The sequence below is a fragment of the Xenorhabdus yunnanensis genome, from assembly GCF_028598805.1.
GTDB lineage: Bacteria > Pseudomonadota > Gammaproteobacteria > Enterobacterales > Enterobacteriaceae > Xenorhabdus > Xenorhabdus yunnanensis.
In genome coordinates, this window is the sequence record NZ_JAQRFI010000001.1 from 1 (window position 1) to 57,671 (window position 57,671).

At 41.0% G+C, this 57,671-nt stretch carries 45 protein-coding genes, 3 pseudogenes and 1 other annotated feature (1 of these 49 running past the window's edge); of the genes and pseudogenes, 21 read left to right on the forward strand and 27 right to left on the reverse strand.

The window, feature by feature from the left end:
* From PSI23_RS00005 to PSI23_RS00015, 3 pseudogenes are all read left to right on the forward strand, one after another.
* Positions 1–135 (forward strand): annotated as a pseudogene (locus PSI23_RS00005) (IS701 family transposase); the annotation flags it as partial.
* Positions 136–340: 205 nt separating this feature from the next.
* A pseudogene (locus PSI23_RS00010) lies at positions 341–1,350 on the forward strand (PTS transporter subunit EIIC); the annotation flags it as partial.
* Positions 1,351–1,427: 77 nt separating this feature from the next.
* A pseudogene (locus tag PSI23_RS00015) lies at positions 1,428–2,704 on the forward strand (glycoside hydrolase family 1 protein).
* 146 nt (positions 2,705–2,850) lie between these two features.
* On the opposite strand, the gene mog reads toward PSI23_RS00015, so the two are convergent.
* Both mog and tal read right to left on the reverse strand, forming a co-directional pair.
* Positions 2,851–3,426: a molybdopterin adenylyltransferase gene (gene mog / locus PSI23_RS00020; protein ID WP_273553130.1), complete on the reverse strand. Its 576-nt coding sequence runs from the start codon at positions 3,424–3,426 to the stop codon at positions 2,851–2,853.
* 114 nt (positions 3,427–3,540) lie between these two features.
* Positions 3,541–4,494 (reverse strand): transaldolase, encoded by a 954-nt coding sequence (gene tal / locus PSI23_RS00025; protein WP_273553131.1) that lies wholly within the window; start codon positions 4,492–4,494, stop codon positions 3,541–3,543.
* A gap of 170 nt (positions 4,495–4,664) precedes the next feature.
* On the opposite strand from tal, the gene yaaA reads away from it, so the two are divergent.
* Positions 4,665–5,441 carry a peroxide stress protein YaaA gene (yaaA, locus tag PSI23_RS00030; RefSeq protein ID WP_273553132.1) on the forward strand — a complete coding sequence of 259 codons (777 nt, stop codon included), beginning with the start codon at positions 4,665–4,667 and terminating at the stop codon, positions 5,439–5,441.
* Between the two features lie 103 nt (positions 5,442–5,544).
* Here yaaA and thrC read toward each other — a convergent pair whose 3' ends face one another.
* The 4 genes from thrC to PSI23_RS00050 form a co-directional block, all read right to left on the reverse strand.
* Entirely contained in the window at positions 5,545–6,837 is a 1,293-nt protein-coding gene (gene thrC / locus PSI23_RS00035; RefSeq protein WP_273553133.1) for a threonine synthase, read from the reverse strand.
* Positions 6,838–6,839: 2 nt separating this feature from the next.
* Entirely contained in the window at positions 6,840–7,772 is a 933-nt protein-coding gene (gene thrB / locus PSI23_RS00040; RefSeq protein WP_507232771.1) for a homoserine kinase, read from the reverse strand.
* A complete protein-coding gene (thrA, locus tag PSI23_RS00045) occupies positions 7,772–10,261 on the reverse strand; it encodes a bifunctional aspartate kinase/homoserine dehydrogenase I (RefSeq protein ID WP_273553135.1) in 2,490 nt (829 codons plus the stop codon). Before thrA ends, thrB begins: the two co-directional genes overlap by 1 nt.
* A 25-nt stretch (positions 10,262–10,286) precedes the next feature.
* Positions 10,287–10,406: a sequence feature (Thr leader region), on the reverse strand.
* A gap of 477 nt (positions 10,407–10,883) precedes the next feature.
* Complete coding sequence (locus PSI23_RS00050) at positions 10,884–11,063, reverse strand: hypothetical protein (RefSeq protein WP_092517163.1); 180 nt, start codon at positions 11,061–11,063, stop codon at positions 10,884–10,886.
* A 36-nt stretch (positions 11,064–11,099) separates the two neighbouring features.
* On the opposite strand from PSI23_RS00050, the gene arcA reads away from it, so the two are divergent.
* On the forward strand, positions 11,100–11,816 hold the full coding sequence (gene arcA, locus PSI23_RS00055) for a two-component system response regulator ArcA (RefSeq protein ID WP_273553136.1): 717 nt from the start codon (positions 11,100–11,102) through the stop codon (positions 11,814–11,816).
* Positions 11,817–11,997: 181 nt separating this feature from the next.
* On the opposite strand, the gene creA is transcribed toward arcA, so the two are convergent.
* Positions 11,998–12,474: a protein CreA gene (gene creA, locus PSI23_RS00060; protein WP_273553137.1), complete on the reverse strand. Its 477-nt coding sequence runs from the start codon at positions 12,472–12,474 to the stop codon at positions 11,998–12,000.
* Between the two features lie 840 nt (positions 12,475–13,314).
* On the opposite strand from creA, the gene robA reads away from it, so the two are divergent.
* Positions 13,315–14,196 carry an MDR efflux pump AcrAB transcriptional activator RobA gene (gene robA, locus PSI23_RS00065; protein WP_273553138.1) on the forward strand — a complete coding sequence of 294 codons (882 nt, stop codon included), beginning with the start codon at positions 13,315–13,317 and terminating at the stop codon, positions 14,194–14,196.
* Here the strand turns inward: robA and gpmB are convergent.
* Positions 14,193–14,840, reverse strand: coding sequence for a 2,3-diphosphoglycerate-dependent phosphoglycerate mutase GpmB (gene gpmB, locus PSI23_RS00070; RefSeq protein WP_273553139.1), 648 nt, complete (start codon positions 14,838–14,840; stop codon positions 14,193–14,195). The genes robA and gpmB overlap by 4 nt on opposite strands.
* Positions 14,841–14,894: 54 nt before the next feature.
* Here gpmB and yjjX point away from each other — a divergent pair, with 54 nt between their 5' ends.
* Positions 14,895–15,422, forward strand: coding sequence for an inosine/xanthosine triphosphatase (gene yjjX, locus PSI23_RS00075; RefSeq protein ID WP_273553140.1), 528 nt, complete (start codon positions 14,895–14,897; stop codon positions 15,420–15,422).
* 127 nt (positions 15,423–15,549) lie between these two features.
* Here the strand turns inward: yjjX and trpR are convergent, their stop codons facing one another.
* Positions 15,550–15,873, reverse strand: a complete 324-nt coding sequence (gene trpR / locus PSI23_RS00080; RefSeq protein ID WP_273553141.1) for a trp operon repressor — start codon at positions 15,871–15,873, stop codon at positions 15,550–15,552.
* Positions 15,874–15,930: 57 nt separating this feature from the next.
* Positions 15,931–17,850, reverse strand: a complete 1,920-nt coding sequence (sltY, locus tag PSI23_RS00085; RefSeq protein WP_273553142.1) for a murein transglycosylase — start codon at positions 17,848–17,850, stop codon at positions 15,931–15,933.
* 465 nt (positions 17,851–18,315) lie between these two features.
* On the opposite strand from sltY, the gene ettA reads away from it, so the two are divergent.
* Entirely contained in the window at positions 18,316–19,983 is a 1,668-nt protein-coding gene (gene ettA / locus PSI23_RS00090) for an energy-dependent translational throttle protein EttA (protein ID WP_273553143.1), read from the forward strand.
* Between the two features lie 140 nt (positions 19,984–20,123).
* On the opposite strand, the gene PSI23_RS00095 is transcribed toward ettA, so the two are convergent.
* From PSI23_RS00095 to serB, 4 genes are all read right to left on the reverse strand, one after another.
* Positions 20,124–20,852 (reverse strand): ATP-binding cassette domain-containing protein, encoded by a 729-nt coding sequence (locus tag PSI23_RS00095; RefSeq protein ID WP_273553144.1) that lies wholly within the window; start codon positions 20,850–20,852, stop codon positions 20,124–20,126.
* A gap of 677 nt (positions 20,853–21,529) precedes the next feature.
* Positions 21,530–22,756, reverse strand: coding sequence for a multifunctional transcriptional regulator/nicotinamide-nucleotide adenylyltransferase/ribosylnicotinamide kinase NadR (gene nadR / locus PSI23_RS00100; protein ID WP_273553145.1), 1,227 nt, complete (start codon positions 22,754–22,756; stop codon positions 21,530–21,532).
* Between the two features lie 659 nt (positions 22,757–23,415).
* Positions 23,416–24,798, reverse strand: a complete 1,383-nt coding sequence (gene radA / locus PSI23_RS00105; protein ID WP_273553146.1) for a DNA repair protein RadA — start codon at positions 24,796–24,798, stop codon at positions 23,416–23,418.
* A gap of 39 nt (positions 24,799–24,837) precedes the next feature.
* The gene (serB, locus tag PSI23_RS00110; RefSeq protein WP_273553147.1) at positions 24,838–25,815 is read right to left on the reverse strand and encodes a phosphoserine phosphatase; all 978 of its coding nucleotides are present in this window, start codon (positions 25,813–25,815) and stop codon (positions 24,838–24,840) included.
* 132 nt (positions 25,816–25,947) lie between these two features.
* Between serB and PSI23_RS00115 the strand changes: the two genes are divergently transcribed.
* A complete protein-coding gene (locus PSI23_RS00115; RefSeq protein WP_273553148.1) occupies positions 25,948–26,637 on the forward strand; it encodes a YtjB family periplasmic protein in 690 nt (229 codons plus the stop codon).
* 9 nt (positions 26,638–26,646) lie between these two features.
* Here PSI23_RS00115 and PSI23_RS00120 read toward each other — a convergent pair whose 3' ends face one another.
* From PSI23_RS00120 to metC, 4 genes are all read right to left on the reverse strand, one after another.
* Positions 26,647–26,940 carry a hypothetical protein gene (locus PSI23_RS00120; protein ID WP_273553149.1) on the reverse strand — a complete coding sequence of 98 codons (294 nt, stop codon included), beginning with the start codon at positions 26,938–26,940 and terminating at the stop codon, positions 26,647–26,649.
* A 344-nt stretch (positions 26,941–27,284) separates the two neighbouring features.
* Entirely contained in the window at positions 27,285–28,121 is an 837-nt protein-coding gene (gene dkgA, locus PSI23_RS00125; protein ID WP_273553150.1) for a 2,5-didehydrogluconate reductase DkgA, read from the reverse strand.
* A gap of 117 nt (positions 28,122–28,238) precedes the next feature.
* Positions 28,239–28,910 (reverse strand): DedA family protein, encoded by a 672-nt coding sequence (locus PSI23_RS00130; protein ID WP_273553151.1) that lies wholly within the window; start codon positions 28,908–28,910, stop codon positions 28,239–28,241.
* 184 nt (positions 28,911–29,094) lie between these two features.
* Entirely contained in the window at positions 29,095–30,288 is a 1,194-nt protein-coding gene (metC, locus tag PSI23_RS00135; RefSeq protein ID WP_273553152.1) for a cystathionine beta-lyase, read from the reverse strand.
* Between the two features lie 473 nt (positions 30,289–30,761).
* On the opposite strand from metC, the gene exbB reads away from it, so the two are divergent.
* Both exbB and exbD read left to right on the forward strand, forming a co-directional pair.
* Entirely contained in the window at positions 30,762–31,787 is a 1,026-nt protein-coding gene (gene exbB, locus PSI23_RS00140) for a tonB-system energizer ExbB (RefSeq protein ID WP_273553153.1), read from the forward strand.
* Positions 31,788–31,793: 6 nt separating this feature from the next.
* Positions 31,794–32,219: a TonB system transport protein ExbD gene (gene exbD / locus PSI23_RS00145; protein WP_273553154.1), complete on the forward strand. Its 426-nt coding sequence runs from the start codon at positions 31,794–31,796 to the stop codon at positions 32,217–32,219.
* A gap of 196 nt (positions 32,220–32,415) precedes the next feature.
* Here exbD and PSI23_RS00150 read toward each other — a convergent pair whose 3' ends face one another.
* The 6 genes from PSI23_RS00150 to PSI23_RS00175 form a co-directional block, all read right to left on the reverse strand.
* The gene (locus PSI23_RS00150) at positions 32,416–32,805 is read right to left on the reverse strand and encodes a cytidine deaminase family protein (protein WP_273553155.1); all 390 of its coding nucleotides are present in this window, start codon (positions 32,803–32,805) and stop codon (positions 32,416–32,418) included.
* A gap of 46 nt (positions 32,806–32,851) precedes the next feature.
* Positions 32,852–33,112, reverse strand: coding sequence for an HPr family phosphocarrier protein (locus PSI23_RS00155; protein WP_273553156.1), 261 nt, complete (start codon positions 33,110–33,112; stop codon positions 32,852–32,854).
* A gap of 28 nt (positions 33,113–33,140) precedes the next feature.
* The gene (locus tag PSI23_RS00160; RefSeq protein ID WP_273553157.1) at positions 33,141–34,580 is read right to left on the reverse strand and encodes a glycoside hydrolase family 1 protein; all 1,440 of its coding nucleotides are present in this window, start codon (positions 34,578–34,580) and stop codon (positions 33,141–33,143) included.
* Positions 34,581–34,591: 11 nt separating this feature from the next.
* Positions 34,592–34,933 carry a PTS sugar transporter subunit IIA gene (locus tag PSI23_RS00165; RefSeq protein ID WP_273553158.1) on the reverse strand — a complete coding sequence of 114 codons (342 nt, stop codon included), beginning with the start codon at positions 34,931–34,933 and terminating at the stop codon, positions 34,592–34,594.
* Positions 34,934–34,968: 35 nt separating this feature from the next.
* Positions 34,969–36,213 (reverse strand): PTS transporter subunit EIIC, encoded by a 1,245-nt coding sequence (locus PSI23_RS00170; protein WP_273553159.1) that lies wholly within the window; start codon positions 36,211–36,213, stop codon positions 34,969–34,971.
* Between the two features lie 64 nt (positions 36,214–36,277).
* Positions 36,278–36,607, reverse strand: coding sequence for a PTS sugar transporter subunit IIB (locus tag PSI23_RS00175; RefSeq protein ID WP_273553160.1), 330 nt, complete (start codon positions 36,605–36,607; stop codon positions 36,278–36,280).
* Between the two features lie 220 nt (positions 36,608–36,827).
* On the opposite strand from PSI23_RS00175, the gene PSI23_RS00180 reads away from it, so the two are divergent.
* From PSI23_RS00180 to PSI23_RS00190, 3 genes are all read left to right on the forward strand, one after another.
* Positions 36,828–38,741 (forward strand): BglG family transcription antiterminator, encoded by a 1,914-nt coding sequence (locus PSI23_RS00180; protein WP_273553161.1) that lies wholly within the window; start codon positions 36,828–36,830, stop codon positions 38,739–38,741.
* A 539-nt stretch (positions 38,742–39,280) separates the two neighbouring features.
* Complete coding sequence (locus PSI23_RS00185; RefSeq protein ID WP_273553162.1) at positions 39,281–40,495, forward strand: alpha-xenorhabdolysin family binary toxin subunit A; 1,215 nt, start codon at positions 39,281–39,283, stop codon at positions 40,493–40,495.
* A gap of 42 nt (positions 40,496–40,537) precedes the next feature.
* Positions 40,538–41,590 carry an alpha-xenorhabdolysin family binary toxin subunit B gene (locus tag PSI23_RS00190; protein WP_273553163.1) on the forward strand — a complete coding sequence of 351 codons (1,053 nt, stop codon included), beginning with the start codon at positions 40,538–40,540 and terminating at the stop codon, positions 41,588–41,590.
* Between the two features lie 81 nt (positions 41,591–41,671).
* On the opposite strand, the gene PSI23_RS00195 is transcribed toward PSI23_RS00190, so the two are convergent.
* Together PSI23_RS00195 and PSI23_RS00200 are read right to left on the reverse strand one after the other, a co-directional pair.
* Positions 41,672–44,077: a beta-N-acetylhexosaminidase gene (locus PSI23_RS00195; protein WP_273553164.1), complete on the reverse strand. Its 2,406-nt coding sequence runs from the start codon at positions 44,075–44,077 to the stop codon at positions 41,672–41,674.
* Between the two features lie 158 nt (positions 44,078–44,235).
* Complete coding sequence (locus tag PSI23_RS00200) at positions 44,236–44,874, reverse strand: TetR/AcrR family transcriptional regulator (RefSeq protein WP_273553165.1); 639 nt, start codon at positions 44,872–44,874, stop codon at positions 44,236–44,238.
* Positions 44,875–45,423: 549 nt separating this feature from the next.
* On the opposite strand from PSI23_RS00200, the gene PSI23_RS00205 reads away from it, so the two are divergent.
* The gene (locus PSI23_RS00205; protein WP_273553166.1) at positions 45,424–46,572 is read left to right on the forward strand and encodes a porin; all 1,149 of its coding nucleotides are present in this window, start codon (positions 45,424–45,426) and stop codon (positions 46,570–46,572) included.
* Positions 46,573–46,688: 116 nt separating this feature from the next.
* Here the strand turns inward: PSI23_RS00205 and rdgC are convergent, their stop codons facing one another.
* Positions 46,689–47,600, reverse strand: a complete 912-nt coding sequence (gene rdgC / locus PSI23_RS00210; protein ID WP_273553167.1) for a recombination-associated protein RdgC — start codon at positions 47,598–47,600, stop codon at positions 46,689–46,691.
* Positions 47,601–47,768: 168 nt separating this feature from the next.
* Here rdgC and mak point away from each other — a divergent pair, with 168 nt between their 5' ends.
* The 6 genes from mak to PSI23_RS00240 all read left to right on the forward strand — a co-directional run.
* Positions 47,769–48,680, forward strand: a complete 912-nt coding sequence (gene mak, locus PSI23_RS00215) for a fructokinase (protein ID WP_273553168.1) — start codon at positions 47,769–47,771, stop codon at positions 48,678–48,680.
* 759 nt (positions 48,681–49,439) lie between these two features.
* Entirely contained in the window at positions 49,440–50,705 is a 1,266-nt protein-coding gene (locus tag PSI23_RS00220) for a porin (RefSeq protein WP_273553169.1), read from the forward strand.
* Between the two features lie 1,021 nt (positions 50,706–51,726).
* Positions 51,727–52,938: a porin gene (locus tag PSI23_RS00225; protein WP_373567241.1), complete on the forward strand. Its 1,212-nt coding sequence runs from the start codon at positions 51,727–51,729 to the stop codon at positions 52,936–52,938.
* 63 nt (positions 52,939–53,001) lie between these two features.
* Positions 53,002–54,957 (forward strand): bifunctional 2',3'-cyclic-nucleotide 2'-phosphodiesterase/3'-nucleotidase, encoded by a 1,956-nt coding sequence (locus PSI23_RS00230; RefSeq protein ID WP_273553171.1) that lies wholly within the window; start codon positions 53,002–53,004, stop codon positions 54,955–54,957.
* A gap of 131 nt (positions 54,958–55,088) precedes the next feature.
* Positions 55,089–56,726 carry a bifunctional metallophosphatase/5'-nucleotidase gene (locus PSI23_RS00235; RefSeq protein ID WP_273553172.1) on the forward strand — a complete coding sequence of 546 codons (1,638 nt, stop codon included), beginning with the start codon at positions 55,089–55,091 and terminating at the stop codon, positions 56,724–56,726.
* Between the two features lie 324 nt (positions 56,727–57,050).
* On the forward strand, positions 57,051–57,671 hold the beginning of the coding sequence (locus tag PSI23_RS00240) for an ABC transporter substrate-binding protein (RefSeq protein WP_273553173.1). Its footprint extends 1,014 nt past the window's final position; 621 of the gene's 1,635 nt are visible here — the first part of the coding sequence; its start codon is at positions 57,051–57,053; its stop codon lies off the right edge, out of view.

The window sequence follows — 57,671 nt, forward strand, 5'->3', positions numbered from 1 at the left end:
GTGCGGCGATGGCAGAGCTGGCACCGACATATTACCTTGTCGTTGCTGGCCCATGCAGTCCTGGCGGTTCTGCGGGTACAGGAGAAAAAAAACACCGGTAGGCCGGGTTCCACTCAGTGTAGCGGAACTCCGTAAGCTGCTGTCAAAGCTGATGGAAAAAGCGGGAAAGACAATAGAACAGATTTTACATTGGTCAGACTGGCGACGACGGCATCAATACCGGGCGCAACAATGTCACTACCGCCGCCGGGGAGATCATCGGCTTACAGAGCAATTACGGCTGTAGTATTAGACAGGAAAAACCTGACATTGGCTCTCTCCACCATATGGAGGACTGGCGTTGTCAGGTTTTTTCTATCTATACATTGCATTTGATTGGACAACGCCTGACAGTGGTACTTATCGTATTTTGTATGCAGCCAGCGACTCGCTGTTTTATTTTTTCCTTTTATTACTTGGGTATACCGCAGGTAAAAAATCGGGGGTAATCCATTTATTACAATGGGTATTGGCGGGGCATTGGTACATCCTCTGATTATCTCGGCTTTCGATGCTTCACTTGTTGCTGGCAGTACAACTGAATATTTTATGGGAATTCCACTCTCATTTTTGAATTATAGCTCTTCTGTGATCCCAATTATTTTTGCTTCTTGGATAAGCTGTAAAATAGAAAAAAAATTGGATGCACTCCTGCCTGCTACTATCAAAACCTTCGTAACTCCTCTTATCTGCCTGATGTTGGTTGTTCCGCTTGTATTTATTGTTGTTGGACCAGAGGCTACATGGCTAAGCCAATTATTAGCTAATGGCTATCAAACTATATATGGATTTGCTCCAGTTTTGGCAGGCGCGATTATGGGAGCAATCTGGCAAGTCTGTGTCATTTTCGGTTTGCATTGGGGATTAGTGCCAATCATATTCAACAACTTAACAGTTTTGGGGCACGATACGTTAGCTCCTTTGTTATTGCCTGCTGTCATAGGGCAAACAGGGGCAGTATTTGGCGTTTTCCTGCGAACCCGCGATGCTAAATTAAAAATGCTGTCTGGTTCTGCTATTACTGCGGGTATGTTTGGTATCACTGAACCTGCGGTTTATGGTGTCACCCTACCTTACCGCCGACCATTTTTCTTTGGCTGTATTGCCGGCTCAATTGGTGGTGCTGTCATCGGTTATTACCAAAGTGCCATCTATTCAATAGGTCTGTCCAATATTTTTACCTTTACTCAAATGATCCCCCCAACAGGGATCGATAATACAGTATGGGGAGCAATTATTGGTACGTTGCTGGCGTTTAGCATTGCTACCATTTTGACATGGATGTTTGGGCTGCCTGCTATTACTGATCAGCCCCCCGGAAGGCAAAATCAATAAGCATCAATCTGAGTTCCCGCATAAGCCTTAAGTGTCCATGAAAGGAGATTTAAATGAAACAGTTTCCAACGCATTTTCTATGGGGAGGCGCGATTGCCGCCAATCAAGTTGAAGGTGCTTATTTGACGGATGGAAAAGGTCTTTCTACATCAGATGTTTTGTCACAGGGGATTACTGGCCCCGTGGTTGAGCGTGATCCTTCGGATGAAACTCTCTATATCAAAGATATTGCTATCGATTTTTATCACCGTTATCCCGAAGATATCGCCTTGTTTGCAGAAATGGGCTTTAAATGCTTACGTACCTCGATTGCCTGGAGCCGGATTTTTCCTCATGGGGATGAAAAGCAACCCAATGAAGCGGGATTGGCATTCTATGACAGGCTGTTCGACGAAATGGCTAAATATGGTATTCAACCCTTGATTACATTATCTCATTATGAAATGCCGTGGATGTTAGTCGAAAAATATGGTGGGTGGAGGAATCGTAAGCTGATCGCATTTTTTGAACACTATGCACGCACGGTATTTACCCGCTACCAGAATAAGGAGTGGTGAAATTGTGCCGGTAAATCATTCCTGATGCCCGGATTGGCAATATGTTGCTTGGGGATTTGATGTATCCATTAACCTGTAAAGCAGAAGATGTACTGGCAACGCTTCAACAAAATCAAAAGTGGCTGTTTTTTGGTGATGTTCAATGCCGTGGAAATTATCCCAGCTATATGCTGCGTTATTTTCGCGAGAATGGTATTGAATTTACCATTACAGAACAGGATAGACATGATCTGAAGAATACCGTCGATTTTATTTCATTCAGTTATTACATGAGCGGCTGCACGACAACAGATGACGCGGAATACCAGAAACAACAGGGCAATATCCTGCATATGGTGACCAACCCTCATTTGCCAAGTTCAGAATGGGGCTGGCAGATAGATTCTCTTGGTTTACGTACTATATTGAATTTGCTCTGGGATCGTTATCAGAAGCCATTGTTTATTGTTGAAAATGGCTTGGGCGCGAAAGATACACCAGAAGCGGATGGCAGTATTCGGGATGATTACCGCATTCAATACCTTAAAGATCACCTTATCCAAGTCAGAGAAGCAATTGAAGATGGTGTGGATGTTATGGGATATACCAGTTGGGGGCCGATTGATTTGGTCAGCGCTTCAAAAGGTGAAATAACCAAACGCTACGGTTATATCTATGTTGATCAAAATGAGCAAGGGACAGGAACGTTAGAACGACGCCGTAAGGAGAGTTTTTATTGGTATAAGCAGGTGATTGAAACCAATGGCTGTAATTTGAGCGAATTGAGTGAATAGTTTTATCTTTTATCTTTTATCTTTTATCTATAAGCTCTCTTATCCATAAGGTTCTGAGCTTGTTCAGAACCTTTATGATATTCATTTATGTCATTCAATTATTGATAACAAAAAATTATTGATGACAAAGAGAAAAATGCGGGTTGTTAACGACGTGCGCTTTTTGGTCTGAATGCTGCCACAATGTTTTCATCCGTTTCAACATAAGGGCCGTCCAGCAGTTGGATGCAGTAGGGAACACTGGAAAAAATTCCTGCTACCAGTACCTTGCCATTTTCGTCTTTCAGTCCTTCCAGTGTTTCTGCGATGGCTTTAGGTTGTCCGGGAAGATTCAGAATCAGCGCTTGATTGCGGATCACTCCTACCTGTCGGGACAGGATTGCCGTTGGCACAAATTGAAGGCTGATTTGGCGCATCTGTTCGCCAAATCCGGGCATTTCTCTATCAGCAATCGCCAGCGTTGCATCCGGTGTGACATCGCGGCGTGCTGGCCCTGTTCCTCCTGTGGTCAGAACCAGATGGCATCCGAGTTCATCGACCAATTCACACAATGTTTGCTCAATCAGGATTTGCTCATCAGGAATCAGGCGAGTTTCTACACTAAAAGGCGTAGTAATTGCTTTTGCGATCCATGTATTCAGTGCAGGCAGCCCCTTGTCCTGATAAATTCCGTTGGAAGCCCGATCAGAAACAGACACGAGGCCAATGCGCAATACGTTCATACAAACCTCAATTAACGATAAAAATAGAGAAAATGTTATTGATGGTGAAATGAAAAACAAAAGGCGACTTATTATGTCGCCTTTATATAAGAAAAAATAGCGGGTCGCCTAAGATTACAGCAGATCAGCGATCATGCTCTCAAGTTTACCTTGGTCTACTGCAAACTTACGGATGCCTTCCGCCAGTTTTTCAGTTGCCATTGCATCTTGATGATGGTTCCAGTAGAACTCAGCTTCAGTCATTGGGGTTGGACGCGCTTTGATTTCGCCTTCATAGCCCAGCTTGCACTCAACTTCGCCTTCTGCTTCAGACAGCTCTTTCAGCAGTGCTGGAGAGATAGTCAGGCGGTCACAGCCAGCCAGTTCCAGAATTTCACCAGAGTTACGGAAACTTGCACCCATAACAACTGTGTTGTAGCCGTGTTCTTTGTAGTATTGATAAATTTCAGAAACGGAAGTCACACCTGGATCTTCATGTGGTGCAAATTCTTTCTTGTCGCCATTTGCTTTGTACCAATCAAGGATACGGCCAACAAATGGGGAGATCAGATAGACACCAGCTTCTGCACAAGCACGGGCTTGGGCGAAGGAGAACAGCAGGGTCAGGTTACAGTTGATGCCTTCTTTTTCCAGCTGTTCCGCAGCACGGATGCCCTGCCATGTGGAAGCCAGTTTGATCAGAATGCGATCATTGCTTATGCCCGCTTCGTTGTACAGTTTGATCAGACGTTTTGCTTTCGCTACGCTAGCTTCGGTGTCATAAGACAGGCGAGCATCAACTTCAGTGGAAATACGGCCGGGGATCAGTTTCAGAATTTCCAGGCCAATGTTGACAGCCAATTTATCGCCGGCATCAATAAGTTGCTGTTCACGGGAATCGCTTTGACCACGTGCCCATTCAACGGCTTCATCAATCAGTTGGCGATATTCTGGAATTTGTGCTGCATTCAAAATCAGGGAAGGATTGGTGGTTGCGTCTTGCGGCTGATACAGTTTCATCGCCGCGATATCCCCGGTATCTGCTACTACTGTTGTCAGTTTACGCAGGGAAGTCAGTTTATCGGTCATGTTTAATATCTCATCGTTATACGTAAAATCTTTGGCAACGTTGCCTCGCCATCCCGTGATAATAACATGGTCAAGCGCGGCTGTAAGGAAGGAAAATCCTATCGCTGATATTCTCCCCTTTCTGTTTTTTTTGCTAAAGTAGGGAAAGTTTGGATTATTAGGAAAAAATAATGCTTATTACCATTTCACCTGCAAAAACACTCGATTATGAAAGTCCACTTGCGACAGAAAAATTTAGCCAACCATTATTATTGGCGGAATCCCAACAACTGATTGATGTTTGCCGGGTTTTAACACCTGCGAAAATCGGCAGTTTGATGAGTATTAGTGATAAATTGGCGGGATTGAATGCTGCTCGTTTTGGTGAATGGCAGCCAAATTTCACACTAGAAAATGCTCGTCAGGCGATTTTGGCATTTAAGGGCGATGTTTATACTGGTATGCAGGCAGAAACTTTCTCAGCTGAAGATTTTGATTTTGCTCAAACGCATTTGAGGATTTTATCTGGCTTGTATGGGGTTTTGCGCCCTCTCGATTTGATGCAGCCTTATCGTTTGGAAATGGGAATTAAACTGGAAAATCCGCGTGGTAAAGATCTGTATAAGTTTTGGGGCGATCGTATTACTGAAAACTTGAATACAGCACTGGAACAGCAAGACGATGATATTTTGGTTAATCTGGCATCAGATGAGTATTTCAAATCGGTAAATACCAAAAAATTGACCGCCCGGATTATCAAACCTGTTTTCCTTGATGAAAAAAATGGCAAATACAAAGTCATTAGTTTCTATGCTAAAAAAGCCCGTGGATTGATGAGCCGTTTTATTATTCAGAATCAACTGACCGATCCAGCTCGGCTGGTGGAATTCAATCTGGAAGGGTATGTCTTTGATGAGTCTCTTTCCAAAGGAAATGAGCTGGTATTTAAGCGCACTGAGCAGCATTAATCTTTCAACATAACTTATTTACAATATAAATTTATTTACAATATAAATAGAGTCCAGTATGGAATCACTCCACCCATTCATAGGGGGAGTGATAAATACTATGTTATTTCGGCGCTCTTTCCATCAGGAATTCACGCAACGTTGAAAAATCAGCAGGTAAAAAGTGTGATAGCAAAGCTAAATCGGCTCGATCTGCCAATTCTACAGGTAATGGCAATGTCTGGCCCAGGGTTGCTTCGACACTTTCCTTGAATTTGGCTGGATGAGCGGTGCCCAAGAATAAGCCATATTCTCCTTCTTGCAATTGATCACGCAAGACACGATAAGCGATGGCAGCATGCGGTTCGGAAATATAGCCTTTTGCCGCTAGTTCACGCATGGTGCTTTGAGTAGTCGCGTCATCCACAACTCCGTTAGCCAGTTCACTCAGTGCCCAGCCTTTGCGTTTGAACAGTTCTTCAATGCGCGGCCAGTTATTGGGCTGACTGACATCCATTGCATTGGACAGAGTCGGGATAGTCTGATGCGGCATCCAACTACCTTCTGCTAAATAACGGGGAACTGTATCATTGACATTAGTTGCCGCAACAAAACGTTTTATCGGTAGTCCCAGCGATTTTGCCAGTAGCCCGGCGGTCAAATTACCGAAATTGCCACTTGGGACGGAAATGACCAATTGCTCACGTTTTTCTACAGAGATCTGCGCAACCGCTTCAAAGTAATAACAGATTTGTGCCAGTAGGCGGCTGATATTAATTGAGTTGGCTGAATTGAGATGCAAGGCTTGCTTCAATTCTTCGTCATCAAAAGCCTGTTTGACCAAGGCCTGACAAACATCGAAATCTCCTTTGATAGCGACTGTATGGATATTGCCACCCAGAGTACAAAAGAGTTTTTCTTGCAATGGGCTGATTTTGCCTTCGGGATAGAGGATCACAACCTGTACGTTATTCAAACCATAGAAAGCATGGGCAACTGCGGCACCGGTATCACCGGATGTTGCTGTTAAAATAGTAACGGGCTTTTCTCCCGCGATCTGCGCAAGAATTTGAGCCATGAAACGACCGCCAAAGTCTTTGAAAGCCAGTGTTGGGCCGTGATAAAGCTCCAGTGAAGCGATATCATCTTCGACAGCGGTTACGGGAGCAGGGAAAGCAAAAGCGTTCTGCACTCGGTCTGCTAATTGCTCTGTGGAAATTTCATCGCCAATAAAGGCGGAGAGAATGCGTTGGCTGCGGCTGACAAAATCCAATTTCAATAAGTCGTCAATCTCATCACGGCTGAATTCTGGTAAATCCTGCGGAAAAAAGAGGCCTTGTCGCTTACCCAACCCTTGTTTTACCGCTTGTGAAAAACTGACCTGCTCACTGCTGTCTTTTAAGTTATATAATTTCATGGTTACTTTACCTGTCGTGCGCCTGCGAGATCCAGACGGCAAATATGTACAAAGCCTTCATCATTCTGTACGTAATTTTGTTGCAGCCATTGTGAGACTTCTTCTGCTACAGCCATTTCATTACAAATGGCAAAGAGGGTTGGGCCTGAACCTGAAATACTGCACGCCAGCGCCCCTAACTTTTTGACCGTATCACGTGCGTTGGCAAATCCTGGTAAGAGTTTTGTGCGATAAGGCTCCGCGACAACATCTTTCATTAATTTGGCAGCCAATTCTGGTTGTTGGGTATGACAAGCGTGAATAAAACCAGCAAAATGACGTCCATGCTCAATGATGTCATTGCGGACATAGTGTTTTGGCAGAATCGCACGGGCTTCTGATGTTGATACTCTGATGCCGGGATAAGCCATTACCCACAACCAATCATCAAACGCGGGAACCGACAGGCAGGTAGTATCTTCCTGGGATAAAATTAATTGTAGCCCTCCTAAATAGCAGGGAGCGACATTATCATAATGAACACTACCGGAAATGCGTCCTTCTAATTCTCCCATCATGTCCAGCAACTGGTTTTGGTTAAATGGGCGGCCTGCATACTCATTCAATGCCACCAGACCCGCAACGACAGAACAGGCACTAGAGCCTAATCCTGAACCAATCGGCATATTTTTCTCTAATGTCAAGGCAACGGGCAATTTTTCCCCCAGCCGTTGACAAAAAAGCTGCCAGCATTGGTAGACAATATTTTCTTTGGGATCAGTAGGTAACTTGCCGACAAATCGTCCTTTATTATTCAGACTGAAACTTTCAGCTTCACTTACGGAGACACAATCTCCAAGCAACGAGCCATCAACGGGAGAAACCGCTGCGCCGAGCACATCAAATCCGACGCCAACGTTCCCGATAGAAGCAGGCGCATAAACCCTGACAACCATTAAACCCCCAATTTCCATGATAGAGTGCGTAATATATCAGCAAAAACCCCTGCTGCCGTTACATCATTCCCTGCGCCATAACCACGCAATACCAGCGGGATGGGTTGATAATAACGGGTATAGAAAGCCAACGCATTTTCGCCGTTCTTGACTTTATAAAGTGGATCGTTGCCATCAACAGAGACCATTTTCACTGTACAACGGCCATGTTCAATCAGGCCAACATAACGCAAAACTTTCCCTTGTTCAGCGGCATCCTCAGCACGTTGGCTGAATTCCTGATCCAATTGCGGCAAATGTTGCAGGAAACTGCCAACATCGCCACTGGCATCGAAAGATGCTGGTAAAACTGGTTCAACATGGATATCTCCCAGTTCCAGTTCATAGCCCGCCTCTCGCGCCAAGATCAGCAGTTTTCGGGCAACATCCATGCCTGAGAGATCATCCCGTGGATCAGGTTCAGTAAAGCCCTTCTCTTTTGCCAGCATGGTTGCTTGTGAAAGCGTCATACCTTCATCCAACATGCCGAAAATGTAGGACAGAGAACCAGATAGGATGCCACTGAATTGGACTAATTCATCACCGGCATTAAGCAGATTCTGTAAGTTTTCGATAACAGGCAATCCAGCCCCTACGTTGGTGTCATACAGAAATTTGCGTTTTGATTTTTCTGCCGCCTGACGGATTTGGCGGTAATAAGCCATCGACAAAGTATTGGCTTTTTTGTTCGGTGTAACAATGTTAAAGCCGTCGCTGAGGAAGCTGGCATATTGTTCTGCAATCGACTGATTAGAAGTGCAGTCCACAATGACCGGATTCAGGAGATGGTACTCCTTTTCAAGACGGATCAGACGACTCAGGCTAAAAGGCTCAGTTGCTTCTGAGAGCGCTTGTTGCCAGTTATCCAAACAGATGCCTTGCATATCAGTCAACAAAGCGCGGGAATTGGCTATACCACAGACGCGTAGTTCGATGTGTTTCTGCTTGAGCCAGGTTTGTTGACGGCGTATTTGCTCGATTAAAGCACTGCCCACACCACCTACACCGACAACAAAGACCTCAACAACTTGAGCAGTGTTAAACAGCATTTGGTGACAGAGTCGGACAGCCGTAGTTGCTGCATCATTTTCAATTACAGCGGAAATGGAACGTTCGGAAGAGCCTTGTGCAATAGCAATGATGTTGATGTTGGCGCGTGTCAAGGCGGAGAAAAAGCGGGCTGAAATTCCTCTCTGGGTACGCATGCCATCTCCAACGACTGAGATGATGGCAAGATTATTCATGACGTCGATGGGATCAAGTACGCCATCTTTTAATTCCAGATAAAACTCTTCTGTTAATGCCTTTTGCGCTTTCAGCAGCTCTTTTTGTGGCACACAGAAACTGATGCTGTATTCCGATGAAGACTGTGTAATCAACACAACAGAAATACCTTTGCGTGACATGACGGAAAATATCCGTGCTGCCATCCCGACCATGCCTTTCATTCCGGGTCCGGAAACGTTGATCATCGCCATATGATTCAGGTTAGTAATACCCTTAATCGGCATGTCCTGATCTTTTTGTTCATCACGAACGGGAGTATTGCCAATAGGAGTATTGCCAATAAAAGTACCAGGTACATCGGGATTGGCAGTGTTTTTTATCAGGCAAGGAATTTGAAATTGGGCAATGGGGGCGATGGTACGGGGATGAAGAACTGTCGCACCGAAATACGATAATTCCATCGCTTCTTGGTATGACAGGCTTCTCAGCAAGCGTGCATCTTTAACCGCCCTTGGATCACACGTGTAAACACCGTCTACATCAGTCCAGATTTCGCAACAATCTGCTTGCAGACAGGCCGCCAGTACTGCGGCTGAATAGTCAGAGCCATTGCGTCCCAGCACGACCAATTCGCCATTTTCATTACCCGCAGTGAAGCCAGCCATCAGGATGATGTGGTCAGCAGGAATGTTAAGTTCAGCAATTCGTTTGGAAGATTCATGGATATCAACGGTGGATTCGAGACAATACCCATGCGCCAAAAGGTTTTTGACGGGATCAATGACAGTCACTTTATGGCCACGAGCCTGTAATACTGCTTCCATGATAGCAATCGACAGTTTTTCACCACGACAGATCAGGGAGGCATTAATGCTATCTGGACATTGTTTTAACAAGGAAATGCCGTGCAGAATCTGCTTAAGGCTGGCTAGTTCACGCTCTACTATCCCTTTCAGCCGCTCATAATCAAACCCTGCTTGTTGCTCTTTTAACCCTGACAGCAAATCAGTAAAGATTTGGGTGGCATCGCTCATATTGGAAACAATGTCTTGCCCTGCGATCGTTTTTTCAATCATTGCCACCAGATGGTTGGTGATCTTTGCCGGTGCAGAGAGTACTAAGGCAATTTGCCCAAGGGATAACTCATTCTCGGCGATATCTGCGACACTCAGTACACGGCGGTGATTTGCAACTGAGGTTCCCCCAAATTTCAATACTCTCATTAACATTCTTCTCCTGATTTTCTGCCAAAAAAAAGCCCGTATCTTGTGGGATACGGGCTTATTGTTATTTTATGTGTATGCGTCAGCCCGCACCGCAACTCATGGTTCCGGTGGTAATCGTGGTGGTAGTTATAGTGGCATTTATAAGAGCCATTTTTTTTGGGCTGATATGGTGCATAGTTTCCTGTCTGTCTTTTGATTTGTTTGACCCTATATTGGGTAAATTAAATTGTGGTCAATGTCAAATATTTTTTAGGATGAAAGAAGAAAAAATCATCATTTTTTGTATCGTAATTATTCAAAATATAACAAAATGGACGAATTATTATCTGGCTAATTGGATTTTTTACTAGCATTTAATTTTGTAAAAAACATATTTTGTAATTATTTTATCTTTATGATAAAAACGTGCTGTTTGGATATTTTAATGCCGAGCCAATCTCTTCAAGCATTCACGAGATCTCGATGTTAATTAACATATTTCATTCAAGTTAATAACAAATAACCTAAACTAAAATTAACAATTACAATTAATGTTAACGTGCTACAATTGGTTTTGATATGCATCAACAAAAGTTAGTTTTTTTAGAAGGCAAATGCATTACTAGCTGTTATATTGCTGTTAATAGATTAATATAGTGCCTTGTTTAAATCGGGTTTTTTCAGGTATGTACCCTCCGGCAAAGCGACGCTGGCTTTTAGCGTAAAACATATCAAAATATTTATTTTGGGCATAAGCTGGTTTTTTGTGACTCAGAACAAAATCAGCATATTTTCTTTTCATAATAACAGCTTGTGTCACACAGATTCTGTTTTTTAGCGATTTTAGGTAGCAACCATGCAAACCCCGCACATTTTGATTGTTGAAGACGAAATTGTCACACGCAATACCCTTAAAAGCATTTTTGAAGCTGAAGGGTATGTCGTTTATGAAGCTACTGACGGTTCAGAAATGCACAACATTCTGTCAGATAACGCTATCAATTTAGTGATTATGGATATCAATCTGCCAGGTAAAAACGGGTTACTACTTGCCCGTGAATTACGCGAGCAGGCAAATGTCGCTTTGATGTTCTTAACAGGCCGTGACAATGAAGTGGACAAAATCCTTGGTCTCGAAATCGGTGCTGATGACTATATAACCAAGCCATTTAACCCGCGTGAGTTAACCATCCGTGCGCGGAATTTGCTTTCGCGGACAATGAATCTGAATCATTCAGGTGAAGAACGCCGTCAAGTTGAAAGCTATAAGTTCAGTGGTTGGGAGCTGGATATCAATAGCCGCTCTTTGGTTAGCCCAATGGGAGATCAGTACAAACTGCCGCGTAGCGAATTCCGTGCGATGCTTCATTTCTGTGAGAATCCAGGAAAAATCCAGACCCGTGCAGAGTTGTTGAAAAAAATGACTGGCCGTGAACTGAAGCCTCACGATCGTACTGTTGATGTTACTATTCGTCGTATTCGTAAACACTTTGAGTCGACACCAGATATCCCAGAAATCATTGTGACCATCCACGGTGAAGGTTACCGTTTCTGTGGTGTGTTAGAAGACTAATTGATACCTTTTCGATACTTCTTTAGAGGTATTATTTTTTATAGGTAGATAGCCTTATAGGTAGATAGCTTTATAGGCACATAATCGTTTGATTGTGATGTAGCTTATTTGTCAAAAAGCCCTGATGTCATAAAACATACAGGGCTTTTTTTGGGGGGAGGTGTTTGCTTTAATGAGCTATTCACTTTTTCCATGGCATAATTGGTACGGCACTGATCGCATTTTTAGGAGAGCCATTGATTATTTTGTCAGAATAGGTTAAATAAATCAGCGAATTGCGCTTTTTATCATAGAAACGTACAACCTGTAATTTTTTAAATACCAAAGAAGTCCGTTTCTGGAAGACGACTTGTCCTTGCTGGGGGGATTCCTTTATCTTATCGGCTAACTCAATCGGACCAACTTGTTGGCAGGATATAGCCGCATCAGATGTATCTTCTGCCAATCCTAATCCTCCCTTGATTCCTCCGGTTTTGGCTCTGCTCAAATAGCAGGTGACATTTTTAACGTCAGGGTCATCAAAGGCTTCTATTACTATTTTATTATCAGGACCCAAAATTTTGAACGCTGTGTTGACCGAACCGATCTCCTCAGCATGTAGAATCACAGGAGAAAAGAGTAAGGCTGCCGCTACTGCTACTTTCTTTATTGTTCCCATATTTAGTCCATTTGAATTAAATAAATACAGTGAAAATATCTATCATTCACATATAATGTAAATTAATAGTTTCAATCAAGCCATTTTCACCGTGAATGCATCTATGGTAAATACATCTGTGGTGAAAAGCCGTGGCATTATAGCTGAATATGCACCCAAGACGAACGATCAATGGCTTTTAAATCTATTTCGTTGACGATTTGTTCCGTTTAAGGCGCTAAAAAATAGGCGGCACTTCAAGTAAAAAGCTGCGGCATTGGTGCCAGATCGACATTCAACACGTCAATAGTGATTTTCTCTTATATTTCATACTATTGATTTATTTGCCAAGACAATGCTTGACATATTAACAGGTCTACTATTAATTTATTCCAAGCTTAAGCTTGGTTAATTTTATTGTGATTTGTTTATAATATATGTAACAGTCATCGTATCGAATGAAATAATTTTGGCATTCATGGTACTCATGAAATAAATATCAGTTAGTGATAGTAAGATTTATCAATCAATTGATTAAAGTAAGTATGCTGCATAATACTCAGGAAAAAGAATGATGCTAAAGGATAAAAGTTGCGCTAAGAGAATGGGTATTATGGCTAGAAATTAAGGATAGTGTTTTGAGTAAGGATCGTGTTTTGAATGCAAAGCCCGCAGTATGCCTGAATGGCAGGCTATCAGTGGCCTTAAATCTATGTTTATTTTTTTGGGAAAATTATAGATGCTGATTATCGATCAAACTACATAAAAATATGTTTTTAGGAAAAACTTTTTATTTTCAAACTAATAAGTTGTTTTATATTTATATGATTTTCTTTTTGTCTTAATGACTTAGGGAGATGTATGGATCAAACCAACATCATTCGAGACTTGCTGCATTGGGTAGATAATAATCTGGATCGTCCATTGTCCCTTGATAATGTTGCAGCAAAAGCGGGTTACTCCAAATGGCACTTACAACGCATGTTCAAGGATGTAACAGGTCAGGCAATCGGTTCTTATATCCGTGCGCGAAGATTATCCAGAGCCGCCGTTGCATTACGTTTAACCAGCCGTCCTATTTTGGACATTGCCTTGCAATATCGCTTTGATTCTCAGCAAACTTTCACTAGAGCTTTCAAGAAACAATTTGACCGAACGCCAGCATCCTATCGTCGGAGCGAAGAGTGGTGCGCAAAGGGAATATGTCCTCCTATCTTGCTGGATAACAAACCCCTGCCAGAGCACAAATATGTCACATTGGAAGAGAAGCCGCTTATCGGTACTGAGCACACTTGTAGCTATATGCTCGAGCAATGGTCAGAAGCTTGCAAGAATATGCGTCATGATTTCTGGATTAACTACCTACAGGAGGCTGAGGTATTACCACCGAGACTTTATGGGTTACACCATACTACTCTCAGTATGGAGCATGAAGATGAACAGACTGTATTCTATACCACGGCCATCGAGCCAGAATATGCGACCTTTGATACTAAAGAAAGTCATCCCGTTGTCTTGCCGGGTGGGGATTATATTTCATTCAGTTATTTTGGTGATAAAGAACAGTTACAAGAATTCCTCTTTACCATTTATGGTGTCTGTCTGCCAACACTAAACATCACTCGCAGAAAGGGGTACGATGTCGAGCGGTATTACCTCACTAACCTTGAATGGAAAAATCTTGGGGATGAGTCCCAAAATCATGTTGTTGAATTTGAGTATCTCATCCCAATTGAGCGTTAACCTTGTAATTCATCCAAGGCGGGCATATCCAGATGTGTGATATCGCCCGTTGTCTCAACTATCCAACCTGAAGCCAGCCATGGGCTATCCTGATAATCCACGCGTGAGATGGAGCAGTTTCTTAACCGCAGGCGGCGTTCTGAATTGGCAGGAAGACCCAGAATAGAACAGATCAAACTGACGAGCGCTATTCCATGACTTATCAACAGTGGACGGCTGCCAGCAGGCAGATTGAGGCAGTTTTCCAGTGCGGCGCGCATACGGGCAGATACTTCATCCATCGATTCACCTTCTGGGATCCGTCCATTTGGTGTACCATCGACAAGACTTTTACGCCAAGATTCTTCTTCTGGTGTGAGGGAATTTAGTTCGCGATTTTCCAGAACGCCCATATGTAACTCTCGCAGGCGTGGTTCCAGTATGACGTCGCAGCCACAGGCTTTAGCGATGATTTCTGCTGTTTGGCGTGTCCGACCAAGGTCACTGGTGATAACATGGGTAATGTTTTCTGATTTAACTCTTTGCGCGACCAAGTGAGCTTGGCGCCGACCAATTTCAGTCAAAGGACTGTCAGATTGCCCCTGAATACGACGAGCCACGTTCCATTCGGTTTCGCCATGACGAACAAGATAGACCTGTAACATAGTTATTTTCCGTTATACTGCATCATGAAATAATTCAAAGGATAATTTATTTATATGTACCACGTTATTGCAGCAACAACTAACCCTGCGAAGATAAAAGCGATTAGCCTTGCATTCGATGATGTTTTTGGTCCGGGCACTTACCACATAGAAGATGTCAATGTAGATAGCAGTGTACCTCAGCAACCGATTGGTAATACTGAAACCCGCACAGGTGCTCGTCATCGAGTTATGGCTGCTCGTCAAGTCCGGCCAGAAGCTGATTTCTGGGTTGGGGTTGAAGCAGGAATTGAAGGTGACATGACATTTGCCTGGATGGTCGTTGAGCATAAACAAATTCGGGGAGAATCGCGTTCCGCTAGCCTGATGTTGCCTGAAAAAGTCTTGGAAGGCATTCGTGAAGGACGCGAACTTGGCCATGAAATGGCAGGCGTGGCTGGCGTCGATAATATCAAGCAGAAAGGCGGTGCGATCGGCTTCTTTACCAATGGTATTCTGACGCGTACCAGCGTTTATCATCAAGCTCTGATACTGGCTCTTGTGCCTATCCATCATGAAGTTTACAAAGAGTTGAATAACTAATCTTAATGTTAGTCTACCTAACGCTGACTGTATATAAATACGCGATATGTAATACAGTAGCTGTTTGGGGGCACAATTGGATGGCCCCCACCGAGTGACTTCAGCCGTTATTTTATAGTGGTTATTTTCAGTCAGTTAATAACTGCGTTTCCAGCCATTTCTTAACATGATCTGGTGCGTTTTTTAAACTGTTGGAACCACGCGTAATTGTTGCAATGCCTACACCCAACTCATTTTTCAGTTCACGTTGGCTCATTTGCCCACGTATCAATTCCTGAATGATTCTCACCCGAGTTGATAAAGCAGTACGTTCATCGGGGGATAATAATAGCTGCAAAATAGAATGTTGCAAATTTTGTTCAAATGCGGTTTGTAACAGCCCGACAAAAGTGAGCCAATCATTACCATCTTCTGGGGAAAGTGCAGGATCAATCAAGTGATTTGGTGTCATAATTAACTGCCATACTATTTAACTAGTACGGCAGCATATCACATTATATCTCTTAAATTAATAACGTCTTTGCCATTCGCCATCAGTCAGCACGTTAGTCATTTTCCCCATAAGATAATTGTAGAACATATCGTAGGCAAGAACGTTTTTGACATAATTGCGTGTTTCAGGAAAAGGAATGCTCTCAATAAAAGCGATTGGATCGATGTTCCCTGAGGTATTAGCCAACCAACGCTCAACATTTGCAGGGCCAGCATTATAAGCAGCACTGGCAAGAATCCGGTTATTACCAAAACGCTGGTAGACCGAGTCAAGGTAAGCCGTACCAATTTTAATGTTCGTAATAGGGTTCATTAATTGACTGCTGCCGACATAACCCGGAATTTTCTTACTCTTTACCGTATATTCGGCGGTTTTTGGCATGATCTGCATTAACCCGCTGGCTCCTTTGGAAGAACGGGCTTGTGGGTTCCATGCACTTTCCTGACGGGCAATTGCCATTGCATAACTCTGTGAAATACTTTTATCTGACGTGAAGTTTGCAAATTCGTTTTTCCACGCCAGCGGGAAACGTTCTTCGAGATGATTCCACATTTTTCCCGTAATGGTCGCCTGTACACTGAATGCTGGCCAGTGTTGTTCAAACGCATAACGAGCTAATTGCTCCTGTTTCACGCGATTTTGCGAAGAAACCAAGTTAATCCATTCTGAGCGTGCCCGGTCATCCATATTCCAATACAGTAACTCGCGGATACGCTTAATTTCCGGCATATTGGCAAGGGAGCTATCGGGCTTTTCTATTTTATTGATGATCAGAGAATAGGGCATATATAATTTCAGGGCTGCCACCATGGGATAAAAACCACGATACCCGGTCAGTTTACGTAATATGGCCTTGCCTTCAGCGGTTTTTCCTTGATTGAGCAGAATCATGGCACTCCAATATTGCCATTCATCTTGCTGCAACGTTTTTTGGGGCATCAACGCAATCCATTTTTCAAGCCCTGGATGACCAGTATTCTGTAATGTCAAGCGAGCACGTCGTTCAAGCAACCCGATTGAATGTGAATGGAGAATAGTATCGTCCCGCCATTTTGCTAGTTCTGGTGTGATGTTTTTCATCAATTGCCATGCGACGCTATCTTTTAATTGCTGTCGCTCGGTATCATTCATCTTTTGTGAGCGGACAAGTTTTGGGATGCTTTCTATGGCATTCTCAGCATTTATACGGGCAAATCGGGGAAAGATTATCATGATAACCGAGCGGGTAAAGTTGGTTGGTTTTGTGGTCGTGGCGAATTGTTCAATAAATGCGGGGTTATGTTGCAACTTTATCAAACTTGCTCCCAGACTCTGATAACTCAATGGCAAACGCTTGGCAAGATAGGTAACCTGTTTGGTGTTATTGGTTTTCATTACCAATTGGATACGCTGCAAAATTAAATTTGTAGAGAGGTATCCAGCCTGCTCCCAGACATTGAATAGTTTATTGCAATCATCAGGCAGTGAGTTGCCGTCCAGCCAAATTTCTTGTGCTCCTTTCCAGGCGACTTGCTGGTGTCCTGTTGCCCATTGCGCAAAGTAATAATTACAGCGTGCTTTAATTGTATTTGGAGGGCTGGAACTGAATGCCAGAATGCCGTTCCAGTCACCATTATTGGCCAGTGTATTGATAAATTGCGGAGTCAGTGAACGCGCTAATGGCAGAGTAGGGTAAGTATTAATAAAGTAGTGTACTTGCTGAGGAGTTACAATTGCCAAATCCTGAGATAATTGACGGTGTTCGAGATAGGGGTACAGCGGGTAATTTTTCAGCGTTGGCATCAACCGCGCCACTTCCGCCATATTTTTTGCGTTCCATGCCTGCTGTATTTCTTTATATCGCTGACGTTGAGCATCCAGAGAATCAGCATGTGCCGCTCCAGCAACAACAGAAACCATACTTACAGCCATAACGAAATGCTGCCACTTATTCATTGCCACATACTCCTCCAGAAGACGACTATCAATATCTCAATACCCAAGTGCATTGTCTAAATGCTATGTAATTATAATCATATTATTGATACAAGTTATTACAATTGGTGAAGACAGAACGGAACGCATTGGAATAGTGTTATTTGATTGGAATAGTGTTATTTGATTGGAATAGTGTTATTTGAAAAGAGCAGCGGCAATCCTGTTTGTTTTCCATTCCGTAGCGAATACAATCAACACGCTGGAATGGCGATACTGTCCATAATGATACTGTCCATAAACAGACGTTCCATTCAGATGATCTTTACCGTTTGCGGCCACGGAATGCCTAAATTTAACTCTAATTAGGTGGAGACATCATACGTAAAAACACGCTACGTAAAATTTAGGGTAAAATACGCCATTCAAGTCCTATAAACGCAAACAATTTTGAAAATTTCCTGATTAATTAAAAGGTAAAATACATTGGCTCAATATGTTTATAGTATGCATCGGGTGGGTAAAATTGTGCCCCCGAAAAGGCATATTCTGAAAAATATTTCTCTGAGTTTTTTCCCTGGAGCAAAAATCGGTGTTCTCGGCCTGAATGGTGCAGGTAAATCTACCTTACTGCGCATCATGGCGGGTATTGATAAAGATATTGAGGGAGAAGCTCGCCCACAACCGGGCATTAAAATCGGCTATCTACCGCAGGAACCTAAACTTAATCCTGAACATACCGTTCGTGAAGCAGTGGAAGAAGCTGTTAGCGAAGTCAAAAATGCCCTGACTCGCCTTGATGAAGTCTATGCTGCTTATGCTGAGCCGGAAGCGGATTTTGATAAGCTGGCAAAAGAGCAGGGTGAGCTGGAAGCGATTATCCAATCTCATGACGGACACAATCTGGAAAACCAGCTTGAGCGAGCGGCTGATGCCCTGCGTCTACCTGCATGGGATGCTAAGATTGAACTCCTGTCCGGTGGTGAGCGTCGTCGTGTAGCGATTTGTCGCCTGTTACTGGAAAAACCAGACATGCTGTTACTCGACGAACCGACTAACCACCTTGATGCTGAATCTGTCGCATGGTTAGAACGCTTCCTGCATGATTATGAAGGCACTGTGGTTGCGATTACCCACGATCGTTACTTCCTTGATAACGTTGCTGGCTGGATCTTGGAGCTTGATCGTGGTGAAGGCATTCCATGGGAAGGCAACTACTCCTCATGGCTGGAACAAAAAGATGCTCGTCTGGCACAGGAAGCAGCGTCAGAAGCGGCTCGCCGTAAATCCATTGAGAAAGAACTTGAGTGGGTTCGCCAAAATCCGAAAGGACGTCAGGCAAAAGGCAAGGCACGTCTGGCTCGCTTTGAAGAACTTAATAACGTCGACTACCAGAAGCGCAATGAAACCAGTGAATTGTTCATTCCACCTGGCCCACGTTTGGGGGACAAGGTACTGGAAGTCACCAATCTGACCAAATCTTATAGTGATCGCGTTCTGATCGACAACTTGAGTTTCTCTCTGCCTAAAGGAGCGATTGTTGGGATCATCGGTCCGAACGGGGCGGGTAAATCAACTCTGTTCCGTATGTTGTCCGGTCAAGAGCAGCCAGATTCTGGTTCGATTACACTGGGTGAAACGGTTAAATTGGCGTCTGTTGATCAGTTCCGCGATAACATGGATGACAGCAAAACCGTTTGGGAAGAAGTTTCAGGCGGTCAAGACATCATGCGCATTGGCAACTTTGAAATTCCAAGCCGTGCCTATGTTGGCCGCTTTAACTTCAAAGGCGTAGATCAAGGCAAGCGTGTTGGCGAATTGTCTGGTGGTGAACGTGGTCGTTTGCATTTATCCAAACTGCTGCAAGTTGGCGGCAACATGCTGCTGCTTGACGAACCAACCAACGATTTGGACATTGAAACTCTGCGTGCTTTGGAAAACGCCCTGCTGGAATTTCCGGGCTGTGCAATGGTTATTTCCCATGACCGTTGGTTCCTTGACCGTATCGCAACACACATCATTGATTATCAGGATGAAGGTAAAGTTTCCTTCTTTGAAGGGAACTTTAGTGAATACGAAGATTATAAGAAGCGAACTCTGGGGGCTGAAGCACTGGAGCCTCACCGCATCAAATATAAAAAGATCAGCAAGTAAGTCTGATAGCAAGTAAATTTGATGGGTAGTAAATTTGATAGATAGAAAATTAAATAGATAGAAAATTAAATAGATAGAAAAAACGGCCTGATGTCAGGCCGTTTTTTATTGATAATCACTAAATTATTGCACTAACTACATTACTGCACTAAAACTCGTTGTTCCATAACGGGTTCATAAGTTTTAACAGCCTTTCCCCTAGCTAAAGTGATAACGCTACTTGCATGCTGCACCAAGCGTTTATCTTGGGAGGCAATGACAACTGTGCCTTTTTGTTCATGTGCAATAAATTTACAGATATTAATGAATGTCTGAAATGCCTGATGATCTAAATTGCGTGTCGGGTCATCTGCAAATAAATATTCAGGTCTTCTGACTATGGCTTTCGCCATTGCAGCCAGCTGTTTCTCGTTTTCAGACAGTTCCCCTGGATAATAACGGCTCTTATCGCCTAATTTCACAACATCCAACGATTTCAGCGCGATTTTTTCTGCTTGTTCGCGAGAAAGTGATAATCCATAAGACGTTGATAATAACAAGTTATCTAATAGCGTGAGTTCACTAAATAAGTTGAAATCTTGGAAAATAAACCCACTGTTTTCACTATGAAACTTTCCTAATTCTACATCATTCATTAGTTTCAACTTGTTATTATTAATTAATACATCTCCTTGATCTGGTTGTAACATACCCGACGCAATCGACAATATTGTACGGTTAGTCGATGCCTTCGGCCCTGTTATCAAAGTAATTTCACCTGGTATAATAGAAAATGTGATATCTGAAATCATTTCATGATTAACTGTAGCACCAGTTAAACCATATGAAATATTGATAACCTCAATCGATTTAAATTGATTTAAGTTCATATTCTCAACACAATTAGGTTAAAAGATTAAAGCTTTTTCCTTAACATATGCTGTCTAAATCCATTCGTAATAACATTAATGTCCTTATGGCATTATACGAATAAAAATAGTCTATATGTGAAACATCTTCACCAAAGATATGCTCATCTTATGTCAATTATTATTTACAATGACTATCTAATAAATGAGATGTTTCTTAGTCTTAGAATAAAAAATCAAGAATATTAATAAATTATGCTTAAGACAATGCTTAAAACAAATAAAAATAGCATAAGTTCTTCTATTTTTATTCCACTTTGATAATAAGGAAAAAAGTCATTTTATATTTTGTTAATGTTTTAAAGCTACTTCTCATTACCTCCATTATTGATAAAAACACCTAGAATATTTGTGGATTTGTTAATGACTAATAAATTTTATATAAATAAATCAATAGGTCTGTTCATTAAATGACTTATTTCCATGTAATTCAAGTCAAAACAGTAAAATTAAAGTATCAAAAAATATTATTATCACAATTTATTTTATTATCATTGTAAAAATAACTAAAGTTAACATTTGATTCAATGTTAAAATGGTATGTATACAAGGTGATAAAGATTGTAGTGAATAATAAGTCACTATCAATTAATCATGATAATAATATAAGTGTAATCTATTTTATATATAAAAGTTAGTTACTCCATTAACATTTGTTGAACTAGTTCAACACAACGTAGAAAACGCTGATCATAATCCGGTGAGTTGACGCAAACATAATCGATATTATTTTTCTTCAACAAATTCTCAAGTAAATGTTGAAATTCTTTGCGGTCTCGTTCGCTGCCTAAACTTCTTAAACCATCCGCAACCCACGGAGTATTGTTTTCTAAAAAAATAACTAAATCAAAGCGATACTCATCAATCATCGCCTGAACAAAAGGGTGTTCTTTTCCTTCATAGCGTTTGCAAAATGCCTGTGTTGTCACGAAATCAGTATCAATAAACGCAACTTTATTAGCATATTTAACGGAAAAATCAATGTATTGAGCATGACCTAATGCAATTTTATCGTAATCTGAGTATTGCAAGGCCATTTCGTCTCCACCAAGATGGGAAAACACGTATTTACGCCCATATTCCCATGCGCTGGTCGTGTTAAACATATTGGCGAGTTTATTCACTAATGTCGATTTTCCGCTCGATTCACCACCAAGAATAGCGACTGTACGTACAAAGAATGGCTTCACTTCTGTCGGGATATATTCCCAATAACGGAAAGGAGCCTGACGGATTTGGCTACCGCTAATATTCATGAATGAGCGTTGTGGATCGATAAGTACGGTTTCAATGCCGAAATACTCTTTATAGCGAGAAACATCCTGTGATTCGCTGGAATAGATATATTCAGGATTGATGCCTTTTGTTGCCAGAAACGACTTAACGCCTTTACTCCATGCTTCCCAGCCGTTTGGATATGGCTCCATTCCTTGTTCATCAAATGCATGAATATGAATATTCTTTTGATACTTGAATGTTTGCAGTAGCCATCTCAAGCGGTCACTCACAGTAGGTTGCTGAGACATCGAACTATTAATGAATAACTCCCGATCACGCACTTCGTCATAACAAAGCACAACGTGTAGTTCATCAACTTGACTGGATGCTCGTTGAATCAAATAAATGTGTCCAGTATGTAATGGGTAAAATTTACCAAACACAACTCCAGTTGTTTTCTTTTCCATGGGATACGCCAATCCTAGATATTGATGAAGAGAAGCCAGCTTCTGCGCGCTAGGACTCTTTATCTTGTCGTTAATAAGTTGGCTTAGATAGCCTTTTGTCATTCCGCTGGCATCAGCAATCTGCTGCAACGTGTAACCTGCCTGTTTGATCGCTTCTTTTAAATAGTCAAATTGCCCCATAAAACCTCCTGATGTTTAGTATACTAAACAAAGTAGCATGCTTATTATGAAAGGTAAAAACAAAATTGGTTGTTTATTGATGTTTTGGGGTTAAGTTCTGTCATTTTAACTACTATTGGTATTTAAAATTGTATAATTATGAATATATATAAAATAAAATAACCTAATACTAAATTAGTAGTTTAATTCAAAAAATGAATGGCAATGGGATTTGTTGAATTTTTATTAGATAGGTTGGTTGGCTCTGCTCGCTATGTAAATGTTTATATAACCATTTGTGGTTTAAATTTAATCAATAATTTGTGGCCAATAAATAATGACGTTTAGTAAGAATAGAAAAAATTTAAATAATATGATATTTAACTGCTTGATTTTTTATTTAAGCAGAATGAATAAAAATACTTTTCTAAAGTTTTATTAGATTACATTCTTAAATTAGGAATATTCTGAATTTTTTCATTTTTGAATAACATTTTTTAAAATTTAAATCGATAAATAGAGAGTATTAATTTAATTAAATTCCCCATTTGCTATGTGACGGCAGGCAAATAATATTCTTGATAATTAGGAAAAACACCTAAATCTTTACCCAATAGATTTCAGGCGCTAACTTGAAATCTATTGGGTGTATAGATCCAGAAGGAATAAAAAATTTTTTCTTAATCTAGATCATCTAGAATAGATAAGGCATCTGCCAATTTTTTGACTCCAAATACTTTCATATCAGGCAGTGATTTTTTCGGCATGTTGGCATGAGGAACAATAGCTCGTTTAAAACCGTGTTTAGCTGCTTCTGAAATGCGTTCTTGTCCACTGGGAACGGGACGTATTTCACCTGCCAATCCCACTTCACCAAAGACCACCAGATCACGAGGCAGAGGTCGATTACGAAAGCTGGAAACTAAAGAGAGCAATAATGCTAAATCAGCACTTGTTTCCGTGACTTTTACCCCGCCAACAACGTTCACAAAAACATCTTGGTCAGCCATTTGCAGACCGCCGTGTCGATGCAAAACCGCGAGTAGAATAGCCAGCCTGTTTTGTTCAAGTCCTACTGCTACACGGCGTGGATTTGACATCATAGAGTGATCTACCAATGCCTGGATTTCAACAAGTAAAGGGCGAGTACCTTCCCAGACAATCATGACTGAACTACCCGAGGTAATTTCATCACCACGACTCAGGAAAATGGCAGAAGGGTTATTCACTTCCCTTAATCCCTGTTCGGTCATCGCGAACACGCCCAGCTCATTAACGGCACCGAAGCGGTTTTTATGACTACGTAGGGTACGGAAACGGGAATCAGCTTCACCATCCAACATAACGGAGCAGTCTATACAGTGTTCAAGTACCTTGGGGCCAGCCAAAGAGCCATCTTTTGTCACATGCCCAACCATGATTATGGCTACACCACGAGTTTTGGCAAACCGTGTCAGGTAGGCTGCGGTTTCCCTTACCTGGGCAACACTGCCTGGTGACGATTGAATATCAGCCATGTGCATGACCTGAATTGAATCAATTACCATGAGTTTGGGCTGTTCTTGCTCTGCAATCAGACAAATTTGTTCAATGCTGGTTTCCGACAGCATGTTGAGTTGATCTGTCGGCAAACCCAGCCGATGTGCTCGCATCGCCACCTGCTGCAATGATTCTTCCCCTGTCACATACAGGGTTTTCATCTGGGCTGATAATTGGCACATGGTTTGTAAAAGCAGGGTACTTTTCCCTGCTCCGGGATTACCACCAATCAAAATGGCACTGCCCGGAACCACACCGCCGCCGAGAACACGGTCAAACTCTTTAAACCCGGTTGAAAAGCGGGGCAGTTCTTCCAGGCTGATATCAGAAAGTTTCTGTACCTTGCTGATACCTGTATCCCCAGCATAACCACTAAAACGCTCATTACGGGATGATGAAGCTGAGGCCAAACGTATTTCCGTAATGGTATTCCATGCGTGGCACGCAGTACATTGCCCCTGCCAACGGGGATAATCCGCGCCACACTCGTTACAGACAAATGCCCGCTTTGCTGCTTTTGCCACTTTGTTCTCCCTCAATATAATGACTTTTGCCTGTTGGTATTAACGTTCTTCGTGTTTTAAACCACCGCTCAACACGCACAGGACACCCATTAAATCTGCATGGCGGATAGCAACTTTGGCTTGGGCATACACTTTTGGCTTGGCGTGATAGGCTATTCCTAATCCTGCCTTACGGATCATTTTCAGATCATTGGCACCATCTCCAATGGCGACGGTTTGACTCAGAGGAATATCCAGAGTTTTTGCCAATCTTATCAACGTGGTTGCCTTGTATTTTGCATCGACAATCGGGCCTTTGACGTTACCGGTTAGCTTGCCATCTTTTACCTCCAGCTGATTAGCGACTGCGTCAAAAAGACGCAGTTGTTGGCGAAGATTATCGGCAAAGAAAGTGAAGCCGCCAGAGGCAATTGCGACGTGCCAATCCAATGATTGTAATTTGCGAACAAGGCTGGTTAGCCCCGGCATAAGGGGAAGAGTTTCCATCACTTGCTGCAAGATGGATGCGTCGGCACCTGCCAACTGAGCAACTCGCTCATGCAGACTTTCTGAAAAATCCAGTTCGCCTTGCATTGCCCGCTCGGTGATTTCCGCTACCTTATCGCCAACACCTGCCAGACGGGCAATCTCATCAATACACTCAATTTGTATAGCGGTGGAATCCATATCCATTACCAATAAACCGGGGGAGCGAAGACGCGGGATTTGCCCCAATGGAACGACATCCAAGCGGCACTCATCAGCCAGTCGTTTAATACGAGGAGAAAGGCTACCGGCAATGCGGACAACCTGATAATCATCAATCCGCCATGAAGAGACCACCACAATGGCTGCTCCCAGCCGGTGCTGAAAATCACTGATACGCTGTTTATCCAAACCACGTCCATACAGCAACCAGCCACTATCTCCTGCTCTGTAATCCAGTGGCATGACTTCATCGCCGCTGAGGGACAAGGGTAACCCGGGCCATTTATGGATCTCATCCGGTAAGTAACGATAGGCCAGATTATTCGACATGAACATAGACTCCTGTAATTCCATATAATTTGGTGGAGGCAAAAAACGCTTTTCAAACTATTCTATTTTCAAACTATCCTATCAATACTACATCTGGCAACATGTGCTTTATGAGCATGGAATGAGATAACTATGATAAAAGCAAAGCTAAAACTTAGACTGCACAAGACAGCGATTATATTAATATGTATAGCACTGTTAGTTCTGCTGATACAGGGAGTTTCCTATTTCAGCCGTTCTCAACAATTGGTTCCGATGGATCAGTTTGAAGATCTGGCGAAAACTTTGGCAAAACAGGTCGCATTCAGCTTGTCTGATGATATGGGGAATGATAGCCAGGATATTAATAACAAAAAGATTGTAGCTAGTTTAGATTACTTGACTAGCTACAGCCGTATTTTGGATGCTGCCGTTTATCTGGAGAACGGAACACAGATAGCACAAAGTGGTGAACCTATTTCTGTTAGTGAACGATTATCGTTGAAAGGTAAAAAATCCAGTGGTTATTTCAACCAACAAATCGTAGTACCTATACAGGGAAAAGATCGTCCAAAAGGTTTTCTTCGTCTGACACTGGATACTCATCAATTGGCAACTGAGGCCAAGCAGGTCGATAACACGACTAACTTACTTAGAATAATGCTCCTGCTATCTTTGGCGATAGGGTTTATTCTGGCCCACACCTTACTGAAACTCTCCCCTAGCCGCTGGCAACAATCCCCCTATCTACTGACAGCCAATACTAAACCTTCCGATGAAGAAACTAAACCTTCTGATGAAGAAGTAAAAAGTAAGGATAAAGATGGTGAGTCCAGACGGTAACGTTCCTCATCAATCCTTATCATAAATGTCCGTTTCATAATACCATTTGTGACAAATGGAATAGAGTATGCCGTGTAAAAGCGCAATCACCACAGCGGCATAAAACACAAATGGCTTATGAGAAACATCAATATTCACAATTGGAATATTGTCAAAACGGAAGATATACATATGAAAGGCCATAGCTGCTATTGCAAGCATGATTCCTGCCGCATTGTGGTGGATCTGGTGCGACAGTAGGAGCCATTTTAAGGTGAAGAAAAAAGGGATAAGCATTAATAAAGAAATAACTATATAAATCATTATCATTTCCTTAAGTTTTGTTTGAGGTATTAATGTAAATAGATGGATTGGTGGTTGTCATGGACACGCAGAGTATTTCAATTATCCATTTAATATTAATATTATTTGGTGTCGTGAAATAAGTTTATATCATCAACCATAAATAAATAGTAAACATAGTTATTATTAATATTTTTGATTTGATCTATGAATTATAGTGTTTTAAGGAGAAGGTTTTGCTTAGGTGCATGATGAGGTACACGACCTGAACCCTGTTGAAAAACAGAATTCAGGTCTACAGGAATGGATTGAATTAAGTGGGTGGATGTGTTGCTTGCATAGCGATTTATTATTTTTAATGTTTTTTATACTAAAAACTGATTGTAAGTATCGGGATTTGGCCCTATCCGCTTGCCAATATCCAACTCAGCCATGGTTGTCAGGTCTTCTTTTTCCAGTCTGAAATCAAATACATCGAAATTTTCTTTAATACGGGAAGGAGTAACAGATTTAGGAATGACAATCATTCCACATTCAAGATGCCAGCGAATCACAATTTGCGCTGGGGTTTTGCCGTATTTAAGTGCCAGATGTTCAACCAATGGAGCATTAAAAACACCTTTTCCACCTCGTGATAACGGGCTCCAAGACTCGGTTGTTATATGATGGGTGGCATTCCATGAGTGAAGTTGCCGCTGTTGGAATAAGGGATGCAATTCAATTTGATTGATTACGGGAAGCACACCAGTTTCCAACATTATTTTTTGCAAGTGCTCGATATGAAAATTACACACACCAATACTGCGAGTCAGGCCGGCTTCTTTCAGTTCAATCAGTTGTCTCCAGGCATCAACATAATGATCTTGTTCGGGTACAGGCCACTGAATGAGATAGAGATCAACATGATCTAGCTGTAGTTTGTCCAGGCTTTCTTGTAATGCCGCACTAGCATCCAGATGGCGATCATTCCAAAGTTTGGTGGTGATGAAGATTTCTTCGCGTGGGATATCAGTTTCCTTCAAGGCTTTCCCCACACCTTCCTCGTTATGAAAAATCGCTGCCGTATCAATGGAGCGATAACCGACTTCTAACGCGGTATGGATAGACTTAACAACCTGCTCATTACTCGCTTTCCAAACCCCAAGCCCCAATTGTGGTATGTGATTTTCATCAGCGAGTTTAATAATTGTCTGCTGACCCATTCTGACCTCCTTCAGGTTTTGGACTGATAACCTAGTAAGTCGATAGTCTAGTAAATAGAAAAATAGTGGTTTTGCGATCGCGTCAAAACAAATAAGTACGTTAAAGCGGTAAGCATGTTACTTGTTCTTCTTTGATGCTCCTTTCTTGTGACGCCAATACATCAGCAGAGAAGCAGACAACCCGCTGATCAGTAGAATGACAGGCAAGATCATCAAGATATTCATGACCAGATCTTGATGTGCTTTAATGAAAGGTATTTGGTTCAAGATGTAGCCAAAACCCACAATAATAATGACCCATAAGAAGCCACTTAACCAGTTAAAAAATTGAAAGCGTTTATTATTTAGGCCAGAAATCCCGGCAAACGTTGGCAGGAGAGTACGAACAAATGCTAAAAAGCGTCCGATAAGCAGGGCAGACAGGCCGTGTTTGGAAAATAACACATCGGCACGTTGACGATATTGAAGGGGAAGCTGAGCCAGCCAGTTTTTGACAATGTGAGTGTGGCCGAGCCATCGCCCCTGCAAATAACCCAGCCAACAACCCAGACTTGCTGCGATGGTCAGCAGAACTACCGTGGGGATGAAACTCATGACACCCTTGGCAATTAAGGCACCGGAAAGCACCAACAAAGTATCGCCGGGTAAAAAGGCGGCTGGCAGTAGTCCGTTTTCCAACACGAGCGTGATAAAGAGGACGCCATAAATAATCCAGATGAAATCCGGATTGGCAAGTTGGTTAAAATCATGTTGCCAGAGTGCATGCACAATCTCGCTTAACGTTTCCATTGTTTATCCTGTGATTTTTGCGAGTAAAATAATTAACAAACAGATCTATCCCAGTGTACCGCAAAATGATGTGATGGAGGTTGATTTGATTCAGCCCCTTACGATAAGCGATGAGCAATGAATAAAATGGCCATGATTTAACCGCTTTGGGATGTTGAGAGCCTTCATTAAGGCCCTCTTGACGTTAACGAATTGCCAAACGAGCAAAGCCCGCTTCCAAATCATCAATCAAATCCTGTGGATTTTCCAACCCAATATGGAGGCGGAATAAGGTGCCGGTTTTCTGTGGCGAGTGGTACTGGCGTAGTTGCTTAAGCATTTCCGGCTGAATTCCCAAAATCAATGACTCAAAACCTCCCCACGAAAAGGCCATCTTAAAATGGTTCAGATTATCGAGATAATCAGCGAATTGTTGAGGAGTCAGCTGAGTATGCAAGATAAAAGAAAATAGCCCGCTGGAACCCGTGAAATCACGCTGAAAGTACTGATGTCCTGGACAAGAAGGCAAAGCAGGATGATAGACCTCAGCGACTTCCGGTCGCTGTGCGAGCCATTTTGCAATTTTGATACTGTTTTCTTCGTGCTGTTTTAAACGGATTGCTAATGTGCGCAGCCCTCGGTTTGCCATGTATACCGTATCGGGATCGGCAATTTGCCCCAGCAAGTAAGATCTTTCTCTGAGCTGATCCCAACATCGTGCATTGGCGACTGCTGTACCCAGCATTCCGTCTGAATGACCAATAATATATTTTGTGGCGGATTGAACGGAAATATCGATACCGAACTCCAGAGCTTTAAACAGTACCCCAGCCGCCCACGTATTATCGATGATAATCACAATTTCAGGACTAACTTGCCGAACAACGCGCACGATGGTGCGAATATCTTGGACTTCCATCGTCAGAGAACCGGGTGACTCAAGAAAGAGCACTTTGGTATTGGGTTGAATCAGCGAAGCAATGCTTTCTCCGATCATTGGATCAAAATAATCGGTGGAAATCCCCATTTTTTGCAGAAAATGATCGCAAAATTCCTGCGTGGGTTCATAGGCAGTACCCGTCATTAGAACATGATCACCCGTTTCCACAAATGCCAGAATCGAATGGGTAATGGCTGCCGCACCGGAAGGGTATAGGGCGCAGCCTGCACCACCTTCCAGCTCCGTCATTGCAGCTTGAAAGGCAAAATGAGTCAGTGTGCCACGGCGTCCATAGAATAATTCACCTTTGGTACGGTTCTTCGAGGCTTGCTTTAAGTCTTCAACAGTATCGAAAATGACAGATGAAGTGCGTTGGATAAGGGGATTGACGGCGCTTTGCGTAAATTTTTTTTGTCTCCCTGCACTGACCAATAAGGTTTCTAGCTTTTTTTCTGTCATGGCGTCGTTCCCAAGTTGATTTCTTGCTTATGATTTCAATAAAATTGTTCAAATAATGATTAGCAAGTTAAAAGATTTGGGACGGTTTTGCCAAAAGGATTCGCGCAACTTGACGAAAATTCAAGGTGAGTTGTTGACGGTAAATCAGAATAGATTAACGAAGGAACATCATTAATTTGTACTTTTTTATTAAATAGTAATGATAATTACTATCAAATCGCACAATGTCTGATATTATTTGCAGCGGACTTTTTCCCCTTTCGTGGTAAGAAGCATGAATCAGGACTCAAACGTAGTCTGCATCTCCCTGAATTCACCCCGCAGTGCAGTAATCAAGCTGTAACCGGCAAGATGATGGAGATACGAGATGAAAAAGAGAGCCATGATTCAGGAAATATTAGGATTAGCAAGATGAGTAAACGTGATTCACTGCTAAGTAACAGAATCTATAAGAAAGAGAGTAAGGCTAACTGATGCGTAATTTGACAGCTTCTATTCTATTGGCACTCGGATTAACAAGTTCAGCATGGGCTGATACAGTGCCAACCGCGCCAGAAAATCAGGCTGCTGCTCAGGTAGCCGCTCCGGCAACACCAGCATCTCCCGTAGTTTCCCAAGCGACTGAGCCAACAGTTAACACGCAGAAAACTGACGTAACATCAACCACAGCAGCGCAAACTGTGGTGGTTGATACAGCAGAAAATCTGGTAACGACAGAAACTCTGACAACAACAGAAACCCCGGCCACTGAAACAGTTGTGGCTCCAATCCAAAACGACTCTGAAAACTTGTCCGGTGGCTTCGCAACAGATCTGTCTGTTTGGGGCATGTACCAAAACGCGGATGCGATAGTAAAAACTGTCATGGTGGGGCTGGTGATCGCTTCTGTTATTACCTGGGCGCTGTTTTTCTCCAAAGGTGTTGAACTCTTAATGGCTCGCCGCCGTTTACGTAAAGAGCAATTGGCTTTGGGTGACGTTGCCAATCTGGATACGGCAGTGAAAATTGCAGCAGACTTTGGCAATCGCAGCATCAGCCGTTTGCTGTTGAGTGAAGCACAATCAGAGCGTGCCCTGTCTGCTGACAGCATTGACAAGGTTGGAACCAAAGAGCGAACTTCATTCCGCATGGAACGTACCGTTGCAGCAATCAGCCGCCATATGGGACGTGGTAACGGTTATCTGGCGACCATTGGCGCAATTTCACCATTTGTGGGTCTGTTTGGTACGGTTTGGGGGATCATGAACAGCTTTATTGGTATCGCTCACTCACAAACCACTAACTTGGCCGTTGTAGCACCGGGTATTGCGGAAGCTCTGCTGGCAACAGCATTGGGTCTGGTGGCGGCGATCCCTGCGGTAGTGATTTATAACGTCTTTGCCCGCGTTATTTCATCATATCGTGGTCAGGTGGGAGATATGGCAGCTCAGGCAATCCTGTTGCTGGGGCGTGATCTTGATCTGGCTGAAAGCAAAGCAGAAAAAGCAGAAGCAAGGTAATAAATTATGGCAATACGTCTTAATGAAGATTTGGACGATAGCGGTGAACTGCATGAAATTAACGTCACGCCATTTATTGATGTGATGTTGGTGCTGCTGATTATTTTCATGGTGGCAGCGCCATTGGCAACCGTAGATATTAAAGTTGATTTGCCAGCATCGTCCGCTAAACCGCAACCACGACCGGAAAAACCCGTATTTTTGACTGTGAAAGCAGATAAACAGTTGTATGTGGGGGAGCAGGCGGTTAATCGTGATAACTTGTCTTTGGTATTGGATCAAACCACGCAATCCAACAAAGAAACAACGATTTTCTTCCAGGCAGATAAAACTGTGGATTATGAAACCCTGATGAGCGTAATGGATTCTCTACGCAAAGCTGGTTATCTCAAAGTCGGATTAGTGGGGATGGAATCCGTTTCCGCCCAATAACCCTTTTGATTATCTGAGAAGATAAACTATCGAAATAGTAAACTACAAAAATAGAAATCTGCCCGAATAGCAAACTGCCCGAATAGTAAAATCGGGCAGTTTTAACTTCTAAGATAATCATTCAATATTATTATTCTGTCTCACTTAATTCCTGAAAGTTACCTCACCTTAAGGTGAACATCCTATCAGGAAATCATCAATGCCGTTTCTTCCAGTCAAAAGGCAACAGTTCATTGAGAGACAAAATCTTTTCTTGGGTGATTTTCACTTCAGCGTGAATATTCTCTGGGTTTATTTGGCTGATAAACTCCCGGCAGCGACCACAGGGAGGGATGATATCGCCATGTCGATTGACAGCAATAAGCTTGATTATCCGTGTTTCTCCCTGTTTTATCATCTCCGCGATTGCGCCGTGTTCGGCACAAAATCCCATGGAACAGGCGGTATCAATATTAATTCCAGTATAAATATGGCCGGATTCACTTTGAATAACGGCACTGACATGACCATATTTAATATATTTATTTAATTGCGTTGGAGATATTAGTTGATGTGCTATATGTTCCATTTCATCAAAAGAAATCACAAAATGCTCCTTACTCATGATTGAACGGATTAATGAAACAAACGGCTCAGTCTTTTATATTACGGATAAATGCAATAACTGATTGAGCCATTTCCTGCTCGTTATCTCCTTCAACCCGAATCGTTACTTCCATGCCATTTTTGATTCCCATCGACATAACTTTGAACATGCTTTTTAGATTAGCGTTTTTATCTCCTCTGATAATTTCAATCTTGCCACTGTAATTTTTGACAAAATTACACAATTGGGCGCAAGGTCGAGTATGCAGCCCTGAAGGTGCAGTAACTACTACCGAATATTCAACCATAAAATTTACCTGCCAATAAAAAATAAGATTAGCGTTTTGTTAATGATCCACCCTGAGTTTGAATTACATTCTGATACCAATAAAACGAATCTTTCTTATAACGGGAGAGATCCTTAATGTCTTTATCGGTTCGATTAACATAGACAAAACCATATCTTTTTTTATATCCATTGCTGGTGGACAGTACATCAATAAAACTCCACGGATTATAGGAAATAACCTTGACCCCATAATTCATCGCTCGTTTAATGGCATTAAGATGTTGTTGAATATAATGAATACGATAATCATCATGAATAGAGTTATCAGATTCCAGTTTATCATCGGCCCCAAAACCATTTTCCGTGATCATTAAGGGTTTTTGATAACGGCTATATAAATCACGCAAGAGATATTCCAATCCAATAGGATCGATCGACCAATCCCAGTCAGTCGTATCAATGTGTGGATTTTTATGGATTTGAAAAAAATCCGGTTGAATTTCATATCCGTCTATCTGTCCTTTAACGCCTGTTGGATTAAAACCGTCCATCCGCCGTTGAGCACCTTTAGGGGCTGCGGCTGCGGCATGGCTGCAATAGTAATTAATTGCCAGAAAATCAGAATAACCTTCCTTAATTAACTCCATATCACCGACTTCAATATGTGGTGCCAGACCATGATTTCTTAGGTAGGTTAACGCCGATTGATTATAGTGTCCTTTCAAATAGATATCTGTGAAATAGTAATTACGTAGATCATTAGCATTTTGAGCGGCTACATTGTCTTCCGGTTTGCTGGTCAGCGGATAAATGGCGGAATATCCTAATGCTGCTCCGACCAAACCGTTGGGAACCCATTGATGAACCAGCTTGCAGGCGATGGCATGGGCGAGATTCATATGATGATTGATCTGATATTTGATCTGCTCATCATGAAGATAATGATCTGGAATTAAACATTTTTTCGTCCAGAATTGCACAATAATGCTTTGTTCATTGATCGTTAGCCAATATTTAACTTTCTTGCCATATTCTTTGATCACAAACTCTGCATAATAAGCAAAATCCTCTACACTTTGCCGATTGATCCAGCCATGATATTTTTCGACTAGCGCCATAGGCATATCATAATGATAAAGAGTAGGAATCGGCGTTATGTCATTTTTCAACAACTCATCAATAAGATTATGATAAAACTCTACTCCTTTATCATTTACCTTCCCAATACCTTCTGGAAAAATACGCGACCACGCAATGGAAAAACGATAAGACTTCAAACCAAGCTCTTTCATTAATGCGACATCTTCTTTATAGCGATGATAATGATCACTGGTTATATGAGTATCTGCAAAATCTGGATTGTTATTGAGAATATCTTGCTGTGAAAGTTCTTTACCGTATTTTTCCGCCGCTCCTTCAACTTGATAAGCACTGGTTGATGCTCCCCAAAGAAAATTCTCTGGGAATAATTTGTTATTATTTATCATGATATTTTCCTTTACTTATTTTTATTGGTCATATTGTGAATAAATTCATAAAGACCAATGATTTCTTTTCTCAGATTAAGCTCACTGCGTATTGTCATTAATGTATCTTGAGCATGAATAAACAGTAGGCCTAAATAAAAACTTTCGCCTTGAGTCTCTTTTTGAATAACCTCAGTTTGTGCATGATGAGCCGATAACATCATTTTTCTGGCTTTCTCCAGATATAAATGGGCATTTTTAAAATCACCAATATGGGCATATTTAATGGCTTCTTCACTTTTTTCTCTGGCATTACCTGCATTGAGAATAATTTCCAGCGCAACGGGAGTTAAAATATTGTCCTCACGGTTCATTTTTTAAATTTCCTGATAAAGTTATACAATTCAATCTAATTCTGCGTACTTGCATTGGAATTTTCTTCCTCAATACGTTTCTTTTCATAAACCTTAAAGAAGGGATACCAAGTCATGAGAAAAACGGCCATGAGTACCATATAGCAAATGATGGCCCGCCAGTCTTCTGTAATGATGACACTAGAGAATGGCGCAGGTATCTGACCAACTTGGATCATTTTCGCGGGTATATTCAGCCAATCTGAGCGCATGAAAATCCATACGATAATGGGGCTGGTGATTGCATTGATCCACATTGGCAGCATGAGTAGTGGATTAAGGACAATTGGCGCCCCGAACACCAATGGTTCGTTGATATTGAAGCAAGAAGGGCCGATACAGATATAACCTGTTGTTTTCAATTCTCTGGATTTTGAAAATAGCATTAAAATATTGAGGGCAAGAGTTGCTCCTGTTCCTCCCATCGTGATTAAAGCTGCGGTGAACATGGTTTCATAAGTCACAATATTGGTCGGAGGTTGTCCGGCAGCAACCTGCGCAATATTGGCAGAGATCCCAAGCATGAAAATTGGCATTTGCAGGCCAGTAAATGTCCAGACTGAAATACCCATGGACATGGCTATTGCAGGAATTAGCGCCATGAGGATAAACCCGGGCAGGGTTTGCCCGAACGCGGCAATAGGTGAAAAGAATGACAGTAACTTGGAAAAAATATCAATATCAAAGGTGAAGACCAGTAAAGTTCCAGAACTGATGGAAACCAGTATGGGAATAATTGCATGTATCCAACTGACAACGAAATCAGGTAAAGCACTCTCTTTCAAAAATCCTGTCTTGGTATATAAGTGAAAGAGGTAAGAAACAAATAAACCTGTGACAATCCCCAATAAAATCCCCGCAGGGCCAAAGCGATCAAAACTTACGACCATATTGCCATCGACAAATTCCGGTTTGATGAACATCATGTAGACACAAATCGAAGTGAGTCCGGCAATGAGCGTATAACGGAAATGATGCAATTTTTCCATCATTTGGTTAGCAATCATAAAAGCAGTAATCAAGCCGAGCATTCCAAAGGAATAATTGGCTATTTTGCCAAGATCAGGCAAGAATAAAAAATAAGAACGAAATACGTTATAAAAAAAGATAAGTGAACCCGCTAAAATAAAAGGAATATTTTTCTGCATTGCCCCAGAAATTGCAGCTACCCAAGGTCGTTTAGTAAAATTTTGCATAGCAGGTGCAAATGAATCAGATAACCAAGACATAAATGCTTTCATTCTGCGTCTCTCTTTAATTATTTTCCTCTAAAATTCCCTGGTGAAGTTAATTTAGGTGATTAAGTTAGTTTTTAATGGGGGGATGAGTAATTGTATTTATGGCTAATTCAAGTAATGCTTCACCATCTAATCTTCCATATATTTCTTGTGGTACAACAATGACAGGAATATGATAACGTTCGGCATGTTTCTGAAATTCTTTTTGCTGTGAAGCATAGTGTGGCCCAAGGAATAGAATATCGATAACAGAAAAATACTCTGCAACTTCACTTTCACTTCTGGCTTCAACAGTGACAGGGAGTTCCTTGTTTTTTGCCGCATTTCGAGTTCTGGTCGCCAGCATTCCACTGGAAATTCCGGCACCGCAACATAGCATAATAAATATTTTCTTCATGTGGTCCTCTTTTTATTTTGTTGATGTGTTTTATTAATGTGTTGTATTAATTCATTTTGTTAATGATGGATTTTTATTTTTGGATGAAGATCATACTTTCTATCATTTTCACTTCATGTGCAAATATCTATTTGCACTCATAGAGGGCAAGTTTTTATTTTTAAATAAAAATATTAGCAGTAACATAAATTGGTTGTTTTTTGATTTCATAGGTGTTGTTATGCTAAGGACTAAACAGAAAGAATTATTAGATTATCTATTCACTAAAAACACTCCCGTATCAGCATTGAAATTATCCAAAATCTTACAGGTATCAATAAGAACGATAAAAAATTATGTCGTAGAGATTAATGGAGAGCATGAACAAAAAATTGTTATCTCCAGTCGGCAGGGATATTTCTTATCACATAATTTATTGTCAAGAAATATAGTAAAACAGTTACATTCTCAGAAAAACAGTTTTCCTAAAACATATCAAGATAGAGCACACTTTATTATAAAATCGATCTTATTATTTAAGAGAAGCAGTAATATTTATGATCTCAGTAATGATTTGTGCATAAGTGACTCTACATTAAAGGCATTGATATATAAAATGAACACATCATTTCAACGCTTTAACGTAAAGTTTTTATGTAAAAACAGTCACGTTGAAATATTGGGTGCTGAGCATGATTTAAGGAAATTAGTTTCTTACTCAATCTTTGAACAAACAAATTATCGTTTCATAGATTTAAAAGTATTAGAAAAAACATTTGAAAGTAATCAGGTTAAAGACGTCGTTGAAATAATTAAAAGTGTCTTTGATAGATCGGAGCTATATCTTAGTGATCTTTCATATATCAACCTTGTTTTACATTTCCTGATACTTATTGAGCGACTGAAAAAGAGTAGGCATCTGGACAATCAGATATTACATATAGAAAATAGCGACCTAAAATTAATCTCGGATGAATTATGTGACAAATTTCAACTCTGTTTTGGAATATGTTTTCCCGAAAATGAAAGAAGATCTTGCTACCTTTTTTTGAAAACCAACACTAACTTTAATAGAACAGACAATGAATTTATTGATTTAGTCGGCACTGAACTTTATCAATTCACTCAGCAGATTGCTGAATCTGTGCAAGAACATTATTTGATCAACTTAAATTCCGATGATTTTATTTCTTTACTGGCTTTACATTTATCGGGGTTGCAAACAAGGCTGAAACACAATATTTATACTAGAAACCCAATGTTGGACATAATCAAAAAGGAATGTAGGATTATCTTTGATGTGGCTATCTTTATTTCCTTGCAATTAAATAGATTTTTCAGCAATAAATTGAATGAAGATGAAATTTCTTTTATTGCATTACATGTCGGGGCGGAATTTGAGCGACAGAAAAGAAATATCACTAAAGTTGGGACTGTGCTTCTGTGTCCGGGTTATCGGGGAATTGAAAATAAAATATATCATCAGTTATTGCGTGATTTTGGTGATGAAATCAATATTATTAAGGTAATTTCCCAACCTTCTGAATTGGAAGGTATAGAGTTTGAATTATTGATTACTACAATAAATTTTCCTCTGGAACGTTGCTATGAAACAGTTTATATCTCTCCCTTCCACTTGAGGGATAAACGCTCTGAGCTGATTGATAAAATTGACACCGTTAATGCAAATCGGAAATGGGCAACGCTAAAGCGAAATGTGGATTTATTCTTTGATCCTGAGCTTTTTCTGTTTAATCCCGATTTTCGCAATCGGGATGAACTACTTGAAATCGTTTGTCATAAGATGTTCACAAGGGGATATGTTGAAACCGATTTCATCAACTATGTATATGAACGCGAGAATGCATCATCGACGGCATTTGGTGTTTTAGCGTTACCTCACTCGATAAAGATGGATGCAGTGAAGACTTGTATCGCTGTAATAATAAGCCCTAAAGGCATCCGCTGGGGAAAAGATGAACGAGTCCATGTGGTGTTTTTGATCGCGATAAATCGGGTAGACAGAACATGTTTTGCAGAGAGTTATGATGCATTGTTAGATATCTTTAATCGTGATGATGTCAGCGGTATGCTTGATAAAATCACCGATTTTGAAAAGTTTCGCGATATTTTAATTAAATATAGATACCAGTAGTGATGTTTCACCGGAATATAAATTTTTTAGGATAATGTCATTTATAATGGCATTATTTTTTTTTGTTTATTATTGTGAATTACAAATCGTGCTTGTGTATTAAAAAAAGTAAAGGCCAGATTGTTTTTTCTATATTTATTTGTATCCATATCATTATATTTGTCTTTAGCTTGTTCTATTCTTCTGCTATTTTATTTTCTGATGGCGATATCTTCTGACTTAACTTTCCATAAATAGTTAAAATACATTATATGATACGCTGTCAATAAATATTGATAATGGCTTATTAAACTTATTATTTTAGTTAATTAAATAGTAAATGAATAATATTTTGATTTTATTAAAACTCTTGCTTAATAAAAACAAACAAAGAAAATAAGCTACATTAAAATAAATAATTGGATGAAAATGTCACTTTTTTCATTAGGTTTAATGTAATTGCGCATTTTTAAATTATTTTAAAATAAAATGGTTTTCAGATGGAAAAATACAAAGTTTAATTAATGTGAATTAAGTTGATAACACTAATGGAGAACAATATGAGATTAAATCAATCTTTGGCAGAAAATAAAATAAACGTATCAGAAGTTCCCACGGTTACCTTAAAAATATTAACCAGTCAGGTAGAAGGAGCCGCCCGTTCTGGGGGTATCTTTACTAAACAAGATCTCATTAGTATCAAATTATATGTTAAACATGGTTTGGAACTTCCTATTACTTCGCAGGGAGTAAAGGAATATATCGGTTACAATGATATTGATATCGATGGTTTGAAACCCGTCGATATTACCACCTTATTTAAAGGCATTCACGATCATGTGCTTAGCTGGAGTGATGTGGAAAGTAAAGTTCAACAGCAAAGTATCGACTTGGAAAATTCGGGCAGACAAATTACAGAAACGGGAGGGGAAATAATCAGCGTTATTGACCAAATGCCGATTATTGAACGCGTCAAGACAAAGTTAGGCGATTTAACTGATGAACAATTAGCTAAAATAACTTATACCAATGATGATAAAGAAATCGCTGTCGAATTGGGTAATATTCTTGAAAGCATGAAAAAAGATATTATAAAACAGCAGGAGAATACCCTGCGAGTTAAAAATTCGGTAACCGATTTTAAAATTACACTGATTGGTGGGACATTATCAGATGGAAATATTGCGCAAGGGTTACAGCCCCAAGTCAATAGTAAGAAAAAATTGATGGATGACAATCATCTTTCTTCTACTATCAAAGAACTACAAGACAAAATTGATGAGAAGAATAAAGAGATAGAACAACTTAAAAAAGACTATGATAAATACGTTAGCCTGGCATTTACTGGCATGGCAGGAGGAATTATTGGTTGGGCGATTACCGGCGGTATTTTTGGTGACAAAGCAGAAAAAGCCCGTAAACGAAAAAATGAATTGATTGGTGAAGTCAAAGGATTACAAGATCAAGTGAAAGATAAAAGTGCATTACAAAAATCTATTCAAGATTTATCCCTGAATTTTTATAGCATTCATACATGTATGCTGGATGCAGAAGTTGCCCTAAATCACTTGGATTTCATGTGGAGCACAATGTTAACGCAAATTACGACTTCAAAAGATAAGTTTGCTGAGATTAATAATGCATTGAAACTGACCTCTTTTGTGGCAACGTTTAAGCAAGTTATTAGTCCTTGGAAAGAAGTACAAGGTTCTGCTGCACAATTAGTAAAAACTTTCGATGAGGCATTGGCAGAATATAGAAAGCTCTATAGCTAACATCTGCTTATAATAATTTATAAAATAAAAAGGAATATTAAAATGTCTGAAAATATTATCTCACAACAAGAAATCCAGTATCCAGAAATCAATATTAAAGATTTGAATCATGCGGTAAATAATATTTGGCTTTTGGCACAACGACAAACATCAGGTATTGAGGTTATTGGTGAAAAAGCCAAACAGGTTAGTATTTATAGCCGCGACCTCAATGAAATGATACGCGATTCTCTATCACAATTAACACCAATATTAAGCCAACTCACTGCCGGAAGTACTTTCGAAACTATCAGCCAGATTGATGAAGCTTTGGCAGGCTCCGATCTAGGCGATGATGATCGCAACGCTTTACTGGAAGAACGCGAGCAATTGATCCTGAAATTATCGAAAGATATCGATCATGTGATTGTTAATTTCAGTAACAGAACCAGTCAACTAACTGGCAAAATTAGAGATATTCGTAATATCGTGATTGCAGAACGTTTGAACGATATTTTAGTGCAAACGGAAGCACGAAAAGTAGAATTACAGAGTGATATCGAAAAGAAAGCAGAAAAAAGAAATAAGTTGGATGCAGAACGGGATAAAATTATCGAAAGTCAAGATGTCATTCGCGCAAATAATATCGCAGACATGTTTAAGGATTTTATCCCAAGCGCCAGTGACATCGATAGTTTGGATCTGACACAACCTAAAAAAGAAGCCATAAAACAGGCAATTAAACAAGGTGCGGAGATCGCCAGAAAAATATTAAGTAAAGTTTCTGAAGGGTTAAAATATATCGATTTGGCAAATGCCAGAATGAAACTCAGTGATCAAATTGATCAGTTGATACAAGAAACTGATGTGCTGAAAACCACATTACGGGAAACTGAACAGCGGCTTTCTGGTTTAAAAGATGTGATGCAAATCGACACAGAACGCGCCACTATGCTTTCCGAGGCGGTTAAACTGGATCAAGCGTGGAGTGCATTCGCCAATCAATTACACAAATTATCAGGCAAGGAAATTAATCAGGCCAATATAACGGTTCTGATAAACGACCAATTAAATTTCTTGGATAATTTGGCATCGCAATATAATATGCTGAAATAAATATATTAGTAATGACAAGGCTGAGAAGAATACTCTCAGCCTTATTATTCACCGCTTTATTATGATGAAATACTTTGATTTTTAATCAGCTGGGTTATTCAAATAATCAAACATCCGTTCCAACGGATATATTGCTCGTATCACCACTTCATCACGCATTTGCGCTCCCCGTGACAGTAGCTTCTGAGCATCTAGCCGTTGTTGTGGAGAAAAGGTTCTTCCGGCTTTGAGGTGATCCAGCATGACTAAACCAAGTTCAGCAATTTCACCAACATCATTGGCAACGGGCACAAGGTCACGCATCATATAGTTCGCATTGACGATTTTTATCAGGGAATCATGATTATCCCGCCAGCGTATCAGCCGGGCACGTAATACCTGTTCCGCTTGCCAATCCCGTTTATTCTTCAATAATCGGTTAACTAAAGTCTCCATTTCCCTGACAACATGACTTTCTGGCCCTATCGCGTCGGCAAAACGGTAAAGCGGTTCATATTGATGGTAATTACCGGCTTGAAATTTGGCATGATGGCGGGAGTAATATTGGGCCGGTTCCACAGCTTCAGCTAAAATCTGCAATGGCTCAATATTCGTACTGTTTGCCAGACGGGTCATCAAGCGCTGGCTATTGGCCTGCTGCTGTAAGCCGACAGATACCGTTGTCCACGCATCCATGGCTTGCAGACGCTGATACATGTGCTTCTCGTTTGTCAAATCTTTGGCAGACCAGAGCCGTTCAGCGATGGCAAAGGTGCGTGGCCAGAGTTTAATATCCAGCATTTCTGCGGTGACATTCTCTGACCATAACGCGGCTTCAGCCCCAAGAATATTTTGTTGATGATCGCTCGCTGGCACGACAGGTTGCTTGCCAATGGGAGTTACTGCCAGTTTTTCTCCTGTGATCGGATAGCGTACATTGCCCAGTAAAATATAACCGCCCGCCGTTTTCTGTTTCTGATCGAGCGTCACAACAGGCGTGGTTTCTCCCATCCAGCTATCCACCGTAAACCTGACTGTATCTCCTTGCCAAACAATCTTATCAACGGCGCGACGTGATTTTCCTGCGAAATCAATAAAACCACGCGAATTACCTTTGTTGTCTTGAATCAGGGTAAAACTGCCCGTCACGGGACTGCCCTTTAAACGTGGCATCGTAAACGACCAGCTTTGTATTGTCTCATCCGCTTTCACGTTGCCATCGATATTGAGTGGTTGTGGTAATACTTCATTGCGATAGTGATAGGCGGTACTTTGGGGTTGATCGAGGTAAAATCCCGTGGACAAAATCCCTTGATAGCCATCGTTGGCCGTTTTGCCCAATGAATCCTGCCCTTGCCATGATTGAATGACGATTGAGCGAGGCAATGAAGGATGGTAGATCTCATCCCAACCCACTATTTTGCGCCCATGCTTTTCAAGCAGTTTTTCCAGTTCCTGATTGAACCAAGCGTGCAGGGCATGTGTATCTTTCAAACCTTTTTCCTGCATAAATACCTGTATTTTTTTGGAAGCCAGCCACTGGGAAGCATCGACTTCGTCACCACCAATGTGAATATAGGGATCAGGGAAAATTTCAGCGACTTCCTCAATCAAGGTATCGGCAAATTGATGCACTTGAGGATTGCTCGGATCAAGTGTTGGTTTATGAACTCCCCATGTACGCTGCATTGGGTAAGTTTCACGTGCGCTGATCAGTTCAGGGTAAGCAACGGCAATGGCGGAGGCATGACCCGGTAAATCAATTTCAGGTACAACACGGATACCCAAACTACTCGCATAGGCAACGACATCCCTCATTTGCTCCTTGCTGTAAAACTGTCCGTCGCTGGCAAGTTGTTGCAGTTTGGGGTAATGCTCAGAAGCAAAGCGCCAGCCTTGATCATCAGTCAAGTGCCAGTGAAAGACATTCATCTTGGCAGCCGCCATACCATCCAGTTGGCGTTTTATCGCCTCAACGGGCAGGAAATGGCGAGCTGAATCAAGCATGACACCGCGCCATGAAAATCGTGGATTATCGCTGATATTGACCAGTGGAAAATAAGTCCCCTTGGCATCATTTTGGAGTAACTGTAGTAAGGTTTCCATGCCACGCATGGCGCCAAAGCGAGTCACCGCTTTCAATGTGGCACCGTTGGGGGTAATGACCAACTGATAACTTTCATCGCTGTTGGGCTGGGGAATCGGTGCTACTTTTCTGGCAATATTAATTCTGATCGTCGAGACAGGGGAAACAGCAGCTTCGGGCGATGGTAATATCCAGCCAGTTTGCGCTTCAATGCGTTTTCGCCAGTGGGATATCGCATCTTGCATATCATCCCCCGTGACGGTGATATTTAATTTCCGGTCAATATGATAAAGGCGCCCCGGTTGCACTGAAACTTGCTGTGGCCACGGCATAAGAGGCAGGTGATTGGCAGAATCTGCAATGGATGAAAAACTACAACTTAAGGCAGCAGCTAATAATAGAGGGCGAAAGGTAAATTTCATGGTATTTCTTCTCGTATCTTATTTTTATGAATCAGTAAGAAATTTTTTATAACGTGAGTTTTTTGATTAGAAAGGGCGCTGATGAAATAGCTGTTTCAGCGCCGATTATATTTTTGTGAAACTGAGATAGCCAGTAAGTAACTAGTTAATCAAAATGGCTATTTCTCGACAATCCCATGCTTAAGCAAAGTCACTGCTGCGTTAATGCGAGGTGTAATGTCTGTTTCTGGTAGTGGCGGAAGCAGTCCCAGTGCCATTTGTCTTAGCGGCTCTGCAATGGCCATTGAGATTATGAGTTCACTGGTGATATTAAAATCCATTTTTTTCAGTAATCCTTGTTGATATTGGCGTTCAAGCCAATGGGCCAAAATATTTCTGCTTCTTTCGATACTACTTTTTTGATATTTATCCAATAGTGCTTCACGATAAGGGAACTCAGACTGTAATAATCTAAATAACCCTACGGCTTCCATAGATAATGATTTCTCTGCCAGTTCAGTTAAATATATTTTCAATAATTTTATGAATTTCTGGTAATTATTGGCCTCTTTCTCAAAGGCAGGAATAGAACTATCTTTCCAACGCGTAACAATCTGTTCGAGTAAATCTTCTCGATTTTTGACAAAACGGTAGAGAGTTTTTTTGGCAATACCCGTTTTTTTGGCAACCACATCCATGGTCGTTTTGTTATAACCTTGATTAATAAGAAGTAGTAAGGTGACTTCGTGAATTTTTTGGCGTATTTCTTGCTCTGGAATTGTGGGCCGGCCTCGTGGACGTGAATGATTTTCTGCCATTTTAGCACCTTATAAGTTGTGAATATTTGTACCGCACTGGCGTGATCCCATTAATAAACAGAACATACTGATTTAAGTTTAAATGGAAGAAATAAATCACATTTCACCAAATACAGAACTCTTAGGTGCTTGTCAACAGTATCGAACAATGACTATCACGTAACCTATTATAAATATTCGTGAAAAATACAGATTCAAAATAATCAAGCAGTTCTCTGCTATGGAAAAACTCATTTTTTATCAATTTATTTATTATTTATAACTTACTGTTTTAAATAAGTTATTGTCATAATTAATGCTGTTTGGTTATGGGATTTATGCCTATGATGTGACTCTCTTCACAGGATGGCATTTTTTGCTAATTTTTGTTAGCAAAAGGTTTTATTAGACCTTAGTATCGTCATTGTTTGTTACAAATTTAACATTTAAGTAACGAAAGTGTGTAAAACATTCCGCTCACCTGATTCTTTATTCCAGAAAAAACATTTCTTGGGATATGGATTTCTTGGCAGTGGCGAAATAATAACAAGACCAATGAGGATCACGATAATGATAAAACGCAACACAATAGCAATGGCAATTCCGGTACTTCTCATGGCAGGGGCTGTAAATGCCGCCGAGATTTATAATAAAGATGGTAATAAAATCGATTTATACGGAAAGGCCGATGTCCAGAGAACATTCTCTAAATCAAGTAGCGAGGCTGGTGACGGCTCTGTTGGTCGTATAGGTATTAGAGGTTCAACCCAAGTTACGGATAAACTGACTGGTTTCGGGCGCTGGGAATTCAATATGGGTGCCAATGGAACAGAAGTGGAGAGCGGTAAAAATACCAGAACACGTTACGCCTTTGCTGGCGTTAAGTACGGTGAATATGGTTCGCTGGATTACGGCCGTAATATGGGAATCGTCTATGATGCCAACTCATGGACGGATGCACTGCCAGTATTTGGTGGTGATTCCATGGCAGCAACTGATAACTTCTTGATGGGGCGTTCAACAGGGTTATTAACGTATCGTAATACTGACTTTTTTGGTTTGGTGAATGGCTTGAATTTTGCCTTGCAGTATCAAGCTAAAAATGATGGTAGCACCAGAAATAGCCGCAGTGATATCGCAAGACAAAACGGTGACGGTTTTGGTCTTTCTAGTTCCTATGATTTTGGTAATGGTTTCAGTGTTGGTGCTGCATACGGTAATTCTAACCGCACTTCGGCACAGAAACTGGGTACTGAGGAAGCTAAAGTTCTGGCTAAAGGGAATAAAGCGGAAGCATGGATCGTCTCTGCCAAGTATGACAAAAATAATGTGTATCTGGCGGCCATGTATGGTGAAGCTAGCAACCTGACCAGATTTGGTAGTTCTGTGGACAAACACACTATGTTTGCCAATAAAACTCAAAACATTGAACTAACGGCTCAGTATCAGTTTGATTCTGGCTTGCGCCCATCAGTTGGTTTTGTTTATTCCAAAGGTAAAGATTTGGGCAAGGACTTAGCTGATAAGAGCATATTGACAGACAAGGGATCTGAAGATTTGGTGAAATATGTTGCTGTCGGTGCTTCCTATAACTTTAATAAGAATATGCGTACTTACGCTGAATATCAGTTTAATTTGCTGAAAGATAATAACTTCTCTAAAAATACTAAGCTCAACACTGACGATGTATTTGGTGTCGGGTTGGTTTATCAATTCTAATTGAAGTAAATGCCTTGAAATTAGCACCGCGAAAATAGCACGGTGCTATTTTATCGAACTGCCTCACTGGATATATCTTTGTAGGCAGTTCGTTAGTTATTCCCTTCTGTCTTATATTACCTTTCTGCCTCACCACCCAGTGCATCAATAGTGTTTTTGATCAGCGCACTTAATTCACCCGTCATTAAGGTAAAGTCTGCGTCAAATCGTTGGGCAACATCTTCACGATCGATATCATCGTTTTGTTCACGTAAGGTTTCGCTGAATTTGATACGTTTGAAAGCGCCATCATCTGACAGCATAAACTGAATGCGTTCTTCCCAATCCAAAGCCAACTTAGTGACATATTTACCGGATTCAATATGTGCCGCAATTTCGTCTGAGACCAAATCCTGTTTCTTACAGCGGATCACTCCACCTTCTTCCAGAATGGCTTTCAACTCAGCTTCATCCATCAGAGCATAGCCTGTAGGGAGATTACCTGAACGTACCCATTCGGTTAAGGTCAGCTCTATGGGGTCAGTGAAAGTAAGTGGAACAACGGGCAAGGAACCCAATGTTTTTCTCAGTAGTGCCAGATTATCTTCAGCACGTTTTGCGCTGGCAGCATCAACGATGATCAAATGGTTGACGGTATCGATCCAAATATAGGTTTGGCTAAAACGGCTGAACGCTCTCGGCAGCAGAGTGTGGATCACTTCATCTTTCAGTGAGTCTTTTTCAGTTTTTTTCAGTTTGCGGTGCTGTTCACCTTCCAGACGGGCTATTTTGGCCTGTAATTCCTGCTTAATTACAGGAGAAGGCAGCATTTTTTCTTCCTTGCGCGCGCAAATAAGGATTTGATTGCCGGAAGCATGGGTTAATGCTTCACCGTGAGAACCCATTGGAGAAATCCAGCCAGTTTTCATCATATCTTGGCTACCACATGGGGTGAATGCCAATGGGCTTAATTGTTTTTCCAGTTCATCCGCCGAAAGGGAAATTTCTCGGTTTAGACGGTAAATCATTAAATTTTTGAACCATAACATGCGGTTACCCCATATTGTTGCGCATCGTGACAAAAGTTATCTTAAAATATAAGGGTGCATAATAACGAATCATGTGACGAAGCCCTAGAACTTCATCAGTTTCATATAATAACTTCCTCAGTTTCATATAATAAAAAGCGTCGTCCTGCTAAATAGGAAAGGTAAGTTATGCGTATAGGAATTGATCTCGGTGGAACCAAGATTGAAGTGATTGCATTAGGTGATCAGGGGAAAGAGTTATTTCGCAAACGGGTGGATACGCCCCGTAATAACTATCAAAAAACACTGGAAGCCATTGTTGGGCTGATTATCGATGCGGAACAGGCAACTGGGCAGCAAGGAACTGTGGGAATTGGCATTCCTGGCGCTATTTCGCCTTTTACCGGAAAAGTAAAAAATGCTAACTCAGTTTGGATGAATGGACAAATCTTGGATAAGGATATAGCTGCTTTGTTGGGGCGTGAAGTGCGTATCGCCAACGATGCAAATTGTCTGGCGGTATCAGAAGCCACTGATGGTGCAGGAGAAAGGAAGCCAATGGTATTTGCCGTTATCATTGGAACGGGTTGTGGTTCAGGGATTGCATTTGAGGGGCGGGTTCACGCCGGTGGCAATGGATTGGCGGGAGAATGGGGACATAATCCATTACCGTGGATGGATGAAGAAGATCGGGCATATCAGGATGAAGTTCGCTGTTTTTGTGGCAAACCGGGATGTACTGAGACGTTTGTGTCGGGCACTGGATTTATGACGGATTATTTCCGTTTAAGCGGAACTCAGAAAAAAGGTTATGAAATCATAGAGGCTTTGGCGCAGGGAGATAAGTTCGCCGAATTGGCAATGTGTCGCTATGAAAGGCGTTTGGCGCGGGCACTGGCGCAGGTGATTAATTTACTGGACCCGGATGTAATTGTACTCGGCGGTGGAATGAGCAATGTCGATCGTCTTTACCAAACATTGCCGGATTTAGTCAAAGAGTGGGTTTTTGGTGGAGAGTGTGCGACACCAATCAGAAAAGCAGCGCATGGTGATTCCAGTGGTGTGCGTGGTGCGGCTTGGTTATGGCCTCCTCAGCAATAAACCGTATTCCTGCCAACGATAACGGCATAATTTAGAATACATTTCAATCTAATCTATCCAGAAAATTTCAAGTTGTGTGTCACGGTGAAGAAAGCTACTAAAAAACCGCAACTTGAAAGATGAATAATCATGATAAATAAATTCTATTTGGGGTTGTCTTATTTTCCTTATCCGGAAAAATAGAAATGGTTGATTAAAAGTTTAATTAATCAATATTTTTAACCTAATCAGTTAATTATCACTCTATGTTGTATGGAATAATGTTGATAATAAATAAATGTGTTTTTCATATTAATAATTGTTTATTTTTTTAATAAAAATATATTCATTATTAATCAATAAAATATAGTGTGTTGTTTTAAATTCATTTACTTTTTTATTAGCGGAAACACCGTCTTGTTTATATTATTGTTGGCTTGGCAATCAACTGGACTTTAGACACTTGGTGTCGTATTGTTGGGATATCCGGTTTCAACTATTTTTTGAAAGTAAATATAAAAATTTATACTCATAGTTTTAATTGTTTTCCTCATATGTTTTTATTTATGAGCTGCGTAACGTAAAAATCTAATAGAGATTAGATAACTTTAAATATTATTTAAAGTTTATCATCTTTTTTCTTGTGCGATTTTCTTTGGTGAAAAAGTCGTGACGGGCATTTATTGCCCTAAATATTTTGTCGATTATTCTGCGATAGAGAGAGCTTTTGTCTGAAAGAAAATCTAATTATTAGACTTGATATTTGATAGGTGCTTTTTTATGAAAACTATCATGAAACCGTTGGTTATTTTAATTGGATTATCGGTAATATCTGGCAGCGTCAATGCGGTTACAGTATACAACGACAAAGGAAGTAAGGTGGATGTGACCGGTCAACTAGGTATAGAAATGAAACTAACCAACGATAATCCTAAGGGCAGAATTTTAGGTCAAAATGACTATATCGGAGTTAATGCCAGTCATAAACTGAGCAAAGGTATACAAGTATTCGGTAACGTATTATGGGATGCTGATAGCCAAGGAGCGAGCAGCGTTGGAGCTGATGTCAGACATGAATTGACCAACGACATTCAAGTGTTTGGCAGAATGGAGTGGGGTTCTGAAACTCAAAGAACATACAATTACGATTGTAATACGGATATTGGTGTGTATAAACAAATAGGTTATATCGGCGCTCATTATCGCGGTATTGGTGAAATGAGAATTGGTCATACTGATATGCCAATCAAATGGGAACCCAAATCCAGATTCGATTATTTTAACGACGATCTGTCTTATTTCAACTACGTATATGAATTCGATGATAATCATAGAAAACATAAGACAATAAATCTTTTTGACAAATTGCCTGAAACTATGACTATTTTTGCTCAGACCGATAGTTATAAAGGTCTTAGTCTCGCAGCAACCTACAGTGATAAATTCAGCTCAGGTAACGAACGTCATCATGGAGATATTCACGATGCTTACTCAGTCGTCGGTTTTTATAAATCAGACTTTGGTTTGGAAGCCAGTGCGGGTTATGCTCAAGTAACAGGGCAAGGAAAAGATAAAAAATTGGGTGGTGGAAATATCAGGCTGCCTTTTCCGCAAAATAACCTAATGGCTATTAGTACGGAGTATTATTTCCCCGGTCGTAAATTCTCCATTGGCTTGGACTATCAGCAAAGACGTTCCCGAAATTCAAAAAGAGAGGAGGTGCAGAAAGGTAGTGATGAAGGTTCGCAGGCAAAACTGATAGGTAAAGGGAAAGAAAATCTATACGGGGTGGGTGTAAAATGGTATTGGGACGAATTGGACAGCGGCTTGTATGCAGGATATTACCTGCGTGATGCGAATAACGAGCAAGGAATAAGACATCAAGAGCAAACTTACATAGTCGGTTTAGATAAAAATTTAATGGCTTCTGAGTACAGTAAACTGACCTTATTTGTTGAAACGAAATATGATTCTATCCATAGTGATGTTCAGGCCGAAAATAAAAAGGAATCCATTCTGGGAATGGGGGCACGTTTGTCTTTTTAAGCAAAATTTTATAGGGAGAATCTGATTCGGGTTCTCCCGTATCATTTGTGGATTGACGGTGTAGAGGCCTCGGATGTTCAGCACAATCTGTAAGTTTGCAGAATTGGTGGTGGAATGGGCAATATCGCTTGTCTTTACCAAACGTTGCCGGATTTAAAAAACTGTAACTTGAAAGATGAATAATCATAATAAGTAAATTCTATTCGGGATTGCCTTATTTTTCTTATTCTTAAAAAGGGATGATTTATTAAAGGTTGGCTTAAGTGAAATTTTTAACTTGATCAGTTAATTCTATTTTCATGTTACCCGTAATAATGGAAATAATAAATCAACTCATTCATTATATTTATGATGAATATTTTAATATAAATAAAAATATATTTATTTTCTAATGAATAAAATAATAGGAATAACTTTAATTTTATTAACTCTTAGGCGATAAAAAATACGAGATATTAAATAAATAAAAAGTGCCGATGAAAAGAGATGTACCTAATGAAATTGTTTCAAGGCAATGATAAATAAAAGTATTTCTAATATTCTCATGAATTGGTCTTCAAAATGGAAACCATAATTGATGATATTATGTGATATGTATCACATAGTATTGCAATAATTTGTCTATATATTTGTGTTAATGTGGGTTTCTTCACGAAATACACTGTTTTTTTAGGTTATTATTATTATGTGTAATAAATGAGAACTTAAGCTTTTAGGAGAGTTTTATTTGATTCTCCAATCCCTGTTCTTGCTTAAAAATAAAACAAAACATTGTTACACTCCATTTTGATTACTTACTCCATATTGATGTTTATTAAACTCTCAACGGGAAGATGTAATAGAGATTAGATAATTTTAAATAGCATTCAATTTTGTCATTTTTTGAGCGATTTTCTTTTGATAAAAAATCGTGACGGGTATGTATTGTCTTAAATATATTGCCCTAAATTTATTGCAGTTTGTTCTGCGATAGAGCGAGCTTTTGCCTGAAAGAAAATCAAACTATTAAATTTAATATTTTGTGGGTGTCTTATTTATGAGAAGCATAAAACCATTAGCTGCTTTAATTGGTTTATTAGTAATGTCTGGTAGTGCCAATGCGGTTACAGTATATAACGATAAAGGAAGCAAGGTAGATTTGACTGGTCAAGTGCGTATGAAAACGACAGTGACCAGTGATGATCGTGATATTCAAATTAAAGATGACGGTAGCCGCATCGGGGTTAATGCCAGTCATGAACTGACTAAAGACATTCACGTATTTGGCAAAATGGAGTGGGGTTCTGATACCCAAAGAACTAACAGCGATAACGTCAAAACGAGCTTCGATATGTATAACCGAGTTGGTTATATCGGAGCCTCTCATCGTGATATTGGCGAAATGCGAATTGGCCGCACTTATATTCCCATCGACTGGGTGAAAAAATCCAGTTACGGCTACGGTAACACGGGAGTGTTTTATTTCAGCGACGTACTGGGCCGTGCAACGGGTTATGACAGCAAGGGTGTTGGTAACAATAACTTCCTTACCCGCTTGCCTCAGACTATTTTCGTTCAAACTAATAGTTATAAAGGTTTCAACCTTGCAGCAACTTACAGTGGTAAATCAGGTTCGGATAACGAACGCCATCATGGTGATATTCGTCACGCTTATTCAATAGTTGGTTTCTATAAATCGGACTTTGGTCTGGAAGCCAGTGCTGGTTATTCTCAAGCAACGGGAGAGAGGAAAAAACCGGTAACGATAGGAACTGAAAATAAAGGGGAAAGTACCGTTAATGCTGGACTGGCTTCTCCACAAGATAGCTTGCTGGCTTTTGGTGCGGAATATTATTTCCCTGGACGTGAATTCTCCATTGGTTTGGATTATGGGATAGCACGTTCCAAAAACTCAGGGTTAGTGTACAAGGAAGGTGCAGGTACAAGCCTACAGAGCAAATCTGTCAAAGGAGACTGGAAAGCAAACTTATATGGCGTGGGCATGAAATGGCACTGGGATAAGATTGAAAGCGGCATGTATGCAGGATATTACCTGCGTGACGGGGATGCCAATACATTCAACTATAAAAAACAGACTTACACGGTCGGTTTAGATAAACGTTTTGTGGTTTCTAAGTACAATAACCTGATCCTATTTGTCGAAACGGCATACGATGATGTCCGTAGCGATAATCCGGCTTACAAAAATAAAAAACAAACCATTCTGGGAACAGGAGCACGTTTGTCTTTTTAAGCCAAATTTCATAGGGAGAATCTGATCCGGATTCTCCCGTATCATTCTATAAAGAGGCATAGCATGATGAAGAATGTGTTGAAAGTGTCAACATTGGCAATGTTGGTGGCATTTAATGTAAACGCGGCAACCGTGGATTTACGGGTAATGGAAACCTCAGATATTCACAGCAATCTGATCGATTTCGATTACTTTAAAGATAAATCCACTGAGCAGTTTGGGTTAGTTCGTACAGCGAACTTAATCAAGGCAGCCAAAGCTGAAGCAACCAATGCGATCTTGGTAGATAACGGTGACTTGATTCAAGGCAGCCCGCTGGCGGATTACATGGCGGCAAAAGGGTTGAAGAAAGAAGACGTTCACCCAGCCCACCAATTGATGAACACCATGGGCTATACCGTGGGTAACTTTGGGAACCATGAATTCAACTTCGGATTGGATTATCTGAAACAGGCCATTGCCGGTGCTAAATTCCCTTATATCAACGCCAATATAATGGATGCCAAAACCGGCAAAAATTATTTCACACCTTATATTATCGTTAATACCCCAGTTAAAGATCGCGAAGGCAAAGAGCATACCATTAAAGTCGGTTATATCGGTTTTGTTCCACCGCAAATCAGCATTTGGGACAAAGCAAATCTGGATGGCAAAGTTGTTGTTAATGACATCACTGAAACCGCGAAAAAATTCGTCCCTCAAATGAAAAAAGAGGGTGCAGACCTGATTATTGCCATTCCGCACTCAGGGTTTTCTCAGGAACCTTATAAAGCGATGGCAGAAAACTCCGTTTATTATCTGAGCAAAGTTCCGGGTATTAATGCCATCATGTTTGGTCATGCCCACGGCGTGTTCCCAAGCAAGGAATATGCCGGTATCAAGGGCGTTAATGTTGCCAATGGAACAGTTAACGGAATTCCTGCTGTAATGCCGGGACAGTGGGGCGATCATCTGGGCGTTGTTGATATGGTGATCAATAACGACAGTGGCGAGTGGAAAGTCGCATCAGCCAAAGCAGAAGCCCGCCCTATCTATGACAAAGTGCATAAAAAAGCACTGGTCGAACGTGATAGTAAACTGGCCTCCATCATCGCAAAAGATCATCAGGGAACCCGCGATTTCGTTGGTAAATTCATCGGTAAAGCCTCTGCCAACATGTATAGCTATCTGGCGCTGATCCAGAGTGACCCAACCGTGCAGATCGTCAATGATGCGCAGGTGGATTACACCAAACGTTTTGTTCAAGGCGATCCAAATCTGGATGGACTGCCTGTTCTGGCGGCGGCCGCACCTTTCAAAGCGGGCGGACGTAAAAATGCACCGGCTGACTTTGTAGAAGTGGAAAAAGGTAATCTGACTTTCCGTAACGCGGCTGATTTGTACCTCTATCCAAATACACTGGTAGTAGTGAAGGCAACCGGGAAGGATGTGGTTGAATGGCTGGAATGCTCTGCGGGCATGTTTAACCAAATCGATCCAGATTCCGCCAAACCTCAAGAGTTGCTGAACTGGGATGGTTTCCGCACTTATAACTTCGATACCATCGCGGAAGTTAACTATAAGATAGACTTAACCCAAGCTGCAAAATACGACACAGATTGCCAGCTTATCAATAAAGGTGCGAACCGCATCAAAGATGTGACCTATCAGGGTAAGCCGATTGACCCGAAAGCTACTTTCCTGATCGCCACCAATAATTACCGTGGTTATGGCGGCAAATTCGCAGGAACCGGAGAAGATCACATCGCGTTTGCGTCACCGGATGAAAACCGCACCATTCTGGCTTCTTACATTTCCAGAATCACCAAGGAGAAGGGCGTAGTATCCACACAGGCTGAGAAAAATTGGTCATTCTTGCCAATCAAAACAGATAAAAAGTTAGATATTCGCTTCGAAACTTCACCATCAGAAAAAGCGGCGAAATTCATTAAAGAACATGCCCAATACCCAGTGAATTACTTGAAAAATGATGATATCGGTTTTGCGATCTATCAAATTGATCTGACAGAAAAGAAATAAAACTTACTGAACTTAATTGTATTAATGCCTGCTCTCCTGCATAGCAAAAGGGCAGGCAAATTATTTATCTGCTATAGCAAAAATTTTGAAGTGATTGATTGTCCGAAACCTGAACATTAAGAGATAACAAAATGAATTATAAATATAAATTAATTCCGATTGCGATTGGTGCTGCATTATTGGCAGGGTGTGTAACCAAGCCAGCTTATGATCCTGCAAATGTCGTGGATGTGCGGGTTCTGGGCCTGAACGATTTTCATGGAGCACTGAAAGCCCCCGGCCCTAACCAGCCGGGTGGCATTGAACATATGGCAACCTTGATCAAGGCGTTGAAACAAGAGAATCCGAATAATATCGTCGTTGCCGCAGGTGATATGATTGGCGCCAGCCCACTGCTTTCTTCCATGTTCCATGATGAACCGAGCATCGAAGCGCTATCTCTGGCTGGATTGGAAGCGACTTCGGTCGGCAACCATGAATTCGACAAAGGTAAGAGTGAATTGCTGCGCAAGCAAAATGGCGGTTGCCATCCTGTGACAGGTTGTCAGGGGCCAAAACCGTTTAAAGGGGCGGAGTTCCAATATCTGTCTGCCAACGTTACGGTTAATGAAACGGGGAAAACGCTGTTCCCTGAGTATGTCATCAAAGAATTTGATGGTATTCCGGTTGCCTTTATCGGTCTGACGTTGGAAGGAACCCCGGCTATTGTGACTCCGCAAGGCACAGAAGGACTGACATTTTCCAATGAAGTCAAAACCATTAACGCCTTAGTGCCGGAATTGCAGAAAAAAGGGGTGAAAGCAATAGGGGTTTTGATCCACGAAGGTGCTGCACAGAAACGTGATGGAGGGCGCATTGATGTCAATGCCTGTAATGATGTGACGGGCAAAGTATTGGAGATCGTCAATCATCTGGATAAAGAAGTGGATTTTGTGATCAGCGGTCATACCCATCAGGCTTATAACTGCGTGATTAATGGTAAATCCGTCACTTCTGCTCAATCCAATGGAGCACTGCTTACTCAGTTAGATCTGAAATTGGATAAAACCACCAAAGATGTGGTGGACTTCAAGGCTAAAAATATCTGGGTTGATAACCGTAAATATGGCAAAGATCCAAAAATCACTGAACTACTGTCATCCTACGAAAAAATAGCCACACCACTGGCGAATCGCGTTATTGGCAAGTTGGAAAGCAATCTGACCAAGGAAACCAGCGCTGGCGGGGAGTCTGCATTGGGTAAAGTTATCGCGGATGCCCATTTATACGCAACAACCGCTAAAGAAAATGGCGGAGCGCAGATCGCGTTCGTCAACAGCGGCGGTATCCGGGCGCCTATGGATGCGGGAGATGTGACTTATAACGCGATTTATACCGTTCAGCCATTCTCCAATGTGATGGTGACCAAGACACTGACTGGTGAGCAGATTAAACAATTGCTGGAGCAGCAATGGGATCGTTCACGTCCGCAGGTACTGGCGGTATCCCATAGTCTCCAATATTCTTGGGACAGCACCAAACCAGTGAGTGATCGCGTGATTGTCAATTCAATCAAAATCAATGGGAAGCCAATCGATCTGAAAGCAAAATATCGTGTGGCGGCCAATGAATATCTGGCGACAGGCGGAAGTAACTTCTCCGTATTTAAAGAGGGAACCGATCCAGTATATAACGTGCCGGATATTGATGCGGTAGTGAAATACTTCTCGGAAAAATTCCCGATCTATTACCCGAAACAAGATCGAATCATTGATCTCGGGGCAAAATAATGTGACAGCGGTAAAAGATAGCGCAACTTGTGGTAGATAAAACAAGTAGATCAAAGATATTGTAGTGGTTGTTTGATCCAGATTAGAAGGGCAACGCTAATTATTATGCGTTGCACTTTTTTATTGGAACATGTATTGGAACACATTTTAATTTTAAAGCGAATTCTAATTACTCGAAAATATAACTGAATGTAGTAATTTTCATATCCGTAATGGTTATAAGGCAATAGTTATAAGGCAATAGTTATAAGGCAATGGCTATAAGGTAATAGTGATATATGTAATGATTATTTAATAATAAAAACAGTTATGGAGACCTCTAATATGCAGAACATCTTGATAAGGATAATAAAAAATAAAATAGCCAGAATATTAACCTATTTTATCAGTCTGATTTTAGGAAGTGTTACTCTCTCTTATGCTGCTGTTGTTCCTCCTAATATTCAATTGGCGGATAAGCAAGAAATTACCCGTAATAATTTCTCTGAGCCAGGTTCTTTAGATCCACATAAATCTGAGGGTAGTAGTGAATTTGATATTTTGCAGGATTTTTTTGAACGCTTGGTTGATACGGATAAAGAAGAGAATATTATCCCCGCTTTGGCTGAACGCTGGGAAACCAAAGATAATAAAACATGGATCTTCTATTTAAGAAAAGGGATTAAATGGTCTGACGGTGCACCGATTACAGCTCATGATGTGGTTTTTTCTTTCCGGCGTCTGGTTACGCCCGACACCATTTCTCCTTACGGTAGTTACTTGATCCAAGCTAAGATTGTGAATGCCCGTGATGTGTTGTCTGGCAAGAAAAAGTCAGAAGAGCTGGGAGTAAAAGCACTGGATGATACAACGATAGAAATTACACTGGAAAGGCCAAAAGCGGGTTTTCTGCATATGATGGCACATCCCGCAGTATCTCCTGTTAGTGAGAAGGTTATCAAAAAA

Bases quoted from the DNA above. Each gene is read 5' to 3' on its own strand.
- mog (WP_273553130.1), bottom strand. From the start codon at position 3,426: ATGAACGTATTGCGCATTGGCCTCGTGTCTGTTTCTGATCGGGCTTCC.
- tal (WP_273553131.1), bottom strand. From the start codon at position 4,494: ATGACCGATAAACTGACTTCCCTGCGTAAACTGACAACAGTAGTAGCA.
- yaaA (WP_273553132.1), top strand. From the start codon at position 4,665: ATGCTTATTACCATTTCACCTGCAAAAACACTCGATTATGAAAGTCCA.
- thrC (WP_273553133.1), bottom strand. From the start codon at position 6,837: ATGAAATTATATAACTTAAAAGACAGCAGTGAGCAGGTCAGTTTTTCA.
- thrB (WP_507232771.1), bottom strand. From the start codon at position 7,772: ATGGTTGTCAGGGTTTATGCGCCTGCTTCTATCGGGAACGTTGGCGTC.
- thrA (WP_273553135.1), bottom strand. From the start codon at position 10,261: ATGAGAGTATTGAAATTTGGGGGAACCTCAGTTGCAAATCACCGCCGT.
- arcA (WP_273553136.1), top strand. From the start codon at position 11,100: ATGCAAACCCCGCACATTTTGATTGTTGAAGACGAAATTGTCACACGC.
- creA (WP_273553137.1), bottom strand. From the start codon at position 12,474: ATGGGAACAATAAAGAAAGTAGCAGTAGCGGCAGCCTTACTCTTTTCT.
- robA (WP_273553138.1), top strand. From the start codon at position 13,315: ATGGATCAAACCAACATCATTCGAGACTTGCTGCATTGGGTAGATAAT.
- gpmB (WP_273553139.1), bottom strand. From the start codon at position 14,840: ATGTTACAGGTCTATCTTGTTCGTCATGGCGAAACCGAATGGAACGTG.
- yjjX (WP_273553140.1), top strand. From the start codon at position 14,895: ATGTACCACGTTATTGCAGCAACAACTAACCCTGCGAAGATAAAAGCG.
- trpR (WP_273553141.1), bottom strand. From the start codon at position 15,873: ATGACACCAAATCACTTGATTGATCCTGCACTTTCCCCAGAAGATGGT.
- sltY (WP_273553142.1), bottom strand. From the start codon at position 17,850: ATGAATAAGTGGCAGCATTTCGTTATGGCTGTAAGTATGGTTTCTGTT.
- PSI23_RS00095 (WP_273553144.1), bottom strand. From the start codon at position 20,852: ATGAACTTAAATCAATTTAAATCGATTGAGGTTATCAATATTTCATAT.
- nadR (WP_273553145.1), bottom strand. From the start codon at position 22,756: ATGGGGCAATTTGACTATTTAAAAGAAGCGATCAAACAGGCAGGTTAC.
- serB (WP_273553147.1), bottom strand. From the start codon at position 25,815: ATGTCGAATAATCTGGCCTATCGTTACTTACCGGATGAGATCCATAAA.
- PSI23_RS00115 (WP_273553148.1), top strand. From the start codon at position 25,948: ATGATAAAAGCAAAGCTAAAACTTAGACTGCACAAGACAGCGATTATA.
- PSI23_RS00120 (WP_273553149.1), bottom strand. From the start codon at position 26,940: ATGATTTATATAGTTATTTCTTTATTAATGCTTATCCCTTTTTTCTTC.
- dkgA (WP_273553150.1), bottom strand. From the start codon at position 28,121: ATGGGTCAGCAGACAATTATTAAACTCGCTGATGAAAATCACATACCA.
- PSI23_RS00130 (WP_273553151.1), bottom strand. From the start codon at position 28,910: ATGGAAACGTTAAGCGAGATTGTGCATGCACTCTGGCAACATGATTTT.
- metC (WP_273553152.1), bottom strand. From the start codon at position 30,288: ATGACAGAAAAAAAGCTAGAAACCTTATTGGTCAGTGCAGGGAGACAA.
- exbB (WP_273553153.1), top strand. From the start codon at position 30,762: ATGCGTAATTTGACAGCTTCTATTCTATTGGCACTCGGATTAACAAGT.
- exbD (WP_273553154.1), top strand. From the start codon at position 31,794: ATGGCAATACGTCTTAATGAAGATTTGGACGATAGCGGTGAACTGCAT.
- PSI23_RS00155 (WP_273553156.1), bottom strand. From the start codon at position 33,112: ATGGTTGAATATTCGGTAGTAGTTACTGCACCTTCAGGGCTGCATACT.
- PSI23_RS00160 (WP_273553157.1), bottom strand. From the start codon at position 34,580: ATGATAAATAATAACAAATTATTCCCAGAGAATTTTCTTTGGGGAGCA.
- PSI23_RS00165 (WP_273553158.1), bottom strand. From the start codon at position 34,933: ATGAACCGTGAGGACAATATTTTAACTCCCGTTGCGCTGGAAATTATT.
- PSI23_RS00170 (WP_273553159.1), bottom strand. From the start codon at position 36,213: ATGAAAGCATTTATGTCTTGGTTATCTGATTCATTTGCACCTGCTATG.
- PSI23_RS00175 (WP_273553160.1), bottom strand. From the start codon at position 36,607: ATGAAGAAAATATTTATTATGCTATGTTGCGGTGCCGGAATTTCCAGT.
- PSI23_RS00180 (WP_273553161.1), top strand. From the start codon at position 36,828: ATGCTAAGGACTAAACAGAAAGAATTATTAGATTATCTATTCACTAAA.
- PSI23_RS00185 (WP_273553162.1), top strand. From the start codon at position 39,281: ATGAGATTAAATCAATCTTTGGCAGAAAATAAAATAAACGTATCAGAA.
- PSI23_RS00190 (WP_273553163.1), top strand. From the start codon at position 40,538: ATGTCTGAAAATATTATCTCACAACAAGAAATCCAGTATCCAGAAATC.
- PSI23_RS00195 (WP_273553164.1), bottom strand. From the start codon at position 44,077: ATGAAATTTACCTTTCGCCCTCTATTATTAGCTGCTGCCTTAAGTTGT.
- PSI23_RS00200 (WP_273553165.1), bottom strand. From the start codon at position 44,874: ATGGCAGAAAATCATTCACGTCCACGAGGCCGGCCCACAATTCCAGAG.
- PSI23_RS00205 (WP_273553166.1), top strand. From the start codon at position 45,424: ATGATAAAACGCAACACAATAGCAATGGCAATTCCGGTACTTCTCATG.
- rdgC (WP_273553167.1), bottom strand. From the start codon at position 47,600: ATGTTATGGTTCAAAAATTTAATGATTTACCGTCTAAACCGAGAAATT.
- mak (WP_273553168.1), top strand. From the start codon at position 47,769: ATGCGTATAGGAATTGATCTCGGTGGAACCAAGATTGAAGTGATTGCA.
- PSI23_RS00220 (WP_273553169.1), top strand. From the start codon at position 49,440: ATGAAAACTATCATGAAACCGTTGGTTATTTTAATTGGATTATCGGTA.
- PSI23_RS00230 (WP_273553171.1), top strand. From the start codon at position 53,002: ATGATGAAGAATGTGTTGAAAGTGTCAACATTGGCAATGTTGGTGGCA.
- PSI23_RS00235 (WP_273553172.1), top strand. From the start codon at position 55,089: ATGAATTATAAATATAAATTAATTCCGATTGCGATTGGTGCTGCATTA.